This is a genomic window from Streptomyces sp. NPDC058678, from assembly GCF_042714835.1.
GTDB lineage: Bacteria > Actinomycetota > Actinomycetes > Streptomycetales > Streptomycetaceae > Streptomyces.
The window spans coordinates 1-57,432 of record NZ_JBHXSG010000024.1; the positions used below are offsets into that span (position 1 = coordinate 1).

46 protein-coding genes (1 of these 46 only partly in view) are annotated in these 57,432 nt (G+C 71.4%); 25 read left to right on the top strand and 21 right to left on the bottom strand.

Annotated features, from left to right (window positions below; translation table 11 throughout):
- Positions 1-410: 410 nt before the first annotated feature.
- Positions 411-860, top strand: a complete 450-nt coding sequence (locus ACFWWR_RS22040) for a PTS glucose transporter subunit IIA (RefSeq protein ID WP_383865955.1) — start codon at positions 411-413, stop codon at positions 858-860.
- A 78-nt stretch (positions 861-938) separates the two neighbouring features.
- Positions 939-2,609: a phosphoenolpyruvate--protein phosphotransferase gene (gene ptsP, locus ACFWWR_RS22045; protein WP_384304897.1), complete on the top strand. Its 1,671-nt coding sequence runs from the start codon at positions 939-941 to the stop codon at positions 2,607-2,609.
- Positions 2,610-2,675: 66 nt separating this feature from the next.
- Here the strand turns inward: ptsP and ACFWWR_RS22050 are convergent, their stop codons facing one another.
- Both ACFWWR_RS22050 and ACFWWR_RS22055 read right to left on the bottom strand, forming a co-directional pair.
- On the bottom strand, positions 2,676-3,569 hold the full coding sequence (locus tag ACFWWR_RS22050; protein WP_383865951.1) for a hypothetical protein: 894 nt from the start codon (positions 3,567-3,569) through the stop codon (positions 2,676-2,678).
- 157 nt (positions 3,570-3,726) lie between these two features.
- Positions 3,727-5,694, bottom strand: coding sequence for an acetoacetate--CoA ligase (locus tag ACFWWR_RS22055; protein WP_383865949.1), 1,968 nt, complete (start codon positions 5,692-5,694; stop codon positions 3,727-3,729).
- A gap of 211 nt (positions 5,695-5,905) precedes the next feature.
- Here ACFWWR_RS22055 and ACFWWR_RS22060 point away from each other — a divergent pair, with 211 nt between their 5' ends.
- Positions 5,906-8,272: a TIM-barrel domain-containing protein gene (locus ACFWWR_RS22060; protein WP_384304900.1), complete on the top strand. Its 2,367-nt coding sequence runs from the start codon at positions 5,906-5,908 to the stop codon at positions 8,270-8,272.
- A gap of 2 nt (positions 8,273-8,274) precedes the next feature.
- On the opposite strand, the gene ACFWWR_RS22065 is transcribed toward ACFWWR_RS22060, so the two are convergent.
- Entirely contained in the window at positions 8,275-8,811 is a 537-nt protein-coding gene (locus ACFWWR_RS22065) for an NUDIX domain-containing protein (RefSeq protein ID WP_383865945.1), read from the bottom strand.
- A gap of 68 nt (positions 8,812-8,879) precedes the next feature.
- A complete protein-coding gene (locus ACFWWR_RS22070) occupies positions 8,880-9,689 on the bottom strand; it encodes a M15 family metallopeptidase (protein ID WP_383865943.1) in 810 nt (269 codons plus the stop codon).
- 180 nt (positions 9,690-9,869) lie between these two features.
- Here ACFWWR_RS22070 and ACFWWR_RS22075 point away from each other — a divergent pair, with 180 nt between their 5' ends.
- The 5 genes from ACFWWR_RS22075 to glpK all read left to right on the top strand — a co-directional run bounded on the left by ACFWWR_RS22075 (position 9,870) and on the right by glpK (position 16,035).
- Positions 9,870-10,295 carry a Zn-ribbon domain-containing OB-fold protein gene (locus tag ACFWWR_RS22075; protein WP_383865963.1) on the top strand — a complete coding sequence of 142 codons (426 nt, stop codon included), beginning with the start codon at positions 9,870-9,872 and terminating at the stop codon, positions 10,293-10,295.
- Entirely contained in the window at positions 10,292-11,482 is a 1,191-nt protein-coding gene (locus tag ACFWWR_RS22080; RefSeq protein WP_384304972.1) for a lipid-transfer protein, read from the top strand. The genes ACFWWR_RS22075 and ACFWWR_RS22080 overlap by 4 nt, the downstream gene beginning before the upstream one ends.
- A gap of 147 nt (positions 11,483-11,629) precedes the next feature.
- Positions 11,630-13,255 (top strand): EAL domain-containing protein, encoded by a 1,626-nt coding sequence (locus ACFWWR_RS22085; RefSeq protein WP_383865941.1) that lies wholly within the window; start codon positions 11,630-11,632, stop codon positions 13,253-13,255.
- Positions 13,256-13,614: 359 nt separating this feature from the next.
- Entirely contained in the window at positions 13,615-14,364 is a 750-nt protein-coding gene (locus ACFWWR_RS22090; RefSeq protein WP_383865939.1) for an MIP/aquaporin family protein, read from the top strand.
- A gap of 150 nt (positions 14,365-14,514) precedes the next feature.
- Entirely contained in the window at positions 14,515-16,035 is a 1,521-nt protein-coding gene (gene glpK, locus ACFWWR_RS22095) for a glycerol kinase GlpK (protein ID WP_383865937.1), read from the top strand.
- A 112-nt stretch (positions 16,036-16,147) separates the two neighbouring features.
- Here the strand turns inward: glpK and ACFWWR_RS22100 are convergent, their stop codons facing one another.
- The 5 genes from ACFWWR_RS22100 to ACFWWR_RS22120 form a co-directional block, all read right to left on the bottom strand.
- Entirely contained in the window at positions 16,148-16,753 is a 606-nt protein-coding gene (locus ACFWWR_RS22100; protein ID WP_383865935.1) for an ATP/GTP-binding protein, read from the bottom strand.
- Between the two features lie 6 nt (positions 16,754-16,759).
- A complete protein-coding gene (locus ACFWWR_RS22105; protein ID WP_383865933.1) occupies positions 16,760-16,936 on the bottom strand; it encodes a hypothetical protein in 177 nt (58 codons plus the stop codon).
- 388 nt (positions 16,937-17,324) lie between these two features.
- Entirely contained in the window at positions 17,325-17,720 is a 396-nt protein-coding gene (locus tag ACFWWR_RS22110) for a DUF742 domain-containing protein (protein ID WP_383865931.1), read from the bottom strand.
- A gap of 9 nt (positions 17,721-17,729) precedes the next feature.
- Complete coding sequence (locus tag ACFWWR_RS22115) at positions 17,730-18,167, bottom strand: roadblock/LC7 domain-containing protein (RefSeq protein ID WP_383865930.1); 438 nt, start codon at positions 18,165-18,167, stop codon at positions 17,730-17,732.
- Positions 18,164-21,190 (bottom strand): nitrate- and nitrite sensing domain-containing protein, encoded by a 3,027-nt coding sequence (locus ACFWWR_RS22120; RefSeq protein ID WP_384304903.1) that lies wholly within the window; start codon positions 21,188-21,190, stop codon positions 18,164-18,166. The genes ACFWWR_RS22115 and ACFWWR_RS22120 overlap by 4 nt, the downstream gene beginning before the upstream one ends.
- A 417-nt stretch (positions 21,191-21,607) precedes the next feature.
- On the opposite strand from ACFWWR_RS22120, the gene ACFWWR_RS22125 reads away from it, so the two are divergent.
- On the top strand, positions 21,608-22,183 hold the full coding sequence (locus ACFWWR_RS22125; RefSeq protein ID WP_384304906.1) for a hypothetical protein: 576 nt from the start codon (positions 21,608-21,610) through the stop codon (positions 22,181-22,183).
- A 52-nt stretch (positions 22,184-22,235) separates the two neighbouring features.
- Here ACFWWR_RS22125 and ACFWWR_RS22130 read toward each other — a convergent pair whose 3' ends face one another.
- Positions 22,236-23,420, bottom strand: a complete 1,185-nt coding sequence (locus tag ACFWWR_RS22130; protein WP_383865925.1) for an NAD(P)/FAD-dependent oxidoreductase — start codon at positions 23,418-23,420, stop codon at positions 22,236-22,238.
- Complete coding sequence (locus tag ACFWWR_RS22135; RefSeq protein WP_383865923.1) at positions 23,417-23,740, bottom strand: bifunctional 3-phenylpropionate/cinnamic acid dioxygenase ferredoxin subunit; 324 nt, start codon at positions 23,738-23,740, stop codon at positions 23,417-23,419. Before ACFWWR_RS22135 ends, ACFWWR_RS22130 begins: the two co-directional genes overlap by 4 nt.
- A 385-nt stretch (positions 23,741-24,125) precedes the next feature.
- Here ACFWWR_RS22135 and ACFWWR_RS22140 point away from each other — a divergent pair, with 385 nt between their 5' ends.
- The 9 genes from ACFWWR_RS22140 to ACFWWR_RS22180 all read left to right on the top strand — a co-directional run bounded on the left by ACFWWR_RS22140 (position 24,126) and on the right by ACFWWR_RS22180 (position 36,494).
- Complete coding sequence (locus ACFWWR_RS22140; RefSeq protein ID WP_383865921.1) at positions 24,126-24,953, top strand: IclR family transcriptional regulator; 828 nt, start codon at positions 24,126-24,128, stop codon at positions 24,951-24,953.
- A gap of 239 nt (positions 24,954-25,192) precedes the next feature.
- On the top strand, positions 25,193-26,278 hold the full coding sequence (locus tag ACFWWR_RS22145; protein WP_383865919.1) for an S-(hydroxymethyl)mycothiol dehydrogenase: 1,086 nt from the start codon (positions 25,193-25,195) through the stop codon (positions 26,276-26,278).
- The gene (locus tag ACFWWR_RS22150; protein ID WP_383865917.1) at positions 26,275-26,904 is read left to right on the top strand and encodes an MBL fold metallo-hydrolase; all 630 of its coding nucleotides are present in this window, start codon (positions 26,275-26,277) and stop codon (positions 26,902-26,904) included. The genes ACFWWR_RS22145 and ACFWWR_RS22150 overlap by 4 nt, the downstream gene beginning before the upstream one ends.
- Positions 26,905-26,971: 67 nt before the next feature.
- Entirely contained in the window at positions 26,972-29,428 is a 2,457-nt protein-coding gene (locus tag ACFWWR_RS22155) for an FAD-dependent oxidoreductase (protein WP_383865915.1), read from the top strand.
- Between the two features lie 41 nt (positions 29,429-29,469).
- Entirely contained in the window at positions 29,470-30,624 is a 1,155-nt protein-coding gene (gene solA, locus ACFWWR_RS22160; RefSeq protein WP_384304908.1) for an N-methyl-L-tryptophan oxidase, read from the top strand.
- 11 nt (positions 30,625-30,635) lie between these two features.
- Positions 30,636-31,811, top strand: a complete 1,176-nt coding sequence (locus ACFWWR_RS22165) for an aromatic ring-hydroxylating dioxygenase subunit alpha (RefSeq protein ID WP_383865911.1) — start codon at positions 30,636-30,638, stop codon at positions 31,809-31,811.
- Entirely contained in the window at positions 31,792-33,258 is a 1,467-nt protein-coding gene (locus ACFWWR_RS22170; protein WP_383865909.1) for an aldehyde dehydrogenase family protein, read from the top strand. Before ACFWWR_RS22165 ends, ACFWWR_RS22170 begins: the two co-directional genes overlap by 20 nt.
- Positions 33,259-33,364: 106 nt before the next feature.
- Positions 33,365-34,927: an APC family permease gene (locus tag ACFWWR_RS22175; protein ID WP_383865907.1), complete on the top strand. Its 1,563-nt coding sequence runs from the start codon at positions 33,365-33,367 to the stop codon at positions 34,925-34,927.
- Between the two features lie 16 nt (positions 34,928-34,943).
- Positions 34,944-36,494: a GMC family oxidoreductase gene (locus tag ACFWWR_RS22180; RefSeq protein ID WP_384304910.1), complete on the top strand. Its 1,551-nt coding sequence runs from the start codon at positions 34,944-34,946 to the stop codon at positions 36,492-36,494.
- Between the two features lie 69 nt (positions 36,495-36,563).
- On the opposite strand, the gene ACFWWR_RS22185 is transcribed toward ACFWWR_RS22180, so the two are convergent.
- The 4 genes from ACFWWR_RS22185 to ACFWWR_RS22200 all read right to left on the bottom strand — a co-directional run bounded on the left by ACFWWR_RS22185 (position 36,564) and on the right by ACFWWR_RS22200 (position 44,540).
- Positions 36,564-41,186 (bottom strand): hypothetical protein, encoded by a 4,623-nt coding sequence (locus tag ACFWWR_RS22185; protein WP_384304912.1) that lies wholly within the window; start codon positions 41,184-41,186, stop codon positions 36,564-36,566.
- 46 nt (positions 41,187-41,232) lie between these two features.
- Positions 41,233-42,123 carry a hypothetical protein gene (locus ACFWWR_RS22190; protein ID WP_383865901.1) on the bottom strand — a complete coding sequence of 297 codons (891 nt, stop codon included), beginning with the start codon at positions 42,121-42,123 and terminating at the stop codon, positions 41,233-41,235.
- Positions 42,124-42,226: 103 nt separating this feature from the next.
- Positions 42,227-43,753, bottom strand: a complete 1,527-nt coding sequence (locus tag ACFWWR_RS22195) for a hypothetical protein (RefSeq protein ID WP_383865899.1) — start codon at positions 43,751-43,753, stop codon at positions 42,227-42,229.
- A gap of 91 nt (positions 43,754-43,844) precedes the next feature.
- Positions 43,845-44,540 (bottom strand): GntR family transcriptional regulator, encoded by a 696-nt coding sequence (locus ACFWWR_RS22200; RefSeq protein ID WP_383865897.1) that lies wholly within the window; start codon positions 44,538-44,540, stop codon positions 43,845-43,847.
- A gap of 169 nt (positions 44,541-44,709) precedes the next feature.
- Here ACFWWR_RS22200 and ACFWWR_RS22205 point away from each other — a divergent pair, with 169 nt between their 5' ends.
- The 5 genes from ACFWWR_RS22205 to ACFWWR_RS22225 are packed head-to-tail and all read left to right on the top strand — an operon-like array spanning position 44,710 to position 49,119.
- Positions 44,710-46,011, top strand: a complete 1,302-nt coding sequence (locus ACFWWR_RS22205) for an MFS transporter (RefSeq protein WP_383865895.1) — start codon at positions 44,710-44,712, stop codon at positions 46,009-46,011.
- On the top strand, positions 46,008-46,853 hold the full coding sequence (locus ACFWWR_RS22210; RefSeq protein ID WP_383865893.1) for a putative hydro-lyase: 846 nt from the start codon (positions 46,008-46,010) through the stop codon (positions 46,851-46,853). The genes ACFWWR_RS22205 and ACFWWR_RS22210 overlap by 4 nt, the downstream gene beginning before the upstream one ends.
- Positions 46,854-46,871: 18 nt before the next feature.
- Positions 46,872-47,630, top strand: coding sequence for a LamB/YcsF family protein (locus tag ACFWWR_RS22215; RefSeq protein ID WP_383865891.1), 759 nt, complete (start codon positions 46,872-46,874; stop codon positions 47,628-47,630).
- Complete coding sequence (gene pxpB / locus ACFWWR_RS22220) at positions 47,627-48,253, top strand: 5-oxoprolinase subunit PxpB (RefSeq protein WP_384304914.1); 627 nt, start codon at positions 47,627-47,629, stop codon at positions 48,251-48,253. Before ACFWWR_RS22215 ends, pxpB begins: the two co-directional genes overlap by 4 nt.
- Positions 48,250-49,119, top strand: a complete 870-nt coding sequence (locus ACFWWR_RS22225; RefSeq protein ID WP_383865887.1) for a biotin-dependent carboxyltransferase family protein — start codon at positions 48,250-48,252, stop codon at positions 49,117-49,119. The genes pxpB and ACFWWR_RS22225 overlap by 4 nt, the downstream gene beginning before the upstream one ends.
- A gap of 3 nt (positions 49,120-49,122) precedes the next feature.
- Here the strand turns inward: ACFWWR_RS22225 and ACFWWR_RS22230 are convergent, their stop codons facing one another.
- The 5 genes from ACFWWR_RS22230 to ACFWWR_RS22250 all read right to left on the bottom strand — a co-directional run bounded on the left by ACFWWR_RS22230 (position 49,123) and on the right by ACFWWR_RS22250 (position 54,512).
- The gene (locus ACFWWR_RS22230; RefSeq protein ID WP_383865885.1) at positions 49,123-49,983 is read right to left on the bottom strand and encodes an SGNH/GDSL hydrolase family protein; all 861 of its coding nucleotides are present in this window, start codon (positions 49,981-49,983) and stop codon (positions 49,123-49,125) included.
- Positions 49,980-51,137 carry a glycosyltransferase gene (locus tag ACFWWR_RS22235; protein WP_383865883.1) on the bottom strand — a complete coding sequence of 386 codons (1,158 nt, stop codon included), beginning with the start codon at positions 51,135-51,137 and terminating at the stop codon, positions 49,980-49,982. The genes ACFWWR_RS22230 and ACFWWR_RS22235 overlap by 4 nt, the downstream gene beginning before the upstream one ends.
- On the bottom strand, positions 51,134-52,261 hold the full coding sequence (locus ACFWWR_RS22240) for a glycosyltransferase family 4 protein (RefSeq protein ID WP_383865881.1): 1,128 nt from the start codon (positions 52,259-52,261) through the stop codon (positions 51,134-51,136). Before ACFWWR_RS22240 ends, ACFWWR_RS22235 begins: the two co-directional genes overlap by 4 nt.
- 139 nt (positions 52,262-52,400) lie before the next feature.
- On the bottom strand, positions 52,401-53,819 hold the full coding sequence (locus ACFWWR_RS22245; protein WP_383865879.1) for a HEAT repeat domain-containing protein: 1,419 nt from the start codon (positions 53,817-53,819) through the stop codon (positions 52,401-52,403).
- A 300-nt stretch (positions 53,820-54,119) separates the two neighbouring features.
- Positions 54,120-54,512: an ankyrin repeat domain-containing protein gene (locus ACFWWR_RS22250; protein ID WP_383865878.1), complete on the bottom strand. Its 393-nt coding sequence runs from the start codon at positions 54,510-54,512 to the stop codon at positions 54,120-54,122.
- Positions 54,513-54,773: 261 nt separating this feature from the next.
- On the opposite strand from ACFWWR_RS22250, the gene ACFWWR_RS22255 reads away from it, so the two are divergent.
- Positions 54,774-54,968: a hypothetical protein gene (locus ACFWWR_RS22255; protein ID WP_015661880.1), complete on the top strand. Its 195-nt coding sequence runs from the start codon at positions 54,774-54,776 to the stop codon at positions 54,966-54,968.
- Between the two features lie 52 nt (positions 54,969-55,020).
- Positions 55,021-56,715 (top strand): hypothetical protein, encoded by a 1,695-nt coding sequence (locus ACFWWR_RS22260; protein ID WP_384304917.1) that lies wholly within the window; start codon positions 55,021-55,023, stop codon positions 56,713-56,715.
- A 62-nt stretch (positions 56,716-56,777) separates the two neighbouring features.
- Here the strand turns inward: ACFWWR_RS22260 and ACFWWR_RS22265 are convergent, their stop codons facing one another.
- Positions 56,778-57,432: the end of a PLP-dependent aminotransferase family protein gene (locus tag ACFWWR_RS22265; protein WP_383865874.1), read on the bottom strand. It continues 851 nt past the right edge of the window; only the last 655 of its 1,506 coding nucleotides appear in the window; its start codon lies off the right edge, out of view; its stop codon occupies positions 56,778-56,780.

Here is a 57,432-nt window from a genome sequence, read left to right on the forward strand (position 1 = left end):
TTTTGGCACGCTGTTGAGTTCTCAAGGAACGGACGCTTCCTTTGTACTCACCCTCTCGGGCTTTCCTCCGGGCTTCCCTTCGGTCTTGCGTTTCCAACTCTAGCAGTGTTTTTCCGGCCCCCTGACCACCGTCCTGCGGGCATGCAGAAGGTGACCCCGAGATAGGATCTGCCAAGTTGGATGCTGCCGGGCAAGGACGCCAGGTGTGCGTCGCTCAGCCCCAAGCAGGAGTACGACTGTACACGGAGTCGCGGAGCGGGTGCAAATCGCTTGGAGGTGTGGTCTAGACCTCTAACTGGGAGCTCTCGTGCGGAACCGGTACTTCGTATGACATACCCTGCTGATCAGTACGCCGTCCGGGACAGGCAGTGACGGTGTCCATATAGATCTCCACCCCTGGGAGGCTTCCCATGACCACCGTGACGTCCCCTATTGCCGGACGCGCCATCGGACTGGCGTCGGTGCCTGATCCGGTCTTCTCCGGGGCCATGGTCGGCCCCGGTATGGCCATCGACCCCGTGCGTGAGCCCTCCGAGGCTGTCGCGCCCGTGGACGGAGTCATCGTCTCGCTGCATCCGCATGCCTTCGTCGTCGTCGACGAGACAGGACACGGTGTACTCACCCACCTCGGCATCGACACAGTGCAGCTCAACGGCCAGGGTTTCGAGCTGCTCGTGAACAAGGGCGACACCGTCACGCGCGGTCAGAGCATCGTGCGCTGGAATCCGGCGGCGGTCGAAGCCGCGGGCAAGTCTCCGGTCTGTCCGATCGTGGCGCTCGAGGCCACGGCCGAGGCGCTCGCCGAGCTCCGTGAGGACGGCGACGTGAAGTCCGGCGACAGTCTCTTCGTCTGGAAGTGACGCCGGTGCCGTCGGACGACGGCAAGTAGGGACAACCACCACGGCGGCGGGACCCGCCGCATTATCGGGACGGGTGAGATGGAGACAACGCTGCGAGGCGTCGGCGTGAGCCATGGTGTGGCGATCGGCGAGGTTCGGCACATGGGAACGGCGGTGCTGGAACCGCCTGCCAAGCAGATCCAGGCGGAGGACGCGGAGCGTGAACAGGGGCGCGCCCGCAAAGCCGTCGAGGCTGTGGCGGCCGACCTGATGGCACGCGGCAACCTCGCCGGAGGTGAAGCCCAGGCGGTGCTCGAGGCGCAGGCCATGATGGCTCAGGACCCCGAGCTGATGGCGGACGTGGAGCGGCGTATCGCGGTGGGGAGCACGGCCGAGCGTGCGGTGTACGACGCTTTCGCCGCGTACCGCGCACTGCTCGCCGCAGCTGGTGAGTACCTGGCCGGTCGTGTGGCCGACCTCGATGACGTGCGGAATCGTATCGTCGCACGCTTGCTCGGGGTGCCGATGCCGGGTGTCCCGGACAGCGACGAGCCGTACGTCCTTATTGCTCGGGATCTTGCGCCGGCCGACACCGCGCTTCTGGACCCGACGCTGGTCCTCGGTTTCGTCACCGAGGAGGGTGGGCCTACCAGCCACAGTGCGATTCTGGCCCGTGCGCTCGGGGTTCCGGCCGTGGTGGCGCTGCCCGGAGCGGGTGAGTTGGCCGAGGGCACGATGATCGCGGTGGATGGGAGCACCGGCGAGATCTTCGTGAACCCCGGAGAAGAACGGAAGACGCGGATGGCGGCCGAGGCCGCCGAGCGCAAGGCCGCGCTTGCCGCCTCGACGGGTCCGGGCGTCACCTCCGACGGTCACAAGGTGCCGCTGCTGGCCAACGTCGGCGGTCCGGCCGACGTGCCGGCCGCCGTCGAGGCCGGGGCCGAGGGTGTCGGGCTTTTCCGTACCGAGTTCCTGTTCCTCGACGACAGCAAGAACGCTCCGTCGGAGGAGAAGCAGGTCGACGCCTATCGTCAGGTGCTCGAGGCGTTCCCTGAGGGACGTGTCGTGGTGCGTGTGCTGGACGCGGGAGCGGACAAGCCGCTGGACTTCCTCACGCCGGCCGATGAGCCGAACCCGGCGTTGGGCGTGCGTGGTCTGCGGACGCTGCTCGACCATCCCGATGTGCTCCGCACGCAGCTGACCGCGCTCGCCAAGGCTGCCGAGGGGCTGCCGGTCTACCTCGAGGTCATGGCTCCGATGGTGGCGGACCGTGCCGACGCGAGGGCCTTCGCTGACGCGTGCCGCGAAGCCGGCCTGCGGGCGAAATTCGGCGCGATGGTGGAGATTCCGTCGGCCGCGCTGCGAGCGCGCTCGATTCTGCAGGAGGTCGAGTTCCTGTCTCTGGGGACCAACGACCTCGCGCAGTACACCTTCGCCGCGGACCGACAGGTGGGTGCGGTGTCCCGACTGCAGGATCCCTGGCAGCCCGCGCTGCTCGACCTGGTCGCGCTGTCCGCCGAGGCGGCGAAGGCCGAGGGCAAGAGCTGTGGTGTCTGCGGCGAGGCCGCGTCCGACCCGCTGCTTGCCTGTGTGCTGACCGGTCTGGGCGTCACCTCTCTGTCCATGGGAGCGGCGTCGATCCCTTACGTCCGGGCGACGCTGGCGAAGTACACGCTTGCGCAGTGTGAGCGGGCCGCGGCTGCGGCACGGGCTTCGGACAGTGCTGAAGAAGCGCGCAACGCGGCGCAGGCCGTGTTGTCCGGCGAGTAGCAGCCAGGCCGGCCGGCGGCTGTCGTGAGGGGCGCTCCACCTGCGGGTGGGGCGCCCCTCACGCGTTCAGTGGTGGTGTCCCGGCGCTTGCCCCATGTCACCGAGCTCGGGCGGCTCGCAGTAGTCGACGTCCGATTCCGGGGAGATGAGTTCTCCGGAGTCGATGTCGGTGCAGTAGGCGTCGAAGACCTCGCCGGCAGTGAGGGGTTCGAGGCCTTCTCCGCGCATGCGCCAGCCGTAGATGCGGTCCGGGACGCCGGGGGTGCTGGTGCGCATGACGAGGCCGCCGGGGCCCTGGGTGGCGAGGCCGAGGGCCAGGACGGTGGTGAATTCGAGAGCTTCGGCCTCGTCGAGGTGCGTGGTGCCGTCGTGCTCCTCCTCTGTGCGCAGCACGGACAGGAGTGATTCCGGGGTGCCCGTGACGCTGCAGACGAGGTGTCGGTCTCCGCTTCGGGCGGTTTCGAGGATGCGGACGAGGAGGTGGGAGGCGCGGACGAAGGCCGCACGGCCGATGTCCTCGCCGCAGGCGGCACAGACGCCGAGGCGCGCCAGCAGGGTGCTCGCGTATTCCCAGGTGGCCTGCCGGACGGCTTCGTCGACGAGGGCCGGCACGAGGTCGGCCAGGGGCTGGCCGTCGTAGGGGATGGTCGGCCCTGTGGTCGCGAGCTCCGCTGTGAAGCGTGTGCGGCTGGAGTGGATGTCCGGGTCGAGGCCGGCGTCCGTGCAGAACTCGGCGTACTCCTGTGGGTCGAAGAGAGCGACCGTGGTGTGGCTGCCTTGGGCGGCGCGGGTTTTGAGGAGGTCTTCGACTTGTCGCAGATAGGTCCTGTGGTCGTCGAAGGTGAAGCTGCGGTAGCGCCGCATGGCGCGGAAGTCGTGCTCGTCGGTCAGCAGGCCGATGGTGCCGGCGATTTCGCGACGCAGGACGCGTCGCATGGTCTGGTGCTCGGTGTGCGTCATGGTTCCCCCTGGGTGCAGTCGATCAATGCTCACTCACAGTAATCGGCTGCACTGACAACGGTGTCCGGGCGAGGGGCACGGACGGCCTCGGGCTTCGCAGGCGTACCGGGCGGGTCCGAGGCCGACGACGGGGGGTGACGCGCTCTCGGGGTTCGGGTCAGGCGTGCTTGTGGGCCAGGTCCTCGTAGAAGCGGAGCAGGTCGAGGTTGTCGATGGAGCCGGGGTTGACGGCTTTCTCCAAGGGGGTTCCCTGGAGAAGGCGCTTCACGGGGACCTCGATGCGTTTGCCGGTGAGGGTGTGCGGGATGCCGGGCACCTCGATGACCTCGTCGGGGACGTGGCGGGGGGAGAGCTGTTCCCGGATGGTGTGCCTGATGCGGTTGAGGAGGGGCTCGTCGAGGACGGCTCCCGGGGCCAGGTGCACGAAGAGAGGCATCCAGTAGCCGCCATCGGGCTGTTCGATGCCGATGACGAGCGATTCCTTGATCTCGGGGAGGCGTTCGACGGCTTCGTAGATGTCGGCCGAACCCATGCGTACGCCCTGGCGGTTGAGCGTCGAGTCGGAGCGACCGTGGATGACGACCGAGCCGCGCGAGGTGACGGTGATCCAGTCGCCGTGGCGCCACACTCCGGGATAGGTGTCGAAGTAGCTGTCGTGGTAGCGGCTGCCGTCCGGGTCGTTCCAGAAGTGGATCGGCATGGACGGCATGGGGTTGGTGACGACTAGCTCGCCGACCTCGTCGACCAGGGGCTTTCCGCTCGGATCCCAGGACTGCAGATCGGTGCCCAGGCCGGGTGCCTGGAGCTCGCCGATGTACACGGGGAGGGTCGGTACGGCTCCGGCGAAGCAGGAACAGACGTCCGTGCCGCCGCTGACGGACGCGATCCACAGGTCGTCGCGGACCTCGTCGTGCAGCCAGCGGAAGCCGTCGGGCGGCAGGGGCGAGCCGGTGGTGGCGACGCATCGCACCCTGGAGAGGTCGTGGTCGCGGCCGGGGTGCACGCCGGCCTTGCGGCAGGCCATGACGTACGCGGCCGAGGTGCCGTAGAGGGTGGCCTGGGTGCGTTCGGCGATCTGCCACTGGGCGCCGGTGTCCGGGTAGCCGGGGCTGCCGTCGTAGAGGACGATCGTGGTGCCCGTGAGGAGGCCGGAGACGAGGAAGTTCCACATCATCCAGCCGGTGGACGTGTACCAGAAGAAGCGGTCGTCGGGGCCCAGGTCGCAGTGCAGGCCGAGCTGCTTGAGGTGCTCCACGAGGATGCCGCCCTGAGACTGGACGATGGCCTTGGGCAAGCCGGTCGTGCCCGAGGAGTAGAGCACCCACAGGGGGTGGTTGAACGGCACCTGTTCGAAGACGGGCTCCGTGTCGGCGGCCGTCAGGGCCGACCACTCCAGGGCGCCTTCGGGAGGCTCGGTGCCGAGGAGGGGGATGTGGACGACGGCACGCAGGGTGGGTAGTTCGTGGCGCAGTTCGGCGACCGTGTCACGGCGGTCGTGCTCCTTGCCGCCGTAGCGGTAGCCGTCCACGGTGAACAGGACCACCGGCTCCACCTGCTGGAAGCGGTCCAGGACGCTGCGGGCGCCGAAGTCGGGGGCGCAGGACGTCCATACCCCGCCCACGGCGGCGGTGGCCAGGAGGGCGACGACGGCCTGCGGGATGTTGGGGAGGTAGCCGCTGACGCGGTCGCCGGGGCGAACGCCGAGAGTGCGCAGCTCGGCGGCAAGGGCGCCGACCTGGCGGCGCAGTTCGGACCAGGTCACGGGGCGCGGGTCGTGGGTTTCGTCGACGTGGAGGAGGGCCGGTTCGTCCGCGCGGGTCTCGGCGGCCCGCAGTGCGTGCTCGGCGTAGTTCAGGGTCGCTCCGGGGAACCACTGGGCGCCGGGCATCGAGCGGGCGCCGAGCACGCGTGCGTAGGGGGTCGAGAACCGTACGTCGAACCACTCCGTGACGGCTTTCCAGAACGTGTCCAGCTCGGCGACGGACCAGCGGTGCAGTGCGGCGTAGCCGCCCTCGGAAGGGGCACCGTGGCGTTCTGTCGCCCAGGCCTGGAACCTGGTGATTTGTGCCTGGGTGATGCGTTCCGGATCGGGCTGCCAGAGCGGCTGGGGGTTCACGGTCGACATGGGCGGCTCCCGGACTGTGCGCGTCGTGTGCGTCTTCCGCGCACGGGCTGGATGTGCGCGTGACGCGGCTGACACGGACGATGCCATGTGATCAATTCCTACACCAGGGTGTGCCCCCCATAGTCCGTGTCGTGAAGATGTGGTCCCGGCACGGGTGAACGGCAGTTGAACGAGACGCATATGTGTGCCGGTCAATGGCAGGCTGAGCAGCATGGACGGTCGTGACCTGGTGCGTTCGGTGAAGGCAGTCGGTTCGGCGGGGGCGGCCCAGGGGTTGCGTTCCGTACGAGCCGCGTGGCGCAGGAGGCGTGCCGATGCCTCCGGGCTGCCGCCGCGGGGGGCCGAGCGGGCTCGGGTGCCCGGGCCGGTGCGGGACGTGGAGCCGGGTCCCGGGGGTGGTGTCGTCCGGTTCAGCCGCTCCGAGCTGCGGATCACCGTCGCGGTGAACGGGGCCGTGTTCTGGGGCTGGGACGGGGCGGGCCCCGAGCCGTCCTACGCGCTCGCGAACGGCTGTCCGGAGCCGGACCCGCGGGCGTTGCTGGAACCGGACAAGGACGGCGGCTGGCGGGTCGTGGCCGAGCGGGTGACGGTCGTCGTCTCGCGGCACGGCGCGATAGAGGTGCTTACGCCCGGAGGAGTGACGCTGCGCCGGGATCTGCCGCCCCGGTGGTGGGACCCGGTCGGCGGCGGGTCTGCGCGGTGGATGCAGCGCTCGGAGGTGGCCGCGGACGCACGGTTCTTCGGACTCGGCGGGCGCGCTTCGGGGCCCCGGCTGCGGGACGGGGCGTACCGGCTGTGGAACACGGATCCGGGCCGGCCCTTCGGCCCCGGCGACGACCCGCTGTACGTGACGATGCCGGTGCAGCTGGTGGTGGCCGACGCGGCCACGCATCTGGTGTTCCACGACACCTCGTGGGACGGCACGGTCACGCTGCGGGAGGGTGAGGAGGGCGCCGGGTCCGGTCACGACCGGGCCGGTATCTCTGAGCTGCGGATGGACGGGGGGCCGCTGCGCTCCTGGGTGATGGTGGGTACCCCCGCGCGCGTGCTGCTCGCCTGGGCCTCGCTCACCGGGGCGCCGGCGCTGCCGCCGGCCTGGGCGCTCGGTCATCACCATGCGCGGTGGGGCTTCGGCGATGAGCAGGAGGTCCGGCGGATCGTTGCGGGCTATCAGGAGCGCGGTCTGCCCCTCGACGCGGTCCATCTGGACATCGACCACTACGAGGCGCACCAGGTGTTCACCGTCGATCAGGATCGATTCCCCAAGTTGCCGGTGCTGGCGGAGGAGTTGCGGCGGGACGGGATCCGGCTGGTGTCGGTCGTCGATCCCGCCGTCAAGGCCGAGCCGGGCAACACCGTGTTCGACAGTGGGACGGCCGAGGACGCGTTCGTGCGGGACGCGAGCGGACGGCTCGTGCGGAGTGTCGTGTGGCCTGGAGAGGCCGCCCATCCGGACTTCACGCACGCACGCGTGCGGCAGTGGTGGGGGCGCCTCTATGAGGAGCGGCTCGCGCAGGGTTTCTCGGGGTTCTGGCACGACATGAACGAACCCACGTCGTTCACGGCCTTCGGCGAGTCGACGCTGCCGCGGTCGGCCAGGCACTCCCTGGAGGGGCGGGGCGGGGACCATCGCGAGGCGCACAACGTGTACGCGCTGTGCATGGCCCGGGCGGGTTACGAGGGGCTGCGCGAACTGGCCCCCGAGGAGCGCCCTTTCGTCTTCTCGCGCTCCGGCTGGGCGGGGATGCAGCGCTACGGCGGGACGTGGTCCGGCGACGTGGCCACGGGCTGGCCCGGGCTGCGGGCGTCACTGTCGCTGGTCATGGGGCTGGGGCTGTGCGGGGTGCCGTATTCGGGGCCGGACGTGGGCGGCTTCGACGGGAGGCCGTCGCCCGAGCTGTATCTGCGGTGGTTCCAGCTGGGCGCGTATCTCCCGCTCTTCCGCACCCATGCGAGCATGCGGGCCGGGCGTCGGGAGCCGTGGGAGTTCGGTGCGGAGGTGCTGGAGCACGCGCGCGTGGCGCTCGTCGAACGCCGTCGGCTGCTGCCGTATTTCGTGACGCTCGCCCATCTGGCCCGCCGTACAGGGGCACCCTATGTGCGCCCCTTGTGGTGGTCGGCGCCCGAGGACCGGGCGCTGCGGGACTGTGAGGACGCGTTCGTGCTGGGCGACTGCCTGCTGGTGGCGCCGGTGCTCGATCCGGGCGCTGACCGGCGTGCTGTCCAGTTGCCGCGGGGGCGCTGGTACGACACGGCTACGGGCCGGGCCTACGAAGGGCCGGCGCAGGTCCTCGTGGATGCTCCGCTGTCACGGATACCGGTGCTCGCGCGGGCGGGCGCTGTCATCCCGGTGCGCGGCGACGACGGCGGGCTGGAACTGGAGGTGTGGGCGCCCGCCCGGGGACGTACCGGGGGCGGGCTGGTGGTGCCGGACGGGGGTGACGGCTGGGACGAGCCGGAGATCGAGCGGTATGTCAGTCGCTGGGAGGGCTCGCGGGTGGTCGTCGAGCGGGAGGGTGAGGACGGCCTGAGCGAGCCGCCTCACCCGGTGCGCGTACGAGGGCTGGAGACGGGCTGAGGTCAGAGGTACCGGCCCTCGAACCATGCCCGCACGGCCAGCGTGTGCAGGGGGAAGGCGAGTTCCTCCGGTCGCCGCAGGAGGTGCCAGCCCTCGGTCTCGTCGGTGGCTTCGGAGGGCGGGAGGCCGTCGGCCGGGCGGTCCGGCAGGGCCCCGAACAGCAGGAGGTGCCCGTCGGGCGAGCTCAGGGCGTCGACGAGTCGTACGTCGCGGCTCGCCGCGTCGAGGCCGGTCTCCTCCTTGAGTTCACGGACGAGGGCCTGCCGCCAGTCCTCGCGGTCGTCGATGTAACCGCCGGGCAGGGCGATGCCTCCGCGCGCGGGGGCGACGGTTCGGGTGATGACCACCAGAGCGGAGCCCTGTGTGTCGTACACGGGCTGGAGGGCCACCGCGACGGGGAGCGGGTTGCGGTAGGCGACGGTCGTGCAGACCGGACAGGTGCGGGGCCAGCCGGAGACGCCCGCTCCGTAGGGAGCTCCACAGGCAGAACAGTGGGAGCCGGGCGCGGAGTTGGGGATGGAGTGCTGAGTTTCGGACACGCGGCGGACTGTATCCGATCATCGGAACGGCGTCTTCCGGAGGTGGCTTCATTGCTGTCGGTCAGGACTCAATGGCTGTTGGTCAGCGACTTCGCGGACACCGGGAAGTCGAAGTAGGTGTCCGGGAAGGGCTCGGGCTTGTAGGTGTAGTGCCACCACTCCTCGGCGAGGTTCACGAAGCCGAGGCTCTCCAGGGTGCTCTTGAGGAGCAGCCGGTTGGTCCGCTGTTCGCCCTGGATGCGCGGATCGAGGGTGTGCGAGAGGGGGTCGAAGCAGTCGAAGCCGGTGCCCATGTCGACCGAGTTGTCCGGGAAACGCTCGTCCTTGGGGGCGTGACAGGGCACCAGGGGCTCTCCCGGGACGTACGGCCTGGTGGGCTTCACGGGGAGCTTCACCATCGTGAGGTCCATGGTCGAGCCGCGGCTGTGACCGGACTTCTCGGCGATGTAACCGTCCTCGAACAGACGGGTCTTGTCGACATCCGGGTAGAACTCGCTCTTCATGGCCTGGTCGTCGAGGTCCTTCGCCCAGCGCACGAAGTGGTCCACGGCGCGCTGCGGCCGGTAGCAGTCGTACACCTTGAGGGTGTAGCCCTGGCGCAGGAGGTTCACCTGTGCCTGGTGGAGCGCCTCTGCGGCGGGGCGGGTGAGGATGCAGAGCGGTTGGCGGTAGCCGTCGATGCGTTCGCCGACGAAGTTGTGCGGGGTGAAGTAGCGCATCTCCTGGAGGATCGTCGGGTCCACGGCTCTCAGGGCCACGAAGTCCCTGGGCGCCTTGGGGTCGGTGCTCGCCCGGGCGGTGGCGGAGGCGGTGGCCACGGCCAGCAGGGCGGCGCACAGGGTGATCAGCCCGCGCACCGTGCTCGTGAGTCGTGTCATGTCTCCTGCGTCTATCAGGAGTGTGTTCCGCAGGGGAAGCGATCGGATGCGGTCCGCCTCGAATAGAGCATCGTCGACAACGGCTCTGCCCATGCGGCGACGACCGTGGCACACTTCTGACGTTCCGTCAGATCTGGTGTCGGGTGTCCGGGAGGGACCTTGTCGCGTACACATATGCCTGTGGTGGAGGGGTGGTTCGCCGGTGACGGGGACGACTTCAGGCTGCTCGGCACGCGTTGCGGCGCCTGCTCCTCGGTGTTCTTCCCTCGCGAGGAGAACCACTGCCGCAATCCCGGGTGCCCCGGCGGCGACCTGGAGGCGGTTCCGCTCTCCCGGCGCGGACGCATCTGGTCGTACACGGACAGCCGGTACCGGCCTCCGTCACCCTATGTGACCGATCCGGAACTTCCGTGGGAGCCGTGCACGTTGATCGCTGTGGAGCTGGAGGCAGAGCGGATGGTGGTGCTGGGACAGGCGGCTCCCGGCGTCACCGTCGCCGAGCTGACGGTGGGCATGGAGGTGGAGGCCGTTCCCGGGGTGCTCCATGAGGACGCGCAGACCGTGTGGACGACCTGGCAGTGGCGGCCGACGGGGGTGACGGAGTGACAGGTGAGGTGGCGGTGCTCGGCGCGGGTATGCACCCGTGGGGCAAGTGGGGGCGTGGCTTCGTCGAGTACGGAGTGGTGGCGGCCCGCGCGGCGCTTGCCGACGCCGGGCTGGAGTGGCGGGAGGTCGGCTCGATCGTCGGCGCGGACACCGTGCGCGGGGGCTACCCGGGGTACGTGGCGGGGGCGACGTTCGCGAAGGCGCTGGGCTGGCAGGGAGCGCGGGTCACGAGTGTGTACGCGGCGTGCGTGTCAGGGGCGCAGGCCGTCGACACCGCGCGCGGGCAGATACTTTCCGGTCTCGCGGACGTGGTGCTCGTGGTCGGCGCCGATGCCGCACCGAAGGGGTTCTTCCGGCCCGCGGGCGGAGACCGGCCCGATGATCCGGACTGGCTGCGCTTCCGGGTCCTCGGGGCCACCAACCCCACGTACTTCGGGCTGTACGCGCGTCGGCGGATGGCCGTGCACGGCGACACCACGCAGGACTTCGCGCAGGTCAAGGTGAAGAACGCCGCCATGGGCGCGCTGAATCCCTATGCCCGCTATCGCAAACGGGTCACCGCCGAGGAGGTCGCCGCCTCCGCCGTGGTCGCCGATCCCCTGCGGCTGCTCGACATCTGCGCGACCTCCGACGGCGGGGCAGCCGTGGTGCTGTCGAGCATGGAGTTCGCGCGTCGGCACGGGGTGGCTGATCCGGTGCGGATCCGGGCCGTGTCCACGGTGACGCCGCGTTACCCCAACACCGTGCTGGACCTGCCGGACATCGCGACGGACTCCGCTGTCGCCGCTCAACCCGCCGCCGAGACCTTCCGGGCCTTCATCGCGCGGGCGGCCTACGAGGAGGCCGGCGTCGGGCCCGAGGACGTCTCCCTCGCCGAGGTGTACGACCTGTCCACCGCGCTGGAGTTGCAATGGTACGAGGACCTGGGGCTGTGTGGGGAGGGCGAGGGGGCGAAGCTGTTGCGGGACGGCACGACGGCCCTGGGCGGGCGCATACCGGTCAACGCGAGTGGTGGGCTCGGCTCCTTCGGAGAGGCCGTGCCGGCGCAGGCGATCGCCCAGGTCTGCGAGGTGACCTGGCAGTTGAGGGGGGTGGCGGGTGACCGGCAGGTCGCCGGCGCGCGCGTGGGGATCACGGCGAACCAGGGGCTGTTCGGGCACGGTTCGGCGGTGATCGCTGTGAGGTGAGGGACGGGCCGTCGGAGTCCGGGCGGCCCCGCAGCGAGCCACGGGGGCGCAAGGGCTTTCCCGTACGCTGTGTGACCAACCGGGAATGCCGCGTGAACGTCTCATGAACTGCGCCTGGGCACGCGTCGGCGGCGCCATCATGCTCCCGTGCACTCCTGGACGGACACTCTCCGCTTCGCCTTCCAACCAGTGGTCAATCTGACGACCGGCGGGGTCGCGGGGCTGGAGATACTCGCCCGCCCGGAGACCGGGGACATCCTGGCCGAGGCCCGTCGCGACCCCGAACTCGACGGTCGGCTCGCGGTGTCGGCGGTCCGCTCGGCGGTTCGCAGGGAGACGCTGCTGCCGCTGCACGTCAACGTGTTCGCCGGCACGCTCGCCGACCTCGGCGGACTCACGCCACTGCACGACGCCGTGCGCCAGGCGGGGCGGCTGCCGTGGGAGGTGACGATCGATGTCGGCCCGCCGTACACCCACGTACCGCAGCAAGCGCTGCTGGAGGCGGTGGCCGGGCTGCGGCAGCAGGGGTTCCGGATCAGCGCGGACGGTGTCGGCGACGGGGACGTACCTCTCCGGCTGCTCACCGACCTCGGGCCCGACCTGGTGAAACTCGACGCGTCGCTGCTGGCGCGGCCGGCGGCGGTGCGGGCGATGCGGACCCTGTGCGACCAGTTGGGTGCGTTGCTGTGTGTCGAGGGGGTGGAGACCGAACTGCAGTGCGCCGGGGCGCTGTCGGCCGGGGCGCAGCTCGCGCAGGGGGAGTTGTTCGCGCCACCGTCCAGGCTGCCGGCCGCGGACGTCTACGTTCCGCCCCGCTCCCCCGATGCCGTCGCGGCGTCGAGTTCGGGGCCGACGGTGCGTGAGTTCGTGCGGCCCGCCGCGCTGCTGCCCGTCACCGCGTCCGCGAGCCGGGTGCGGGCGCTGCTGACGGGCTCCCCGGACGTGTCCGGGGTGCTGCTCGTGGACCAGGACGGGGTACCGGTGCGGTCGGTGCACCGGTCCCGCTTCCTGCTGTCCATGTCGGGGCGCTACGGCCATGCCCTGTACGCCGACCGGCCCGCCGCCAAGCTCGGCGACCCGCCCAGGACGGTGGGCGTCGACGCCACCGCGTGGGAGGTCCTGGACGTGCTGGCGGTCGGCGACCGGGACCGTACGTCGGACGACGTGGCGGTCGTGGACCGGTACGGCCGGTGCGTGGGCGTCGTACGGCTCGCGGACCTGGTCCGGGCGCTGGCCGAGAGCCGGGTCGAGGAGGCGGCCGCGCTCAATCCGCTGACCCGGCTGCCCGGTTCGGACGCGATCACCGGCGAGGTGGACCGGCGGATCGCGGACGGGCGGACGTTCGCGCTGAGTTGGCTGGACGTGGACCACTTCAAGCAGGTCAACGACGGAGCCGGGTTCGCGGCCGGTGACGAGCTGATCCGGTCCGTGGGGCGGGCGCTGCTCCACGCGGTGTCCGGCAGCGCGCGGGTCGGCCACATCGGCGGGGACGACTTCCTGGTGCTCGCGGATCCGGAAGGGCTGGAACCGCTGGCCGCCTGCGTGCTGGACGTTCCTTGGTCGGCGGGCGGACGTGCCGTCACGCTGTCCCTCGCCACCGTGGTCTGCGTGCCGGGCAGTGTGACCGATCACCGGGAAGCGGCTGCCTGTCTGGCACCGCTGAAGCAGGCCGCGAAGTCACTGGACGGGGCGAGTTGGGTCGTGGGGCACGCCGGGATGCCGGGGCACGAGATTCGTCGGGGGGCGGGGGTGACGGCTGTGCGTGCGGTGTAAGGGGTGGCGGCAGAGGCAGGCGGCGGCTTGGGTGAAGGCGGGGCGGGCAGGCGGTGACCGCATGCCCCTCAACCGTTGTCGTCGGCGACCTTGACGCTCTCTGGGCGCCGGTGAACACTTCCGGTGTCAGTCGACATCGCCGTACATTCTCGGCGTATTCCGGCACTGCGCCGCGCGGGCCTGTCTGAGCAAGGCCCGAATCCCCGTGGGCGATTCGGCTGCGACGGCACGCTCGTCGCGGACGCCGGGCGGGGCGCGGGACTCTCCCTGCCCTCGGCAGTTCGCCAAGGGAACCGCATCCTGCACGGAGGGCCGGGGCCGATCGTCTCGGACTCAGGGCCCAGGGCCTAGGAGCCGCCATGAGCAACGGAGACATTTTCGTCGGCGAGATCATCGGGACCGCGATCCTGATCCTGTTCGGCGCCGGCGTCTGCGCCGCCGTCACCCTGAGATATTCCAAGGCGAGGGCCTCGGGCTGGATCGTGATCGCGTTCGGCTGGGGATTCGGTGTGCTGGCGGGTGCGTACACCGCCGCTCCCCTCTCCGGCGGGCACCTCAACCCGGCCGTCACGCTCGGCATCGCCGTGGACACCGGCGAGTGGGGCAAGGTCTGGGTCTATGTGCTGGGCCAGATGGTCGGCGCCTTGCTGGGCGCCGTCCTGTGCTATCTCACGTACTTCGCCCAGTTCCAGGCCAACGTCCGGGAGACCGGGACCACCGAGGGGACGGCGGAGGAGCCGCTGCCGACGCTCGGCATCTTCTCCACCATCCCGGAGATCCGGAATCCGGTCGCCAACCTGGTCACGGAGATCATCGCGACGGTCGCGCTCGTCCTGCCGATCCTCGCGTTCGGGCTGACCACGGGGCTCGGTGAGTCCGGGACCCTCGTGCTGATCGTCTCGCTGCTGGTCGTCGGCATCGGTCTCTCCCTCGGCGGGCCCACCGGCTACGCCATCAACCCGGCGCGCGACCTCGGCCCGCGCCTCGTGCACACCTTCCTGCCGATCCCGAACAAGGGCACCTCCGACTGGGGTTACGCCTGGATCCCGGTCGTCGGCCCACTGATCGGCGGAGCGCTCGCGGGTCTCATCTACAACGCAGCCTTCTGAGCAGCCTGCGAACCGAGCAGCTTCCGAACCAAGCAGCTTCCGAACCGAGCAGCTTCTGGACGGAGCAACTTCCGAACCGAGCAGCTTCGGCGTTCATCAACCGCCGAATAGCTTCGAGCAGCACTCTGAATCCCAGCCCAAGGGGTAGCCATGACGGACAACGCCGCGAAGTACGTCGCCGCAATCGACCAGGGCACCACCTCCAGCCGCTGCATCGTCTTCGACCACGACGGCGCGATCGTCGCCGTCGACCAGCGTGAGCACCGCCAGATCTTCCCCAAGCCCGGGTGGGTGGAGCACGATGCCACCGAGATCTGGTCCAAGGTGCAGGCGGTGGTCGCCGGGGCGATCGCGAAGGCCGGTCTACGCGCCGACCAGCTCAGCGCGCTCGGGATCACCAACCAGCGCGAGACGACGGTGCTGTGGGACCGCGCGACCGGCAAGCCCGTGCACAACGCGATCGTGTGGCAGGACACGCGTACGGCCGCGCTGTGCAACCAACTGGGCGGCTCGGACGGGCAGGACCGATTCCGCGAGCAGACGGGTCTGCCGCTGGCCAGCTACTTCTCCGGGCCCAAGGCGGCCTGGCTGCTCGACAACGTGCCCGGCCTCAGGGCGCGTGCCGAGCGCGGCGAGATCGCCTTCGGCACGATCGACTCCTGGCTGATCTGGAACCTCACCGGCGGCACCGACGGCGGACAGCACGTCACCGACGTGACCAACGCCGGGCGGACCATGCTCATGAACCTGGAGACCCTCCAGTGGGACGCCTCCATCCTGTCCGCGATGAACGTGCCCGAGGCCGTCCTGCCCGAGATCAGGTCGTCCGCCGAGGTGTACGGCACGGCGGTCGGCCAACTCGCGGGCGTGCCGGTCGCCTCCGCGCTCGGCGACCAGCAGGCGGCCGTGTTCGGACAGGCCTGCTACGACGTGGGCACGGCGAAGAACACGTACGGCACGGGCAGCTTCCTGCTGCTCAACACCGGCAACCGGCCGGTGCCCTCGAAGAACGGTCTGCTGACGACGATGGGCTACAAGATCGGCAGTGAGGCGCCGGTGTACTGCCTTGAGGGGTCGATCGCCATAACGGGGGCGCTGGTTCAGTGGTTCCGGGACCAGCTCGGCATCATCCGCACCGCCGACGAGATCGAGCCGCTGGCGGCGAGCGTCGAGGACAACGGCGGCGCGTACATCGTGCCCGCGTTCTCCGGCCTGTACGCGCCGTACTGGCGGTCCGACGCGCGCGGTGTCGTCACCGGGCTCACCCGGTACGTCACCAAGGCACACCTCGCGCGCGCGGTGCTGGAGGCGACGAGCTGGCAGACGCGGGAGGTGGTGGACGCCATGTTCCAGGACTCCGGGGTACAGATCACCACCCTGAAGGTGGACGGCGGCATGACGAAGAACAACCTGCTCATGCAGCACCAGGCAGACGTGCTCGGCGTGCCGGTGATCCGGCCCAGGGTGTCCGAGACGACCTGTCTGGGCGCCGCGTACGCGGCCGGCCTCGCCACCGGCGTGTGGAACGACCTGGACGAACTCAAGACGCACTGGCGGAAGGACGTCGAGTGGACGCCCGCCATGGAGGCGTCGGTGCGCGACCGTGAATACCACAACTGGCGCAAGGCCGTTGAGAAGAGCTTCGGCTGGCTGGAGGACGGCGAGAACTAGCTCCACGCGCGCGTGGACGACAACGAGGCTCACGCGCGCGGGTGGTGCGCCGAGCACGGCCCACGGACAGCGGCCCGTACCCCGGTCGGCGGGGGTACGGGCCGCGCCCGGGTCACGTCGTGACCGCCTGGCGGCGCTCCGCCGCGTACGCCATCGCGTGCTGGACCACGTTGATGAGGACCTGCTTGACGGACTCCCGGTCACGGGCGTCGCACAGCAGCAGCGGTACGCCGTCGTCCAGGTCGAGGGCCTGGCGTACGTCCTGGGCCGGATAACGGGCCGCTCCCTCGAAGCAGTTGATGCCGACGACGAAGGGTATGGAACGCCGCTCGAAGTAGTCGACAGCGGCGAAGCAGTCCTCCAGGCGGCGGGTGTCGGCGAGGACGACGGCTCCGAGGGCGCCCTCGGAGAGCTCGTCCCACATGAACCAGAACCGCTCCTGACCGGGCGTACCGAAGAGGTACAGCACCAGGTCCTCGCGCAGCGTGATGCGGCCGAAGTCCATGGCCACGGTGGTGGTGTGCTTGCCCTCCACGCCGCTCGTGTCGTCGACCGGGCGTCCTGCCTCGGTGAGCAGTTCCTCGGTGCGCAGCGGCCTGATCTCGCTGACCGCGCCGACAAGGGTGGTCTTGCCCACGCCGAATCCGCCGGCCACCAGGATCTTGAACGTGACGGGCTCGACCGGAGGCTTGCCGCGCTCAGAACGCCCGAAGATCATCGATCTCTACTCCTGCTTGATGGGGGTCGGGTGACGGAGAGCCCTGGCCTCCGCCGCCGGGGTCGCGACGACGAGTACATCGCCGGTGGTGGCGACGGTCGTCCCGGTGCGAACGGCCTCGACAGGCTCCCGGGCGGTGAAGGCGCCGCCTCGGTCGACCCGGAACTGCCAGCCTGTCGTCACGTCTGTCTCTCCGATGGCGCTGCTCGGCACCGTGTCCGCAGGCCGGTGGGGGAACTGCCGCGGATGGTCGTCGACGATCGGTCAGATCATAACGGGAGTGCTGTTCCCGTACCCCGGCCCAGTCCTGTCCACAACAAGGGCCGGGCATCTCGGGCATGGCTCGGTCTTGCTTTCAACTCGAGGACGGGGGCTTCCCGGGGCGCGGTGGCTGCGCGGATGTGAGGCGACAGAGAGGGCGCCGCACGCGACCGGGGCGCCAAGACGGTCGTGCGTCGCCACCGCCCGACTGCCGTCCGCACGTGCCGTCCGTGCGACTCCCTTCCCCGACGCCGTCCGTGAGGCCTCACGGCGCTGACCGAACCGGTTCCCTCGTGGGCGGGGCGGTCGGTCACAGCGCCCTGAGGCCGTTGATCACATCCCGCAGAATGCTTTCGTCCGGCAGTTCGGCAGGGGGCACGGGCCGGTTGACGTGGACGAACTCCCCGGCCACGAGGTCCCCCACGAGGACCCGCACCACGCCGATGGGCAGCTTGAGTTCGGCGGCGAGTTCGGCGACCGACTGAGGGGTGTCACGGCACAGGTCGACGATGTCCACGTGTTCCGGGGACAGCGTGTGGTCGCCTTCGGGGTCGTCCGCCTGCGGTTCCGTGACGACCACCGCGATGAGGTCGAGGCGGTGCTGCCCCGTACTGGTGGTGCGGCCGCGCGTCATGGCGTACGGACGGACGACCGGTCCGGCCTCGTCGTCGAACCAGTGGCTTCTTCCCTGACCGTCTGCGCTCATGTCATCCCACTACCCGCCCTGAGGCAGATCGGTGCGCGGAGCGGCACTCAGATGCACGCCGACCCGCTTCACCAGGAGCGTCATCTCGTACGCCACCAGGCCCACGTCCGAATCGGCGTCCGAGAGGACGGCGAGGCAGCTGCCGTCGCCGGCGGCCGTGACGAACAGGAAGGCGTCATCGAGCTCGACGACCGTCTGCCGGACACTGCCCGCCTCGAAGTGGCGGCCCACGCCCTTGGCGAGGCTGTGGAACCCGGAGGCGACGGCGGCCAGGTGCTCGCTGTCCTCCCGGGTCAGGTCTTTGGACACGCCGGTCGGCAGGCCGTCTCCGGAGAGCACGAGGGCCTTGCGGATGCTCGCGACACGGTCCACCAGGTCGTCGAGGAGCCAGTTGAGCTCGCCGTTCTGGTTGCCTGCGGTGTGGCCGGTCGCCTTCGGTGCGGTCATCGACCGTCCCCCTTTGTTCCTTGTGGTGCTGTGCCGCTGTGGGCGTCGTCGCCCGCGGCGTTCTCCTCGCGGCCGCGTTGCCAGCCACGCTGGAGCGAGGCCATACGGCTGCGTACCTCGTCGGCGTCCCGCTCCTCCGGCTCCGCGTGGACGTCGGAGCGCCGCCCGGGGCTCTGCTTCAGCTGCGGGGCGAGGCTGGCCTGGCGTACGCGGCGGGGCAGTGGAGCGCTGCCGGAGCCGGAATCCGAGCCGGAGCCCGAGCCGGACCCGATGCCGGCTCCGGTTCCGGATCCCTGCGCGGGGCCGGGGCTTCCGGCGGACATGCTCGGACCGCTCGACGAGATCTCGGCGCGCCGGGCGCGCCTGGGGAGGATGGGGGCCTCGGGCCGGCCGGCGGACGGAGAGTCGATGTGGTGTCCGCCGGATTCGCGGCCGGAGACGGTCGGTGCTTCGGTGCGGTGCTCGTCACGCTCGGGGCCCACGCCTGTCGCTGTTCCTGTGCGACGGTCGTCGAATGCGCGGCCCACGCCCGTCGCGGTCTCATTGTGCTGGTCGTCGAGGCGGTCCGGCGCGCCGGTGCTGCGGCGCAGCGCGCCCGCGCCGCGGCGGCGGGTGGGCAGCGGGGCCGCGCCCGGCGGGGCGGCCGGCTGGGGACGGGAACGGGTCGGGCCGGTCGGATGCTCCTCGTCCGCCTCCTCGCGCCGGCCGCGCTGGTCGGTGACCGGGCGTCCGTGGGAGCTGACCAGCTTGGGGGCGCGGCGGGTGGGCAGCGGGACCGGGGCGTTGAGATCATCGTCGGCCCGGCCCGCGTCGCGCGGCTCGATGGGCCCGTGCTGCTGCTCGCCGGGCCGGGAGGCCGGCTCCTCGTCCGTACCGGTGAGGGAGCGGCGCGGGCGGAACAGTCCACCGCGTTCGCTGTCCTCGTCGTCCAGGGCTCCCGGGAAGTCGGCGAGGGCGTCGAGGTCGACCGGCGCCTCCAGTTCGACCGGGCCGTCCAGGAGCGCGGCCGGCAGACCGGCCAACTGCACCGGTGCCTGGGAGAGCGGAGCGCGGCGGGCCTCCGCCAGCTCGGCCTCCTTCGACGGCCGGGGCCGGTCGAGGCGGAAGCCGATGCCGTTGGTGTCCGGGACGTCGTCCGTCAGCAGGGTGTCGGGGATGAAGACGACGGCCGTGGTGCCGCCGTACGGGGACGGCTGCAGGGAGACCCGCACGTGCTGCCGCTGGGCGAGCCGGCTGACCACGAACAGGCCCAGCCGGTCGGTGTCGGACAGCTCGAACTCCGGTGTCTCGGCAAGCCGGAGATTGGCGTCCAGGAGAGCGTCGGCGGCCATGCCGAGGCCGCGGTCGTGAATCTCCAGGGTGAAGCCGTTGGCGACGCGCTCGCCCAGCACCTGGACGGCGGTGTGCGGCGGGGAGAACACCGTGGCGTTCTCCAGGAGTTCGGCGACGAGGTGCGTGAGGTCCGCGACCGCCGGGCCGGTGACGGCGACGCGGGGCAGCCGGCGGACCTCGACGCGCTCGTAGTCCTCGACCTCGGCGACGGCGGCACGTACGACGTCCATCAGCTGGACCGGTTTGCGCCACTGCCGGGAGGGCGCGGCGCCGGAGAGGATCACCAGGCCCTCGGCGTGGCGGCGCATACGGGTGGTCAGGTGATCCAGGCGGAAGAGGTCGGCGAGTTCGTCGGTGTCCTCGGTCCGCCGCTCCATGGCGTCGAGCAGGGTGAGCTGCTTGTGCAGGAGGACCTGGCTGCGGCGGGCGAGGTTCACGAAGACCTCGGAGACACCGGCCCGGAGCTCGGCCTGTTTGACGGCGGCCTCGACGGCGGCGCGTTGCAGTGTGTTGAGGGCCTGGCCGACCTCGCCGATCTCGTTCTTGTCGTACTCCAGGCGCGGGACCTCGGTCTCCACGTCGACCTGTTCGCCCGCGGAGAGGCGGCGCATCACACTGGGCAGTCGTACGCCGGACGCCTCGTGGGCCTCCAGGCGCAGTTGCCGCAGGTCGCGGATGAGGCTGCGGCCCACGCGCACGGACAGGACGAGCGAGAAGAGCAGGGCGGTGAGGCCCAGGACGCCCGCGACTGCCGCCTTGACGATGACGGCCATGGCGTCGGGGCGGACGCGGTCCTGGTAGCGGTCGCCCGCCTGGTCGTTGAGCGTGGCGAGCTCGTCGAGGGCGCTGCCCGCGGCGGCGTCCCAGCTCTTGGCGCTCACCGCACGGGGGGCGGTGCCGGCTTCGGAGGAGATGACGGCCTGTTCCGCCGACCGCAGCGGGGCGGTGGTGGCGTTCTTCCAGAAGCGTTCGTAGCGTTCGCGCTCCGCCGCGGGCAGCACCGGCAGGCTGATGTCGTACATCAGGGTGCGCTGGGCGGCGAGGTCGGAGACCTCGCGGATCTCGTCGTGGGAGAGCTTCCCGACCACCAGGGCGGATCCCAGCAGGGCGTCCTCGCGCGACAGCAGTTCGCGGGCGCGGGTGATGTTCACCAGGGCCCTGGCCTGCTTGTCCAGCTCCACGCTGTCGACTCCGTCGAGGGAGGCGAGCAGGGCGTAGCAGGGGTCGACGAGGCGGTTGTACTGGTCGAGGGCCTGGAACCGGTCGACGGTGCCCTCCTCGACGCTGCGGCGCAGGGAGTCGATGCCGTCGAACGCGTCCAGGATGGTGGTGAGGTGTTCGTCGTCGTCCGGGTCGAGTCCGTCGCGGACGTCGGGGTCCTTCGCGTTCTGGCGGATCTTGACGATGGCGTCGTCGGTGGCGCTGCGCGTGCTGCGCAGCGCGGACAGCGCATCCGAGGCCCGGGGGTCGGCGAGGTAGACGAGGGTCTGCCGGCGTTCCTGCTGGAGGACCCGGACGGTGTCCTCGGTGGGGTAGCCGATCTCCTCGACGACGGATGACACCTGGAACAACTGGGCGACTTCCCGGCCCGTGAGAACCATGGCGAAGCCCCAGATCGCGATCAGGGACACCAGCGGCACGAGGAGCAGCGCCACGATCTTCCGGCGGATCGACTTCCCGCGAAAGCGCATGGCCTCCCCCAGCTCGACCCCCACCGGCAGGGGTACAGATGTGCGTCAACAAACGGCGCGAGCCTACTACTGACGCACAGGTAACTCGAAGACCCGTCCGGAAGCTGAACTTCCGCACCGAGGGCGAGACATGGTGAGTTGTCCGCTCATTGCAGGAGATTGCCTCCCTCCTTCCTTGGCAGCTGTTGGTGCGGGCACGATCGACTCTCCTGGCCAGTTGGCTGGAATTTTGCGTTCGTTGGGAATCTTGGAGGGGATTCGTTCGTCGTTCTTCATGGGAGTTGGGGGCGGAATCGGCCACAGGAGCCGCGACCCGCACCCGGGCGGCGTAAATCAGCGCAAGCCGGGCAGCCACTGGAGAGCCGGGTCTTCGGATCCGGGGCGAGCGGTCTGCAGGCGGTGGGGAGTGACACGGTGATGGGCACGGCGGAGCGACAAGAGACGCTGCCGGACAGCGGGGTGGCGCAGGTGACGGCGCGGCGCGGCCCCGAGGCGCCGGATCGCGACATTCCGACGGACGAGGGCGGGGCGGCGGCGTTCAAGGCCGCGGCCGAGCCCGTCGAGCGGGCCGAGGACCGCTCGGCACAGCAACCACAGTCCTCTTACCGGCCGTTGTGGATCGAGGAGCCGGCGCGGCGGCGCCGACTGCCCGATCCCGTGCGGACGTCGGCGGTGCGGGCGGTGCTGATCATCGCCGTGACGCTGCTCCAGGCCATGGTGGCCTTCCTGTGCACCATGGCCGGTTCCTGGCTGGCGTTCCCGATGGTGATCAGCAGCGTCGCCAGCACAGTGGTGGCCACTTGGGGCGCCCTCGACGTCTGGGTGACCCGTCAGGTGTGGAACCAGCGCCATGGCGTGGTCTCGACGCCCAGCAGCAGCGCACGTGCCCTGCGACGCGAGCGGCGCAAGGCACGGCGACATGCGCGTGCCACCGAGCGGACCCAGGAGCGGCTACGCAGGCAGGGCGGCGCGGGGCAGCTCTCGCACTCCTGAGGACCTGGGGCCGGTTTGGTGACCGGCTCGCGGTGTGCGGGCCGGGTGGCGTTCAGAGTGCGGCCGGCTGGGGCCTGCTCCCTCCGCGTACGAGTTCCCGTCGCGCCCGCATGAAGGGGCGCGGCCGGTTCACGGAGAGCACCGCGGTCGTACGGCCGTCCCGCTCGTACAGGGCGAGGAAGCCGCCCTCACCGGGTGCCCCGTCGACGAGTTCGCCTTCGGCGACGCGGACACCGTCCCCGTCCCGCCGGCGGCCGGCGAACTGGATGCGCGCGCCGTACTGGTCCGACCAGAAGTACGGCAGCGAGCCCGCGGTCTCCCGTGTGCGTCCGGCGAGCAGGTTGGCCACGGCGACCCGGGGTTGCTCCGTGGCGGACGTCCAGTGTTCGGCGCGGGTGCCCCCGACGCGGGCGACATCGCCGACGGCGACCACCTGCGGCAGGGCCGTCACACAGCCGTCGTCGCACAGCACGCCGTCGTGCAGGGCGAGCGTCGAGCCCGCCAGCCAGGCGGTGTTGGGGGCGGCGCCGATGCCGACGATCACGGTGTCGGCGGGCAGGACTCGGCCGTCGGAGAGTTCCACGCCGGTGACGGCGACCGTGCCGCGCAGTGCGGCCACCCCGATGCCCGTGACCAGGTCCGCCCCGCCCCGCCGGTGCAGTGCGGCGCACACGGCGGCCATCTCGGGGCCGAGTTGGGGCACGAGCGGGAGCGGAGCGGCCTCCACGACGGTGACGCTGTGGCCGAGGGTGGCACAGGAGGAGGCGGTCTCGGCTCCGATGAATCCGCCGCCGATGACGACCACCTGACGCGGGCCACCACCGAGTTCGTCCCGCAGGGCGCGCGCGTCGTCGAGGGTGCGCAGGGTGTGGACGCCGGTGAGGCGGGAGCCCGGAAGGCGGCGGGCCGAGGCGCCGGTGGCGATGACGACGCCGTCGGTGGATACCGTACGGCCGTCCTCGAGCAGCACGGTCCGGCCGCGGGCGTCGAGGCCGCGGGCCCGTTTGCCGAGCAGCCACTCGGCGTCGAGCCCGGTGGTCTCCTCGGCGTCCGTGAGGGCGAGCTCGTCCTCGCTTACGCGGCCGGTGAGGAAATCCTTGGAGAGGGGAGGCCGGTCGTAGGGGCGGTGGAGTTCGTCGCCGACGATCACCAGGCGCCCGTCGAAACCCTGGGAGCGCAGTTCCCGGGCCGCGTACAGACCGGCCAGGGAAGCGCCGACGACGGTCACGGTCCTCATGCGGCGGTGCCCTCCTCCGCGGCGACGTGGACATGGATCACGCCGTCGTCGACGCTGACGCGGTGGGTGCGGACCGGTCGCCGGGCCGGGAGGCAGGTCGGTTGTCCGGTGCGGAGATCGAATGAAGCCGCGTGCAGCGGGCATTCGACCAGACAGCCCTCCAGCCAGCCCTCGGAGAGGGAGGCGTCCTGGTGGGTGCAGGTGTCGTCGATGGCGTACAGCTCGCCGTCCTCGGTGCGGAACACGGCGATGGGCGGTGTCGTCTCGACGCGGACGGACTCGCCGTCGGGGAGGTTCTCGAAGCGGCAGACGGGAATCACGGGCCCCCCTCTCGGTCCGGGACGCTCGGTCCGGACCTGTCTGGTCCAGGTTGATCAGGGAGTGCGGACCGTCGTTGGTCCGGCAGCAGGAAGTGCGGAAGCGAGGAGTTCTGCTCAAGCGGGGAGTTCACTCAACGCCGGATCTTCGGCGAACCTTTGTCGGATCTGCGCGGACCTTCGTCGGGTCTTCGTCGGCCGCACCGGGTCCGCGCTGATCGGTACCGTTCGGCACCCTTCCGGGCGCCGGACCCTTCGGTAACATGATGTTTCACATGGCGCACGGAAGAGCGCCATGCGCAACAGAATCCGGGCGGGACGACCGTCGCGTCAAGGGTTTCCCGCAGATGCGGCCCGAACAGGGCCCACAGGTGGTGAGAGTTGAGCCATGACCCGCACGCAGAAGCAGCCCGACCGTAGCGAGGAGAAGGCCGCGAGCCCGGAGAAGAACGGCAGAGGAGCGGCCAGCGCCGTCCAGTCGGTGGACCGCGCCGTGAGTGTGCTGGAGATCCTCGCCCGGCTCGGTGAGGCGGGGGTCACCGAGCTCGCCGACGAGCTTGACGTGCACAAGTCCACCGCGTTCCGGCTGCTCGGTGTCCTGGAGAACCGCGGTCTGGTCGCCCAGGCCAAGGACCGCGGCAAGTACTACCTGGGCGCCGGCGTCCTACGGCTGGCAGGGGCTGCGGCGGTCCGGCTGGACATCTCCCAGGAGGGCGTCCCGGTCTGCCGGGAACTCGCCGACGAGCTGGGTGAGACGGTGAACATCGCGGTCCTGGACGACGACGCGGCGGTCAACATCATGCAGGCCCGCGGCACCGCGTCCGTGACCGCGCAGAACTGGCTGGGCAGACGCACCCCGCTGCACGCCACCTCCAGCGGCAAGGTGCTGCTCGCGCACATGCCTCCCACCCTGCGCGAGGGCCTGCTCGCGCGCTCCCTGCCGCGCTTCACCGAGCGGACCATCACCGGCGCCTCCGTGCTGCGGAGCGAACTGGAGGCCGTGGTGGAGCAGGGCTACGCCCTCACCATCGAGGAACTGGAGCTGGGCCTGGCCGCCGTGGCCGCCCCGGTCCGCTCGCACGACGGCAAGGTCATCGCCGCCATCAGCGTCTCGGGGCCGGTGTACCGCCTGAACAGCGACCGGCTGCCGGAGGTGGCCAAGCGCACGGTGGCGGCCGGGGCCGAGCTGTCGCGCCGTATGGGATACGGCTTCTGACCGACCCACGAGCAGACACGCACGACCAGACACCCACAACCGGACAGCACGACGCGGACCGCGGCGCGGGACCGGGAACCTCCTGGTCCCGCGCCGCCGTGTGTCCGGCACGTTTCGCCCCTCGCGTTCCTTTTGCCAAGGGTTAACTCGCACCTCTTGACGGCCACTCGATGGCGTTCTCACTATGTTCCTCATAGCGCAACCCATCGTGCATTGCGCAACAGCAGAGGAGCTTGGTCGTGCCACACGAGGTCCGTGCCGTAGTCGCTGTGAAGAAGGGCGCACCCGTCGAGGTGCAGACGATCGTCGTCCCCGACCCGGGCCCCGGAGAGGTCCTCGTCGCCGTGCAGGCCTGCGGGGTCTGCCACACGGACCTGCACTACCGCGAGGGCGCGATCACCGACGACTTCCCCTTCCTGCTGGGCCACGAGGCGGCCGGCACGATCGAGGCGGTCGGAGAGGGCGTCACCGACCTCGCACCCGGCGACTACGTGGTGCTGGCGTGGCGCGCTCCCTGCGGCTCCTGCCGTTCCTGTCGCCGCGGCCGCCCCTGGTACTGCTTCGACTCCCGCAACGCCACCCAGCCGATGACCCTGCTGGACGGCACCCCGCTCAGCAACGCCCTCGGCATCGGCGCGTTCGCCGAGAAGACCCTGGTCGCGGCGGGCCAGGCGGTGAAGATCGACCCGGCCGCCCGCCCCGAGGCCGCCGGCCTGATCGGCTGCGGCGTGATGGCCGGTTACGGCGCCGCGGTCAACACCGGCAAGGTCGGCCGTGGCGACTCGGTCGCCGTCATCGGCTGCGGCGGCGTCGGCAACGCGGCCATCGCGGGCGCCTGCCTGAACGGTGCCATGAAGGTCATCGCCGTCGACATCGACGACAAGAAGCTGGACCAGGCGGAGAGGTTCGGCGCCACGCACACCGTCAACTCCCGTGGCACGGACCCGGTCGAGGCGGTCCGCGCACTCACCGACGGCCACGGCGTGGACATCGCGATCGACGCGGTGGGCCGCCCCGAGACCTTCACGCAGGCCTTCTACATGCGCGACCACGCGGGCCTGCTGGTCCAGGTCGGCGTGCCCGCCCCCGAGATGAAGGTCGAGCTGCCGCTGATCGACGTCTTCTCGCGCGGCGGCGCCATCAAGTCGTCCTGGTACGGCGACTGCCTGCCGAGCCGCGACTTCCCGTTCCTGATCGACCAGTACCTCTACGGACTGCTGGACCTCAACGCCTTCGTCAGCGAGACCATCGCGCTCGACCAGGTCGAGGAGGCCTTCGCCAAGATGCACCGCGGTGAGGTGCTCCGCTCGGTGGTGGTCCTGTGAGCGACAAGGACCACGCGGTACGCGTCGACCGGGTCGTCACGAAGGGCACCTTCAGCCTGGACGGCGAGACCTTCGACGTCGACAACAACGTGTGGCTCGTCGGCGACGACGAACAGGTGCTGGTCGTCGACGCCGCCCACGACGCCCGTGCGATCCACCGAGCGATCGCGGGCCGGCACGTCACCGCCATCGCCTGCACCCACGCCCACGACGACCACGTCGACGCGGCGGCGGAACTCTCCCTCCTCACCGGGGCGCCCGTCCTGCTCCACGCCGACGACCACGAGCTCTGGTCGCACACCCACCCCGGCCGCAAACCGGACGGCGAGCTGACCGACGGCCGGATTCTCACCGTCGCCGGCATCGAGGTCCAGGTCATCCACAACCCAGGGCACACCTGGGGCAGTTGCTCGCTGTACGCCCCGTTCCTCAACGCCGTGTTCACCGGCGACACCCTTTTCCACGGCGGCCCCGGCGCCACCGGCCGCTCCTACTCGGACCGCCCCACCATCGAGGCGTCCATCCGCAACCGACTGCTCCCCCTGCCCGGCGACACGATCGTCCACACTGGGCACGGCCAGGACACCACGATCGCCGCCGAGCGGCCCAACGTGCCCGCCCTGTAGACGACTTCAGCCCGCCGTACCAGCGACTTCCCGTCCCCCTGCCATCCCCGCCACCGCAAGGAGGGGCATGTCCAGCACGCCCGAAAACCACCCTCACTCCCCCCGCGTGGTCATCGTCGGCGCCGGCATCGTCGGCTGCTCCCTCGCCGACGAACTCACCTCCCGCGGCTGGACCGACGTCACCGTCCTGGAACAGGGACCGCTGCCCGCCCCCGGCGGCTCCACCTCGCACGCCCCCGGCCTCGTCTTCCAGACCAGTCCGTCCAAGACCCTCGCCGAGTTCGCCAAGTACACGGTCGAGAAGTTCGTCTCCCTCGAAGTGGACGGCGTCCCCTGCTTCAACCAGGTCGGCGGCCTGGAGCTGGCCACGACCCCGGAGCGCCTCGCCGAACTGCACCGCAGGGCCGGTTACGCCGCCGCCTGGGGCATCCGCGGCGAGATCGTCGGCCCCGCCCGCTGCAAGGAACTCTGGCCACTCCTCGACGAGTCCGTGGTGCTCGGCGGCTTCCACACCCCCGACGACGGCCTCGCCCGCGCCCTGCTCGCGTCCCGCGCCCAGATCGCACGGGCCACCGAGAGGGGCGCCCGCTTCCTGGAACGCCACACGGTCACCGGGATCGAGAAGGAAGGCGGCAGGGTCACCGCCGTGGTCACCGATCAGGGCACCTTCCCCGCCGACCACGTCGTCTCCGCGGCCGGTTTCTGGGGCCCGGTCATCGGCCGAATGGCCGGCGTCGACGTCCCCCTGCAACCGCTCGCGCACCAGTACGCGAGGACGAAGCCGCTCCCCGAACTCCGGGACCACCAGGCGGAGGCGTCCAGGCCGATCCTCCGCTTCCAGGACCGCGACCTCTACTTCCGCGAGCACACCGACCGCATCGGCATCGGCTCCTACGCCCACAAGCCCATGCCGGTCGACCCGTTCGCGGTCCTGCCGTACGACGAGGCTCGCGGCCAGAACCTGGACATGCCCTCCTCGCTCCCCTTCACCGAGGAGGACTGGGCACCGAGCTGGGACGACTGCCGCCTGCTGGTCCCGGCCCTGCGGGACACCGACATCGAGGCCGGCTTCAACGGCGTCTTCTCCTTCACCCCGGACGGCATGCCCGTGCTCGGCGAGTCACGCCAACTGCGCGGCTTCTGGCTGGCCGAGGCCGTGTGGGTCACCCACTCCGCCGGTGTCGCGAAGGCCGTCGCCGAGTGGATGGTCGACGGACGGCCCACCCTCGACCTGCACGAGTGCGACCTCACGCGTTTCGAGGAAGCGCAGCGTTCACCGTCGTACATCCGTGAACGCGGTTCACAGCAGTTCGTCGAGGTGTACGACGTCCTCCACCCGCTCCAGCCCATGGAGCAGCCGCGCCCCCTGCGGATCAGCCCCTTCTACGCCCGCCAGCAGCAGCTCGGCGCGTACTTCCTGGAGGGCGGCGGCTGGGAGCGCCCGCACTGGTACGAGGCGAACGCCCCGCTCGTCGACTCCCTCGACCCGCTTCCGGAGCGCGACGCCTGGGCCGCCCGCCACTGGTCCCCCATCGCCGCCGCCGAGGCCAAGGCCACCCGCGAGAAGGTCGCCCTCTACGACATGACCCCCCTGCGGCGCCTCGAAGTGACCGGCCCCGGGGCCCTGGACTTCCTGCACCGCATGACCACCAACAACCTCCGCAAGAAGCCCGGCGCGGTCACCTACACGCTCCTCCTCGACGAGACCGGCGGCGTGCGCTCCGACCTCACCGTCGCCCGCCTCGCCCCCGACCGCTTCCAGGTCGGCGCCAACTCCCCCGCGGACCTCGACTGGCTCACCCGGTACGCCCCGGACGACGTCCACATCAAGGACATCACCTCCGGCACCTGCTGCATCGGCGTCTGGGGGCCCCTCGCCCGAGACCTCGTCCAGCCGCTGACCCGCGACGACTTCTCGCACGAGGCCTTCGGCTACTTCCGCGCGAAGGAGACCTACCTCGGGCACGTCCCGGTGACGGCGATGCGTCTGAGTTACGTCGGCGAGCTCGGCTGGGAGTTGTACACCACCGCCGACCTGGGCCTGCGCCTGTGGGACACGCTGTGGGAGGCCGGCCGGGAGCTCGGCGTGGTCGCCGCCGGCCGCTCGGCCTTCAACTCCCTGCGCCTGGAGAAGGGTTACCGCGCCTGGGGCACCGACATGACCGACGAGCACTCCCCGTACGAGGCGGGTGTCGGCTTCGCGGTCCGCACGGACAAGGAGTTCGTGGGGCGCGAGGCCCTCACCGACGCGCCTCTCACCCGCAAACTCACTCCCCTCCTCCTCGACGACCCCGCCGCCGTGGTCCTCGGCAAGGAGCCGGTCTACGTCGACGGCGCCCCGGCCGGCTACGTGACGAGCGCCGCGTACGGCTACACGCTCGGCCGCTGTATCGCCTACGCCTGGCTGCCGGCCGGACTCACCACCGGCACCGGCGTCCACATCGAGTACTTCGGCGAGAAGGTCCCCGCGACGGTTGCCGAAGAGCCCCTCTTCGACCCCAAGATGACCCGCATCCGCCGATGACGACCGCCGTCGATCACTGACGCACCCTCAGGAGGAACGCGATGTCCCCCACCTACGACGTGATCGTCATCGGTCTCGGCGGCATGGGCAGCGCCGCCGCCCACCACCTGTCCGCGCGCGGCGCCCGCGTGCTGGGCCTGGAGAAGTTCGGCCCGGTGCACAACCGGGGCTCCAGCCACGGCGGTTCGCGGATCACCCGGCAGTCGTACTTCGAGGACCCGGCGTACGTCCCGCTGCTGCTGCGTGCCTACGAGCTGTACGAGGACCTGGAGCGGGCCACCGGCCGCGACATCGCGATCCTCCCCGGCGGCGTGATGATCGGCCACCCCGACTCCCGGACCGTGTCCGGCTCGCTGCTCTCCGCCCAGCAATGGGATCTCCCGCACGAGATGCTGGACGCGAAGGAGATCCGCCGTCGCTTCCCGACGCTCGCGCCGAAGGACGACGAGGTGGCGCTGTTCGAGAAGAAGGCCGGACTTCTGCGGCCCGAGAACACCGTCGCCGCGCACCTCCAGCTCGCCACCCGGCAGGGCGCCGACCTGCACTTCGAAGAGCCGATGACGCGCTGGGAGCCGTACCGGGACGGTGTTCGCGTGCATACGGCGGAGGACACCTACACCGCGTCCCAACTGGTGATCTGCCCGGGCGCGTGGGCGCCGCGGCTGCTCACCGACATCGGTGTGCCGTTCACCATCGAGCGGCAGGTCATGTACTGGTTCCAGCCGGCCGGGGGCATCCAGCCCTTCCTGCCCGAGAACCACCCGATCTACATCTGGGAGGACGCGGCCGGCGTCCAGGTCTACGGCTTCCCCTCCATCGACGGCCCCGACCTCGGCGCCAAGGTCGCCTTCTTCCGCAAGGGCGAGATCACCACCCCGGAGACCATCGACCGCACGGTCCACGAGGACGAGGTGAAGGCGATGGCCGACCACATGGCCGGCTGCGTCCCGGACCTGCCCGGCACCTTCCTCAAGGCCGCCACCTGCATGTACTCCAACACCCCCGACGAGCACTTCGTCATCGCCCGGCACCCCGCGCACCCCGAGTCGGTCACGGTGGCCTGCGGCTTCTCCGGGCACGGCTTCAAGTTCGTGCCCGTAGTCGGCGAGATCCTCGCCGACCTGGCCCTCACCGGCACCACCGAGCACCCCATCGGCCTGTTTGATCCCGCCCGCCTCGCCGCCGCGCCCGCCTGAGGAGCACGCCCGTGACGACGACCCCCGCCCCCGAGAGCCCACTCTCCAAGGCCCACCAGATCTCCCCCAGCCTGATCGCCACGCTCCCCGGGGACTACTACACCGACCCGGAGATCTTCCGGCAGGAGCAGGAGCACCTGTTCGAGTCGATGTGGTTCTGCGCGGTCCGCAGCGCCGACCTGGCCAAACCGGGCGCCTTCCGTACCGTCCAGATCGGCCGCGAGAACGTCCTCATCACGCGCGGCCGCAAGGGCGAGCTGCGCGCCTTCCTGAACGTCTGCCGCCACCGCGGTGCCCGGCTGTGCCTGGAGGAGTCCGGCGAGGTGCGCCGCAACCTCCAATGCCCGTACCACGCCTGGACGTACGACCTCGACGGCAGGTTGATCGCCGCCCCCAACCTGATCAAGATGCCGGACGTCGACCGGGTCGAGTACGGATTGATCAAGGTGTCGCTGCGCGAATGGCTCGGCTACGCCTGGGTGTGCCTCGCCGACGAACCGCCCTCCTTCGAGGAGACGGTCATGCACGCCGCCGTGGAGCGGCTCGGCGACGTGGCGGCCATCGACCACTACGGCACCGAGAACCTCGCGCTCGGCAAGCGGATCGTCTACGACGTGAAGGCGAACTGGAAGCTGATCGTCGAGAACTTCATGGAGTGCTACCACTGCGCGACGATCCACCCCGAACTCACCGACGTGCTCCCGGAGTTCGCCGACGGCTACGCGGCCCAGTACTACGTGGGCCACGGCGCCGAGTTCGGCGAGGAGATCAGGGGCTTCACGGTCGACGGCAGCGAAGGGTTCGCCAAGCTGCCCTCGGTCTCCGAGGACCAGGACCGCCGCTACTACGCCATCACGGTGAAGCCGACGGTGTTCATCAACCTCGTACCGGACCACGTGATCCTTCACCGAATGTTCCCCCTGGCCGAGGACCGCACGGTCGTAGAGTGCGACTGGCTGTACGCGCCGGAGGTGGTGGAGTCCGGGGCGGACGTGTCGAAGTCGGTGGAGCTCTTCCACCGGGTGAACCAGCAGGACTTCGAGGCCTGTGAACGCACGCAGCCGGCGATGGCGTCGCGTGCGTACCGCAGGGGTGGTGTGCTGGTCCCCACCGAGCACCACATCGGGATCTTCCACGAGTGGCTCGTGGAAAAGCTGGGAGGCAGTCATGCCGGACCTGTTCATTGACGGCGAGTGGCGCGGTGCGGTCGACGAGCGCACCCGCGAGATCCGCTGTCCCGCCGACGGTTCCCTGGTGGGGGTGGTGGACGAGGCGGGCGGCAAGGACACGGTGGAGGCGATCGCCGCCGCCCGCCGGGCCTTCGACGAGGGGCCGTGGCCGCGCACGTCCCCGAACGAGCGTGGTGACCTGCTGCTGCGGGTCGCCGACCTCCTGATCCGGGACAAGGACGCACTCGCCCGCGCCGAGTCCATGGACACCGGGAAGCGGCTCGTCGAGAGCGAGTACGACATCGACGACATCGCGAACTGCTTCCGCTACTTCGGGCGGCTGGTCGCGAGCGAGACCGGCCGGGTCGTGGACACGGGTACGGAGGGCGTCGACAGCCGGGTGGTGTACGAGCCGGTCGGCGTCTGCGCCCTGATCACGCCGTGGAACTACCCGCTCCTGCAGACGGCCTGGAAGGTCGCTCCGGCGGTCGCCGCCGGCAACACCTTCGTGCTGAAGCCGAGCGAACTGACCCCGCACACCGCGATCCACCTCATGCGGCTCCTGACGGAGGCCGGGCTGCCCGCCGGGGCCGGCAACCTGGTCCTCGGCGCCGGCCCGGAGGCGGGTGCACCGCTCGGCGACCATCCGGACGTGGACCTCGTGTCCTTCACCGGCGGCCTGCAGACCGGTCGCCGCCTGATGGTGGCCGCGGCCGCGACCGTGAAGAAGGTCGCGCTCGAACTCGGCGGCAAGAACCCCAACATCGTCTTCGCCGACGCGGACTTCGAGGCGGCCGTGGACATGGCGCTGACGGCGGTGTTCCTGCACTCCGGGCAGGTCTGCTCGGCGGGGGCGCGGCTGCTGGTCGAGGACTCCCTGCACGACCGGTTCGTGGACGAGGTCGTACGCCGGGCCCGACTGATCCGCCTGGGCGGGCCGTTCGACGAACAGGCGCAGACCGGGCCGCTGATCTCGGCGGCGCACCGCTCGAAGGTCGAGGCGTATGTCGCCAAGGGCCTGGAGGAGGGGGCGGTGCTGCGATGCGGGGGTGCGCGCCCGTCCGGGCCGGGCCTCGACGACGGCTTCTACTATCCGCCGACCGTGCTGGACGGGTGCACCGCCCAGATGTCGGTCGTCCAGGAGGAGTCCTTCGGGCCGGTGCTCACGGTCGAGCGCTTCACCAGCGAGGACGAGGTGGTGCGCGTCGCGAACGACACCATCTACGGCCTCGCCGGCGCCGTGTGGACGAGCGACGAGGGCAAGGCGGCCCGGGTCGCTGGGCGGCTGCGGCTCGGCACGGTCTGGATCAACGACTACCACCCCTACGTGCCACAGGCGGAGTGGGGCGGCTTCAAGCAGTCCGGCTTCGGGCGCGAACTCGGACCGTCGGGCCTCGCCGAGTACCGCGAGACCAAGCACATCTGGCGCAACACCGCTCCCGTGTCGCAGGGCTGGTTCGGCTGACTCTCCTGTAACACCATGCACATGGCCTACGCGTATAACGGCCCTCATTGATCCAGGCACCCGCAGCAGTCGCTCCTCCCTCCCCCGGCCCACCAGGAGTCCGCTCATGACGACGACCGAGCAACCAACGTCCGGAGAAAGAGACGACGCCGAACTCGCCGAGTTCGGATACAAACCCGAACTCAAGCGCACCCTCGGCAACTTCCACACCTTCGCCGCCGGAATCAGCTACATCTCGATCCTCACCGGCACCTTCCAGCTGTTCTACTTCGGCTACGGCAGCGGCGGCCCCGCCTACTGGTGGTCGTGGCCGATGGTCTTCGTCGGCCAGTTCATGGTCGCCCTGTGCTTCGCGGAACTGGCCGCCCGCTATCCCGTCGCGGGCTCCGTCTACAACTGGTCGAAGAAGATAGGCAATCCGCATCTGGGCTGGCTCGCCGGCTGGATGATGTTGATCGCGTCCATAGTGTCCATCTCGGCCGTCGCGCTGGCCTACCAGTTGACGCTCCCGCAGATCTCGTCGGCGTTCCAGTTCGTGGGTGACGGCACCGGCAAGTACGACGTGGCGACGAACGCGGTCGTCCTCGCAACCGTGTTGATCCTGTTCACGACCCTGGTGAACGCCTTCGGTGTGAAGCTGATGGCCACCATCAACAGCGCGGGCGTGCTCATCGAGCTGATCGCCACCGTCGTGCTCATCGTGATGTTCGCCGTCCACATCACGCGAGGTCCGCAGGTGGTGACCGACACGGCGGGCACCGGGGCCGGGCACCAGGCGGGCTACATGGGCGCCTTCCTCGTGGCCTCGCTGGCGTCCGCGTACGTCATGTACGGCTTCGACACGGCCGCCTCGCTCGGCGAGGAGTCCCTGGACCCCTCCCGCAACGCGCCGCGCGCCATCATCCGGGCCATCGTCGCCTCGTTCGTCCTGGGCGGCCTGATCCTGCTGCTCGCGCTGATGAGCGTCTCCAGCCTGAAGGGCGACAAGCTGTCCACGGACGGTCTGCAGTACATCGTCCTCGACGTGCTCGGCTCGACGGCCGGCAAGGCGATGCTGTGGTGCGTACTGATCGCGGTGACCGTGTGCGCGCTGGCCGTCCACACGGCGGCGATCCGCCTCACGTTCGCGATGGCCCGTGACAACAACCTGCCCGGGTCCTCCAAGCTGGCCAAGGTCAGCCCGCGTTTCCAGACACCGGTGCTCCCCGCGGTGATCATCGGAATCCTCGCGGTGGCGATCCTCGTCGTCAACATCCGCCAGCCGCAGATCTTCACCGTCGTCACCAGCATCGGCATCATCATGATCTACCTCGCCTACCTCGGCGTCACCGCGCCGATGCTGGTGGCCCGGCTGCGCGGCAAGTGGCAGCCCGCGGGCGACGGAAAGTTCTCGCTGGGCCGCTGGGGACTGCTCGTCAACATCGTCGCCGTGGTGTGGGGCACGGCCATGACGATCAACCTGATCTGGCCGCGGGCCGAGGTCTACAACGCGGCGGCTCCGTACCACTGGTACCTGCGCTGGGGCGCGGTGCTGTTCGTCGCGGTCATCATGGGCGGCGGCTTCGCCTACTACTGGTTCGTCCAGCGGCACCGCACCGGCGTGCTCGCCGAGCACCAGCTGCAGGCCGCGGCCACCACGACTCCCCTCACCGCCCCGGCGGCCGACTGACGGAGGTCAACCACTCATGAGTACCGACGAGTTCGACTATGTGGTGGTCGGCGGCGGCACCGCGGGCAACGTGGTGGCGGCCCGCCTCTCCGAGGATCCCTCGGTCACGGTGTGCGTCCTGGAGGCGGGTCCGAGCGACGTCGGCGACGACGACGTCCTCAAACTCGAGCGCTGGATGGGCCTGCTGGAGTCCGGCTACGACTGGGACTACCCGGTCGAGCCGCAGGCGAGCGGCAACAGCTTCATGCGGCACGCCCGCGCGAAGGTGCTGGGCGGCTGTTCGTCCCACAACTCCTGCATCGCCTTCTGGGCACCGGCCGAGGACCTCGACGACTGGGCCGCCGGGGGCTGTACGGGCTGGAGCGCCGCCGACCTCTTCCCGCTCTACCGGCGGCTGGAGAACAACGACGCTCCCGGCGAGCACCACGGCCGCACCGGCCCGGTGAAGCTGCGCACGCTCAAGAGCGACGACCCGTGCGGCACGGCCCTGCTGGAGGCGTGCGCACAGGCGGGGATCCCGACGACGCCCTTCAACACCGGCTCGACGGTGGTGAGGGGCGCCAACTGGTTCCAGATCAACTCCGACGAGAACAACATCCGCCAGTCGTCCTCGGTCGCCTACCTCCACCCGGTCCTGGGCAAGCGGCCGAACCTGGAGGTACGGACGGGGGTGCGGGCCAAGAAACTGGTGCTCGACGGCCGGCGCTGCGTGGGCGCCGAGTACCTGGACCCGGACCTGATCCACACCCGTGCCGTACGGGCCCGGCGCGAGGTGATCGTGTCGTGCGGGGCGATCGACACCCCGAAGCTGCTGATGCTGTCCGGCATCGGACCGGCCGAGCACCTGCGCGAGGTCGGTGTCGACGTCGTGGTCGACTCGGCGGGCGTCGGCGAGAACCTCCAGGACCACCCCGAGGGCGTCATCATGTGGGAGGCCGCGCAGCCCATGACCACCTCGTCCAGCCAGTGGTGGGAGGCGGGCATCTTCTACGACACCGAGGAAGGGCTGGACCGTCCCGACCTGATGTTCCACTACGGGTCGGTGCCGTTCGACATGAACACGGCCCGCTGGGGCTATCCGACGTCGGAGAACGCGTTCTGCCTCACACCGAACGTCACGCGGGCCAAGTCGCGGGGGACGGTTCGGTTGCGCACCCTCGACTACCGGGACAAGCCCAAGGTGGATCCGCGGTACTTCACCCACGAGCACGACGTGCGGGTGATGACGTACGGCCTCAAGCTCGCCCGTCGCATCGCCTCGCAGCCCGCGCTGAGCGGCTGGGCGGGAGCGGAACTGGCCCCCGGGCCGGACGTGCGGACCGACGAGGAACTGCTCGACTACATCCACAAGACCCACAACACCGTCTACCACCCGTCCTGCACCGTGAAGATGGGGGCGGACGCCGATCCCTCGGCCCCGCTCGACGCGCGACTGCGGGTCAAGGGGATCGAGGGGCTCAGGGTCGCCGACGGGTCCGTCATGCCGGACCTCGTCACCGTCAATCCGTGCATCACGACGATGATGATCGGCGAGAAGTGCGCGGATCTCGTGAGAGAGGACGCGTAAACGCCCTTAGGGGCGCGGGGAACTGCGCGACCAGCCACCACGGTCCCGCAGTTCCCCCTCCACCGCCGTCTACGGGACGCTCGGCGCCGGGCGCTTGAACATCCGCGTCGCGGTGATCTCACTGTGCCCGGCTTCCCCGGCGGGAGCCTCCCGCGGCAGTCCCGGCCGGAGGTGTTCCTCCACCCTGATGTACTTCAGCCCGGCCCTCAGGTCGGCGTCGTTGCGCAAGCGGATGACCAGCGGGAACTCGGCGAGCGCGGTCGTGTCGAACAGACCGGTGGTGTAGAGGAGCTGGACACCGAGCGCGTCCGACACGGCCCGCTGGAGCTCCAGCAGATAGGTCGCGTTGGCGCGCCCGATCGGGTTGTCGAGGAACAGCGTGCCGGCGTGGCGGTGCTTGTCGCGTCCGCGATCGTTCGAACGCAGCGCCGCCATCGTGCAGTACAAGGCGATGGCCGCCGTCAGCAGCTGACCACCGGAGAACACGTCACCCATCTGTCCGACGGGCACGCGCTCGGCGCGCAGGACGGCGTCCGGCTTGAGGATCTCGACGGCGACACCCTTGGGGTGGAGTGCCGCGCCGACCCCGCGCAGCAGCAGGGACATGCCGTCGCGGCGCAGATCGGAGTTCTTCTTGACGGCGGCCCTGGTCGCCTCGTCGATGACCTCGCCCAGCCGCTCGGTGAGGGTGGCCTGGTCGGGCTCCTCGAAGCGGATGCGCAGGAACTCCTGCCCGGACCACTCGCCGAGCCCTTCGGGCAGCCGGGACAGCCGCTGGGCGGACCTGAGCGTGGCCAGTGCCGACTCCACCAGCCCGCGCAGCCGGTCCACGATCGAGTCGCGGTTGCGCTCCAGCTGCTCCAACTCGTCGGTGAGGACGCGCAGTCGGGGCGCGAAGGCGTCGGCCCACTTCTGGGCGTGCTCGGGCAGCGCGGAGGCGGGCAGCTCGCGGATCTGCTGCCGGGCGGGGGTGCGGACCTGCTCGTAGCGCGTGGAGTTGGCGTGCCGGACGAGGATGTCGCTCGCCTCGCGCACGGCTGCCTCGGCGGCCGACAGGTCGGCGGCGCAGCCGCGCAGGGACCGGCGGGCCTCGGCGGCGGACTGCCGGGCCTCCTCCGGGCTGCCGGGGTACGCCTCGGTCTGCTCCGGTTCCTCCTCCGAGGCGGGTTCACGCAGCAGGTCGCGGAGCATCGCGGCGATCTCGTCGAAGCCGCCGGCCGCGTCCTCGGCGGCGCGGTGGGCGTCGAGGAGTTCGGCGTGCGCCTCCCGGGCCTGGCTCAACGCCTCGGAGTGCGAGGCGAGTTCGGACGTGGCCGTCCGCAGCAGGGCCTGGGCGTGCTCGGCGTCGCGCGGCTGGACCTCCTCGGGCAGTTCGGTGTGCGCCTCGCCGTCCTCGGGCGCGTGCCGCTCGGCCTCGCCGCGCAGCCGCCCAAGCTGCTCGCTCGCGCCGGACATCCGGGTCTCCAGGAGCTGCACCAGCTCCTCGGCCCGCGCGACGGCGGCCTGCCGGGACGGGCCGTCGGAGCCGTCGGGCGACTGGAGCAGCTGCTCCGCGCGCGTGCGGACCTTGTTGCTCAGCCGGTCCAGATCGGCGCGCGCCGCGCTCTCGTCACTCTCGGCCCGGGCCTGCTCGGCCCGCAGGTCGGCGCCGACGCCGACCTTCTCGTAAAGCTGGGAGGCGGCTCGATAGGCCTCGCGGAAAGCCGGCAGGGACACCGTGGGGTCCGCCGCGTCGTTCTCCGGTACGTCGTCGGGGGCGCCCGCGATCTCGGAGCGCTCGGCGCGCAGCGCACGGGCGGTGCGGCGAGCGTCGTCGGCCGCGCGCTGGGCGGCGCGCCGGTCCTCGTCGGCGGCGCGCGCACGGTCCAGGCAGATCTGGGCGCGGGCCTCCGACTCGGTCGCCTCGTCGGCGAGTTCGCGCAGCTTGACCTGCCAGCCGGCCCGCTCCCGGAGCCGGAAGGCGAGCCCGGCGAGGGCGTCGGCGGCGCGCCGCGCCTTCTGGGCGGTCTCCTGCCGCTCGTCCCGGACCTGGGCGGCCTCGGCGGCGGCTTCGTCGGCTTCGGCCCGTACGCTCCGCGCCTCGGCGAGTTCGGCCTCGGACTCATCGGCGAACTGCCGTGTCTCCCGGGCGGCCCGGGCCAGCTCGACGAGGTGCCCGGCCGGGCAGCCGGTGCGCCAGGAGGCGAGCCGCGCCGCCAGCTCCCGGTCCTTGCCGAGCCGTGCCGCGAGTTCCCGGATCTCCTCGTCCCGCTCGGTGGCCCGCGCGCGCAGCGCCTGCCGCTCCTCGTCGGCGGCGTGCTCGTCGTGCATGGCCGGGTTGGGCGGTACGAGGAAGACGTCGCCGTTGTCGGAGTCGGGCGCCGGAGTCGGCGCGAGGAGGGCGGCCGCCGTGCCGACCGCCACGGCGGACCGCGGCAGCAGCGCCGCCTCGCTCAGTGCCTCACGGGCACGCGCGTGCGTGTCGGGGTCGGTGATGATCACGCCGTCGACCAGTTCCGGCCGCGCGGCCAGCACTCGCGCGTGGTCGGCCGGGTCGACCGCCTGCGCGAGGTAGCGCCAGCCGGGCAGTGCGGGGATGCCGTGCTCGCCGAGGTACTCGACGGTCGCCAGCACGTCCGGGCCGGGCGGCAGCAGCCCGCCGTCTCCGAGCGCGCCGAGGATGCGGGAGTCGTCGGCGGCGGCGGTACGCAGGTCGAAGAGCTGCCGCTCGGCGGAGGAGACGGCGTCGTCGAGCAGTTCGCGCAGCTCGTCGGCGAAGCGGTCGAGGTCCTCGGGGGTGAGCGCCCCCCGGTCGCTGTCGTCCGTGTTCTGTCGGGGCTGCGGAACCACAGGGGAACGCGTGTCGCCACCGGTCAGGCTCAGCAGCTCGGCCAGCCGTTCCTCGGTCGCCAGCGCCTCGGCGAGGCGGCGCTCGGCCGCGTAGGAGCGTTCGGCGGCCGTGGCCGCGTCTTCCGCGCGGGCCGCGGTGAGCTCTGCGCGGGACTCGGTCGCCGCCGCTTCGCGCGCGTGCTCGGTGGCCCGGCCGGAGGCCTCCCGTGCGGTGTCCCAGGCGGCGACCGCGGCCTTCTCGGCGTCGCTGGCGGCGAGGGCCGCGCGCGCGGGGTCGGCGTCGGGCGCGCTGTCGTCGAGCCAGCCCGCGCGAACCGCCTCGGCGGTCTCCTGCTCGACCTCGCTCAGCCGCTGCCGCAGATGCCCGATCTCGCTGCGGGCGCGCTGCGCCTCGGTGGCGGCGGACGTGGAGTCGCGGTGGGCGCAGTCACTGACCTCCTGGAGGGCGGCGGAGCGCTCCTCCTCCTCGTCGGCGAGGGTCTCGGCGCCCGCCGCGGCCGCGTGCAGGGCCCGTACGAGATCGACGGCGGCCCTGGCCCGGGCGGCCAGCGCCGGGGCCGCGTCCCGCTCGGCCTCCTGGATCGCGACGGCCACGCGGGCCACCCGGTCGGCGGCGGCGCGGTGGCGCAGCACGGCCTCGGCGGCCTGCCAGGCGGAGTGCAGCGTGCGTGCTTCGGCGAGCTCGCGCTTCTGTGCGGCGGCCGACTTCTCACCGGCGGCGAGCGCCAAGGAAGCGTGCCGGTAGGCGAGTTCGGCGGCGATCAGCGCGCTGCGCTCCCGCGCCGCCTCGGCCTGCGTGACGGCGAACGCGGCGGCGGTGACGCCCTGGGCGAGGTCGGCGGCCCGTACCCGTTCCCGGGCCCCGCGCGCGGACAGCCGCCGTGCCAGGGTCCGGGTGCGGCGCTCGGCCCCGGTGTGGATGTCACGGGCGCGGGAGCGGGCCTCGGCGGCCTCGACGATCCGGCCGAGCAGGTCCACCGACCCGGCGGTGAACTCCCGTTCGGCGATCAGCTCGGCGCGTCGCCCCAGTTTGTTGCCGAAGCCGCTGACCAGGTCGGCGAGGCCGTCGGTGTCGCGGGTGTCGGTCACCGCGCGCAGCAGCAGGTCGGTGAAGTCGGAGTCCTTCTTGACCGCGAAGAGGCCGGCGGCCTCGCCCTCGTCGGCGTTCATCTCCCGCTGGTAGCGGAAGAGCTCGGGGTCGAGGCCGAGCTCGCCGAGGTGCTCGATCCACCGGTCGTGGATCTCCTCCCAGTGCACCTCCAAGTGCGGGTAGGCCTTTCCCGCTTCGGTGAGGGCGTCCCGGAAGCCCTTCATCGTGCGCCGACGGCCCTGCGCGCCCGACTGGCCCTCGACGGACGACCGTACGGCGGTGGACTCGGCGACGGGCAGGTTGTCCAGGCTCAGACCGGGCCCGGGCCGGAAGGAGTACCAGGCCTCGGCGAACTTCCGCGGGTCGTTGGAGACCTGGCGCCCGCGCCACTCGCTCACCTTGCCGACGACGACGCACTCGCCGGTCAGGACGTGCTGCCACTCCAGCGCCACGTGACCGCAGTCGTCCGCGAGCAGGAACTTGCGCAGCACACCGGAGCTGGCGCCGCCGAGGGTGTTGCGGTGGCCCGGCAGCATCACGGAGAAGATCAGCTTCAGGAGGACGGACTTGCCGCCGCCGTTCTCCAGGAAGAGCACACCGGCGGGCGCCGGCCGGCGCGGCGGGCCGACGGGCTCCTCCTCGAAGAACTCCGCCTGGGTGGGCGCGGGGTCGGGCACGGGCTCGCCCACACCGCGCAGGTCAAGCACGGTGTCGGCGTAGCGCGCACCGGCGGGCCCGATGGAGTAGAGGCGGACCCGGGACAGCTCGTACATGGCGGACTCTCGTAAGTCTTCGGCAGGTGAGGGGGTTCAGGACTGTTCAGGACTGCGCCGGCGCGTGGAACGGCAGCCCGGCGTCGGCCACCAGTTCCAGGTCGTCGGTGTCCTCGGCGGGCAGCAGGGTCGGCGTCCCGTCGGTGACGGGAACCACGCCCAGCTCCAGCAACTCGGCCATCGCGGCGCTGCCCGCCATGTCCCGCACCTGGAGCTGGTAGCGGGCCGTGGTCCGGTAGGTACCGCCGTTGTCGTCCCCGGTCCGCTGGAGGAACCCGGAGTCGGTGAGGAAGGCGACGGCCTTGCCGACGATGCCGGTCGTCGAACCGGCGAGCCGGCGCGCGTCCTTGGTGGCACCCGTCGCGCTGCGTCTGACCCAGATCCGCCAGGCGGCCTCCAGACCGGGCGCGTCGGTCGCCGGGTCGGTGTTCTCGCCCTGCTCCTCGGCACGCTCCTCCAGACGCCGGCAGGCCTGCCGTACGAACGCGTCGACGCCGTTGACCGAGACGCGCCCGATGTACCCGTCGTCGGCGAGATCCTCCGGCCGCGGGAACGCCATGGCGGCGACGGCGAGATGCGCCAGCCCGTGCAGGAACCGGTCTCCGCCGTCGGCGGACGTCCGGCGCGCGTAGTCGCCCATCCGCACCGCGAACACCGAGTCCTCCGCGGCGGTCACGGCCATCCCCGCGCGCGGGGACACCTCCAGCACGACCAGTCCCAGCCCGGCCGCGACGGCGTCGGCGAGCCGCGCGAACGGCGGATCCTCGCGGTAGCGCCGCAGCAGTTCCGTGTACTCCTGATCCCGGGCGGGCTGCAGTTTGGACTGCAACCCGAAGGCGACGAGCCGCGCCGCGTCGGCGGCGTCGGCGGGCGTGACGGCGGCGGTCACCGGCGCGGGCCCGGCTTCCGGCTCACTCCACTCGACGTGCTCGCTCACGACTGCAACTCCTCGAACTTGACAACGACGGCGAGGGCAACTCCCTCAGGGGCGCGGGGAACTGCGCGACCAGCCACAGCCGGCCGGCAGGCGAAGGACGACATCAAGCGGCCTCCGTCCTGCCGGCTGCCATCCCCACCGCGTCCAACAAGGCCGTCCCCACGATCAAATCGGCCCCGCCGAACTCGGGGTCGTCCAACTCCACCCCGTCGTCCACGGCGAACAACAGCTTCTCCTCGCCCTGCCGGTACGCCGTACCTACCGGCGGGCTGGCCGCGTGCACCGCCAACAACGCGACGAGATACGGCAGATCGGCATCCCGACGCCGAGCCTCCGCAAGCAGCCCCGAAAGTCTCCGCGGCGCATCCGCCGGCAGGTCCAGCAGCTCCATCGCGGCAGCCAACTGCTCCTCGCTGAACCGGCTGTCGTCCGGCGTGGCGATGAGATCCGGCTCCGGCATCTCCGCACCGAGATGCTCCCGCTCCATCGGCGGTGTCAGCAGTATGTCGACGAGGTCCCCCACCCGCACCGACACCGGCGTACGCAACCCCGTCCCACGCGCGAAGAACGCGTCGGTGACGCGGACGGCCTGCTCCAGGGCCAGCGGCAGGACCGGCGCGAGCAGGTGCCCGTACAGGTCCGTGCCCGAGGTCGTCATGGGGGTGGCGAAGGCCTGCCGGTCCTGCTCGGCGCGGAAGAGCGGCCCGGCCTCCAGCAGCCGGGACTGCAACTGTGTGTGCCGTCGGATGCAGTCCTTGACGATGTCCACCAGCTCGGCGGCACGTCGCTTCTGCTCCGGGTCCTCGGACTCGTCGCGCGCCTTGCGGATGTTCGTGAGGATCGCGTTCTCGTGGCGGTACCGGTCGGCGACGTGGTCGAGGGCCTCGGCGATCATGTCGGGGACGGTGTTGAGCCAGTCCACCGCGCGGACGTTGCGCCGGGTCGCGTCCAGGGCTCTGCGCAGCGTCTCCGAGTACTGGACCGTGCGGTAGCGGGCCTGCTCGGCGGCCAGTTGGGCGTCGGCGAGGCGGCCCCGGCTGATCAGCACCTCCAGCTTGACCTCGGCGGCGATCTGCGCGCTGGTGACATCGGTGTCGAGGGCGCCGACCAGGACGTTGACCGCCTCGTCCGTCGTACGGAGATAGACCGAGCCGCCGGGGCCGGGCACCTCCTCGATCAGCTTGAAGTCGTAGTCACGGCGCACATACGTGCCGTCCTGCGCGAACGTGCCGTACACCGCGCGGAAGCCGCGGTCCACGCTGCCGACGTTGATCAGGTTCTCCAGGACCCAGCGGGCCACCCGCTCGTGCTCGGCGACGGGCCGCTGCGGGGCCTGGGCGGCGATGCGCGGGATGAGCCGGGCGACGATCTGGTCGTGGTCGGCGCCGGTGTCGAAGTCCATGTTCAGGGTGACCAGGTCGATGGCCGCGAGGGCCACCTCCGCCATGCCGTACACCGAGTACTCGCCGGCGAGGTTGGCCTTGCGGGCGTCGAGGTCGTGCAGCGGCGCGGTGCAGGCGAGCGCGCGCAGCCGCCGCGCCAGTCCCTCGTCGGCGGCCGGTCCCGGTGCGGGGCGCGGCCCCGCGCTGAGCTGGGGCGGAACGCTGTCCGTCGATGCAGGCGAAGTCACGGTGCACAGACTAGGTCCTCGGTCTGACAACGGCCCAAACGACGCAGATGCGCCCCGGGGTCACGGTTGTCACACCATGGCGGCGGTCTCGCTAGCCGTCCTCGCCGACCCGCCGCCGGTACACCTCGACGACGCGCTCCAACGAGTCGTCGAGGTACACGGCCAGCAGCTTCTCGGCCTCGTCCTTGTTCCCCTCCTGCAGCGCCTGCAGGATCTGCTGGTTGCGCGCGAGGTACGGCTCGTGCAGCCGGTGCGGGTCGTCCACCAGGTGAAAGGCGAGACGCAGTTCGGCGAAGACGCTGCGCATCAGCTCGTCGGTCCGGCCGCTCGCCGCGAGCGCGACCAGCTCCCGGTGGAAGTGGATATTGGCGGTACCGAGTACTTTCCAGTCACCGTCACGCGCCGCGCGCTGCCCCTCCGCCACTGCCTCCGCGAGACCGTCCAGAGCGTACGGCGGCTCACCGAGACCCCGTACGACAGCGCACTCGACGAGGCGGCGGGTCCGGTAGATGTCCTCCACGTCCTCCACGGTCAGGACCCGGACGAAGACGCCCCTGTTCAACTCGTGGACGAGCAGGCGTTCATGCGTGAGCAGCCGGAACGCCTCGCGCAGCGTGTTGCGGGAGACGCCGAGCGCGCCGCCGATGCTGTCCTCCGACAGCCGGGTCCCGGGTGGGAAGAAGCCCTCGGCGATACGGCTCCTGAGGATGTCGGAGACCCGCTCGGCCGTGCTCGTGCGACCCAAAAGGGCGCGGTCGTCGGCCAGTCCGGCCAGCTGCTCTGCCATGCCCGGAATTCAATCGCAGATACAAGAACGAAACAACAGGGGTATTGAAGGATCGTTCAACGATCCTCTACCTTGCTACGAACGGCGCATCCTCACCGCGGCGCCTTCCGCCCCCGCACGGCACGGCTCAGTCCCCAAGCACCCTCCGTCCTCCTTCTGCGAGGTGCCCATGAGCACGACCCCTCCACCGCAGGCCCTGCCCACCGACGCGCAGCCCGCGCCAGACGAACGCCTCGACGACGAAGGTGCGTTGGGCTGGCTGCGTGCCCTCGGACCGCGCGGCCGCCGCGCCTTCGCGGGCGCTTTCGGCGGCTATGCCCTGGACTCCTACGACTACTTCACGCTGCCGCTGAGCATGGTGGCGTTGGCCGCCTACTTCGGCCTGGACAGCGGCCAGACCGGCCTGTTCACCACCGTCACCCTCGTGGTCTCCGCGGTCGGCGGCGCACTGGCGGGCGTGATGGCCGACCGGGTCGGCCGCGTCAAGGCGCTGATGATCACGGTGATCACCTACGCGGTCTTCACGGTCGCCTGCGGTTTCGCGCCCAACTACGAGACCCTGCTGGTCTTCCGCGCCCTCCAGGGCCTCGGCTTCGGCGGCGAGTGGGCGGTCGGCGCGATCCTGGTCGCCGAGTACGCGAGCGCCAAGCACCGGGGCCGCACGCTCGGCGCGATCCAGAGCTCCTGGGCCGTCGGCTGGGCACTCGCCGCGATCATGTACACGCTGGTGTTCTCGTTCGTCGGCGACGACTTGGCGTGGCGGATCATGTTCTGGACCGGCGCCCTGCCCGCGCTGCTGGTCATCTGGATGCGGCGCAAGGTGCAGGACGCGCCGGAGGCGATCGCCGTACGGGAACGGAGCACCCAGAAGGGCTCGTTCGCGGCGATCTTCAAGCCCGACCTGCTGCGCACCACCGTCTTCGCGGTCCTGCTCTCCACCGGCGTCCAGGGCGGCTACTACACCCTCGCCACCTGGGTGCCGACGTACCTCAAGACCGAGCGCGGTCTCTCCGTGGTCGGCACCGGCGGCTACCTGACGTTCCTGATCTCCGGCGCCTTCCTCGGCTATCTCACCGGCGGCTACCTCACCGACCGGCTGGGCCGCCGCCGCAACATCTGGCTGTTCGCCCTGCTGTCGGCCCTGTGCATCCTGGCGTACGCGAACATTCCGAGCGGTTCCAACACCCTGCTCCTGGTGCTCGGTTTCCCGCTCGGGTTCTGCATGTCCGCGATCTTCAGCGGCTTCGGTTCCTTCCTGAGCGAGCTGTACCCGACGGCGGTGCGCGGCACGGGGCAGGGCTTCACGTACAACACCGGTCGCGCGGTGGGCGCCGTCTTCCCGACCACCGTCGGCTTCCTGGCCGACAGCTGGGGTGTGGGCGGTGCGCTGGTCTTCGGCGCGATCGGCTACGGCCTCGCCGCCCTGGCCCTGCTCGGGCTGCCGGAGACGCGCGGAAAGGAACTCGCGTGAACCGCACACAGGACCGTCCCCTCACGGTGACGAACGACCGCCCCCTGACCCTCGTCGACGAGCACGCGCACGCGTGGAGCCCGGCAGACGCCAGGACCCGCTTCCGCGCGGGGCTGGTGGGCCCCACCGCCGGGATCGCGGCCGGCCACACCCAGGCCAACCTGATCTCGGTGCCGGCCGACTGGGCGTACGACATGCTCCTGTTCTGCCAGCGCAACCCCAAGCCCTGTCCGGTCCTGGACGTGACGGACGCGGGCTCCTGGACCACCGTCCTCGCGGACGGCGCCGACCTGCGCACCGATCTGCCGCGCTACCGGGTGTGGCAGGACGGCGAGCTGGTCGACGAGCCGACGGACGTGCGGGCGCACTGGCGGGACGACCTGGTGTCGTTCCTGATCGGCTGCAGCTTCACCTTCGAATGGGCGCTGTCCGAGGCGGGCGTCCCGATCCGCCACGTCGAGCAGGGCCGCAACGTCCCGATGTACGTCACCAGCCGCCAGTGCCGCCCGGCGGGGCGGCTGCACGGCCCCATGGTGGTGTCCATGCGCCCGGTGCCGCCGGAGCACGTGGCGACGGCGATCCGGGAGAGCAGTCTGCTCCCGGCGGTGCACGGCAGCCCCGTGCACTGCGGCGATCCGTCGGCGCTCGGCATCGACGATCTCGGCCGCCCCGACTTCGGCGACCCGGTGGCCGCCGAGCCGGACGACATCCCGGTGTTCTGGGCCTGCGGAGTGACCCCGCAGGCCGCGGTGATGGCCTCGCGCCCGCCGTTCGCCATCACTCACGCACCGGGACAGATGTTCCTCACCGACGCCCGCGACGAGCAGTACCGCGTGGCCTGAGCAGGAGACACTGGAGACATGACCTCGATCGATCTGAACGCCGATCTCGGCGAGGGCTTCGGCCGCTGGCGGCTGACCGACGACGATCAGTTGCTGACCGTCGTCACCAGCGCCAACGTCGCCTGCGGCTTCCACGCCGGGGACCCCGCCACCATGCGGCGGGTGTGCGAGCTGGCGGCCGCGCGCGGGGTACGGATCGGCGCCCAGGTCTCCTACCGGGACCTGGCGGGGTTCGGGCGGCGCGCGATGGACGTGCCGTCCGCCGAACTGGCGGCCGAGGTGGCCTACCAGATCGGCGCCCTGGAGGTGTTCGCGCGCGCGGCGGGCTCGCGGGTGTCCTACGTCAAGCCGCACGGCGCGCTCTACAACCGTGTCGTGCACGACGAGGAGCAGGCCGGCGCGGTCGTCGCCGGCGTGCTCCTCGCGGGCGGCTCGCTGCCCCTGCTGGGGCTGCCCGGCTCACGCGTGCTGGAACTGGCCGGGAAGGCGGGCCTTCCGGCCGTCACGGAGGCGTTCGCGGACCGCGCGTACACCGACGCGGGCACGCTCGTGCCGCGCGGCCGGGACGGTGCCGTGCTCACCGACCCGGAGACGGTCGTGGAGCGCTCGCTGGGCCTGGCCCGCGCCGGTACCGTCATCTCGCATTCCGGGGCACCGATCGAGGTACGCGCGCGTTCTCTGTGCCTGCACGGGGACACTCCCGGCGCGGTGGACCTGGCCCGCCGGGTCCGGGAGCGGCTCGAGTCGTCCGGCGTCAAGGTGGAGGCCTTCGTATGAAGGCCCTGCCCGTCGGTGACAGCGCCCTGCTCGTCGAGGTGGCCTCGGGCGAGGAGGCCCAGGCCCTGCACGCCGAGCTGGTGCGCCGCCGCGCGGAGGGCTCGTTGGCGGTCCGCGAGATCGTCCCCGCGGCCCGCACGGTCCTCCTCGACGGCCTCGACGACCCGGCCCGCCTGGCGTCCGAACTGACCACCGCCGAAGTCCCGCCCGAGCCCCCGCGCGCGGGTGACGTGATCGAGTTGCCGGTGCGCTACGACGGCCCCGACCTGGCCGACGTCGCCGCCCTCTGGGGCGTCCGTGAGGAGGAGGTGGCCCGTATCCACGCGAGCACCGAGTTCCGGGTCGCCTTCTGCGGGTTCGCCCCCGGCTTCGGCTACCTCGCCGGTCTGCCGTCGCGCTACGACGTGCCGCGCCGGGCCACCCCGCGTACGGCCGTCCCGGCGGGCTCGGTGGGGCTGGCGGGCCCGTACACCGGCGTGTACCCGCGTTCGTCGCCGGGCGGCTGGCAGCTGATCGGCACCACGGACGCCGTGCTGTGGGACCACGCGCGCGTACCGGCCGCCCTGCTGTCGCCGGGCACGCGCGTGCGCTTCGTTCCGACCGGACCGGAGGGGACGTCATGACGGACCGCGCTCTCTCCGTCGTGCGTGCCGGAGCGCTCACCACCGTCCAGGACCGGGGACGCCCGGGGCACGCCCACCTGGGTGTACCCCGCTCCGGCGCGCTGGACGGACCGGCGGCCGACCTCGCCAACCGGCTGGTCGGCAATCGCCCCGAGGCCGCCGTCCTGGAGACCACGCTCAGCGGCTGTGCGCTGCGCCCCCGATCGACGGTCACCGTCGCCGTGACGGGCGCGCCCTGCCGGATGACCGTGGACGGACACCCGGTCGCCTGGGGCGCTCCGGTGCGCGTGCCCGCCGGTGCACTCCTGGAGGTGGGGGCGGCCGTCTCCGGAGTACGCAGTTATGTGGCCGTCTCCGGCGGCGTCGTCGTGGAGCCGGTGCTCGGCAGCCGTTCCACGGACCTCCTCTCGAGGCTCGGCCCGCCGCCCCTCAGCGACGGCGCGGTGCTGCCCCTCGGCAGCCCGGAAGAGCTCCACGCCCGCGTGGACGTCGCCCCGCAGCCGGCGCCCCCGGCCGAACTCGTCCTGCGCGTGACGCCGGGTCCGCGCGACGACTGGTTCACGCCGGAGGCGGTACGGGCCTTCACCTCGCGCACGTTCCGGGTGTCCTCCGCGAGCAACCGCATCGGACTGCGCACGGAGGGCCCCGCGCTGGAGCGGGCCCGGACCGGCGAACTCCCCAGCGAGGGCATGGTGCTGGGCGCCGTTCAGGTCCCGCCGGACGGCAGGCCCGTGGTGTTCCTCGCCGACCATCCGACCACCGGCGGCTATCCGGTGATCGGCGTCGTCCGCACGGCCGACCTCCCGGCCGCCGCACAGGCGGTGCCGGGTACGCCGGTGCGCTTCGTGGCCGTACGCCGCCGGTGAACCCTAGGCGGCGTCCGGCTGCTGATCCGGCACCGACAGTGCGGCGAGTGCCGCGGACACCGCCGCGGAGGCCCGAAGATCGAGCCGGGCGCTCGTCCCGCGCGCGCGGTGCCGCACCTCGTCGGCGGCGAGCGTCAGAAGCTGCGGCAGCAGATCGGTGCACCGCCGGGCCACCCAGCCGGTGCCGGCGGTGGCCAGCCACCACAGGCTCGCCGACCTGGTGGGCGCGGGGAACTCGGGCTCGGGCGAAGGGGCGCTGCCCGTCGCGAGGCCGCGTTCCGCCAGCAGCGCGTGGAAGCGGACGGCCAGTTGCCGGTGCCCCCGCTCGCCGGGGTGCAGCCGGTCCGCGCTCCACATCGCGCGGTCCACGAGCCAGGCGCCCTCACAGGCGTGCAGGTGCACGGCCCCGTACCGCTCGGACAGCGCGTGCACCACGGCGTTGACCGCCCGCTGGCGCCTGGCCAGCGGACGCGCCAGGGCACCCGGTAGCCCGAGCATCGCCCCGGGGTCAGGCAGACACGCCGTGAGAAGGACCGCGCCCTGCCCGGTGAGGGCCGAGTACACCGCGTCGAGGCGCTCGGCGACGGCCCGGACGTCGAAGGCGCAGCGCAAGGTGTCGTTGACACCGATGACGACGGACGCCAGGTCCGGCCGTAGTGCCAGCCCGGCGGGCAGCTGCCTCTCCAGCACGTCACGGGTCTGCGCCCCGCTGAACGCGAGGTTGGTGAACTCCACGGACCCGAAGGACGCCGCGCCGAGCCCGCCCGCGAGCAGCGCGGCCCAGCCACGCCACCCCTCGCCGACGGGATCGCCCACACCCTCGGTCAGTGAGTCGCCGAGGGCGACGAACCGCAGCGGTCTCATGTCACGCCCCCGGGCACGAAGGGCCGTACGGACGCCACCGCGTCGTGCGCGTCGAGGAACGCGGCGACCGCCGTGTCCCACCCGAAACACTCGGCACGCGCGCGTGCGGCCTCCCGCCGCTCCTCCTCGGGCCGGTCCAGGAGCATGTCCACGGCGTCCGCGAAGGCGCCCCCGTCGTCGGCCGCGACGGCCCCGGCGGAACCGATCACCTCCGACAGTGCTGACGAGGCACTGGCCACGACGGGCGTGCCGCAGGCCATCGCCTCCAGAGCGGCAAGGCCGAACGTCTCGGCGGGCCCCGGCGCCAGGCACACGTCGGCCGACGCCTGCAGTCCGCCCAGCGACGCGGGGTCGGAGACGTGCCCGAGGAACGTCACCGGCAACCCGCGCTCCCGCGCCCGCTGTTCGAGCCGGGGCCGCAGTGGCCCGTCCCCGGCCACCACCAGCACGGCCCGCCGCCCGCGCCGTACCAGCGCCTCCAGGGCGTCAAGCGCGGTGCCGGGCCGCTTCTCCACGGACAGCCGGGAGCACATCACCAGCAGCACCTCGTCCACGCGCGCGTGCCGGGCACGCAGCCCGGGGTCGCGCAGCGCGGGGTGCCGCTGCACCAGGTCGACGCCGAGCGGTGCCCGTACGACGTTGCGCGCCCCGATCCGCACGAACTCCCGCTCGGCGAACTCCGTGGTGCACACCACGCGCGCGTACGTGTGTGCCGTACGGACGTTGAGGGCGTCCGCGGCGCGCCGGGCGGCGCCCTCCGGCAGTCCCCAGGTGCGCAGCACGCCGTCGGCGGTCTCGTGGGAGACCATCACGGCCGGGACGCGGGCGCGCCGCGCCCACTTGCCGGTCCACCGGAGCGTCGTCCGGTCGGAGACCTCGAGGCGGTCGGGGGCCAGCTCCTCCAGAAGCCGCGCCACGCGCCGCTTGTCGGTGAGGACGCGATATCCGCCCGTGCCCGGCAGCAGCGGACCCGCCAGGGTGATCACCCGCCCCTGTTCGGTCTCCCGGTCGCCGGCGCGCTCACCGGGCACGACCAGTACCGGCTGGTGCCCGGCCGCCTTGTAGCCCTTGCCGAGCTCGCGCAGCGCGGTGCGCAGACCGCCCGAGGCCGGTGCGACGAAGTTGGCCAGCCGTACTATCCGCAACGAGCTCATGCCGCCACCACCGTCTTCCGCGCGGCGAGCACGCTGTCGTAGTGCCCGATCAGCTGGTCGCCGACGGCCGCCCAGGTGCGCCCCTCGACCGTCGCGCGCGCGGCGGTGCCGAACGCGTTGCGCAGGCCGGGGTCGGCGGCCAGGGACCACACCGCGTCCCGTACGGCGTCCGGGTCGCTCGGCGGGACCAGCAGCCCGGTGCGCCCGTGGGCGACCAGGTCCAGCGGTCCGCCGGCGGCGGGCGCGACGACGGGCACACCGCTCGCCATGGCCTCCTGCACGGTCTGGCAGAAGGTCTCGAAGGGGCCGGTGTGGACGAAGAGGTCCAAGGAGGCGAAGATCCGGGCGAGTTCGTCGCCGGTGCGGCGGCCCAGGAATGTCGCGCCCGGCAGCGCCTGGTCCAGGCTCGGCCGGCTGGGCCCGTCGCCGACGACCACGACCCGGACGCCGTCCAGGCCACAGACGCCGGCCAGCAGTTCGACCTGCTTCTCGGGGGCGAGCCGGCCGACGTAGCCGACGATCAGCTCGCCGTCGGGGGCGAGTTCGCGGCGCAGCGCCTCGTCCCGCAGTTCGGGGCGGAAGCGGGCGGTGTCCACGCCCCGCCGCCACAGCCGTACCCGGGGCACCCCGTGTGCTTCCAGGTCGTGCAGGGCCGGGCCGGAGGGCGCGAGGGTGAGGTCGGCGGCCGAGTGGACGGAGCGTATGCGCCGCCAGGCGGCGGCCTCGCCGGCGCCCATGTAGGTACGGGCGTATCCGGCCAGGTCGGTCTGGTAGACGGCCACGGCGGGAACGCCGAGCCGGGCGGCGGCGGCCATGCCGCGGACGCCGAGGACGAAGGGGCTGGCCAGGTGGACGACATCGGCGCGGTGCTCGGCGATCGCCGCGGCCACGCGCCGGCTGGGGAGGGCGACGCGGACCTGGGGGTAGCCCGGGAGCGGTAGGGAGGGGACACGGATGACAGGGCACGGCGCGAGGGCGTCGGGCCCGCTGCCGGCCGCGGTGGCCGGCGCGACGACGAGCGGAAGGTGACCGCGATCTACGAGGTGCCGGGCGGTCTGGAGCGCGCAGTGGGCCACGCCGTTCACGTCGGGGGGAAAGGATTCGGTCACGATGACGACACGCATACCGGTGTTCTCGCCGGGCTGGACGTGGCCGCGTCAACGTGGATCTTTCCGGACGAGGAACGTCGTGTGAGCGTTGCGCTGCACACCCGAGCAGGTCGGACCGCGTCCATGCCCGCCTGACCCGCGGGTCACCGATCGTTCACATGGCGGGCGCGTCCGGTCCGATCCGGCTGCGTACCGCCGTCTGGACCTCGGCCTCCTCGGCCGGATCGGCGGCGAGCCTGCGCAGTCGCTCCACGACCCGGGTGTCACCGGTCTCGGCATGCCGGGCGGCGATCTCTCGGGTGGTCTCCTCGCAGTCCCACAGGCACTCGACGGCGAAGCCGGCGGCGAAGGACGGGTCGGTGGCGGCGAGGGCGCGAGCGGCCCGTCCGCGCAGATGGGACGAGGCGGTCTCGCGGTAGATGTGCCGGAGTACGGGGGCCGCGCAGGCGATGCCGAGGCGCCCGGTGCCGTCGACGAGGGTCCACAGGGTCGGCGCGTCGGGGCCTTCGCCCCGTACGGCCTCCCTGAGGGCCGCTAGGACGAGTTCGCTGTCCTGGGCCCCGCCCCGGCAGGCGAGCATCCGGGCGGCGGCGGCACCGAGGGGGTCGGGCCTCCGGGCCCAGCCGCGCGCCTGGTCGACCGCGGCGGCACCGCGCATGCGTTCGAAGGCGTCCACGGCCGCTTCCACCACGGCCGCCGAGCCGGTGACCACGGCGACCTCGATCAAATGGAGGGCGTCCGGATCATTGCTGTCGGCGAGATAGCGCAAAGCGGTGCAGCGGGCGCCGTCGGTGCCGTCCTTGGCGGCCCGCAGGATCTCCGGCCGATCCTCGGGACCGGCGACGGCCGTGAGGCAGCGGGCGGCGGGGACATGGAGCGCTGCACCGCGCTCGACGCCCTGCTGGGCCCACTCGAAGACCGCCTGCACGCTCCACCCCGGACGGGGCCCGGTAGGTCGCATCTGGCGTTGCCAGCGGTCGAAGCAGCCCGTCTCATGGGCGGCACGCACACGCGTGGCGATGGATTCGCGCGGATCGTCGGCCCACAGCCGCCAGGGGCGGGGCTCGAAGGCGTCACGCACGACGGCGGCCAACTCGGCCTCGCCCTCGGCGTCGGTCGCGAAGCGTGCCAGGACGGGGGCCGCGAGGGCCCGCAGTCCGGCGTCGTCGTCGCGCAGCGCCAGTTCGTCCAGGGCCCAGGCCCAGTTGGCGCCCGAGGCGGCGTACCTGCGCAGCAGTTCGAGCGCGTCCCGCCTGCCGTACGAGGCGAGATGGCCGAGGACGGCGAGGGCGAGCCCGGTGCGGGACTCCTCGGTGTCGAAGACGTCCTCGACGTCGAAGAGGTGCGCCTCGATCTCGTCCAGTTCGCCGTTCAGGTCGAGGTAGAGACGGGCGTAGTAGAGGGAGCGGTTCTCCACCTGCCAGTCGTGGCGGGGATCACGCAGAACACAGTGGTTCAGGGCCGCGAGCGCTTCGGCGCGCGGTGCGGTGAGCGCGTGCAGTGTGCCGTCGCCGCGGCCCCGCTGAAGCAGGCCGAGCAGCGTGCCGCTGGGCGCTATGACCGGATCGAACATGGGAAACAGCCTCACATCAAGCGTCGACGCAACCGGGGACGTGCATTACCTGGCCGCGTGACAACACGTCGGGGCGCCCGCCGTTTCCTGCTTGCTGTAAGCCATCTTCCTCTGCCTCTCGTCGGTGGCCCATGCGGACCGCATCACGGTCCGCGCGGTGCGGCATCGCCTGCCCGGCCATCACGTCCGTGAATCACGACGTCATGATGACTCGGCAGTTCCATCTACCGCGACCGAAATTTCGGCGGCCGGTTACCGCCTCCCCCGTTTTCCGTGTCCGCCCTGGTCAGAGCGTACGTGTCAGTGTGTGCCGAACAGTTCGAGCAGTTGTGCCTTGCCGAACATCCGGGCGGTGTCGACGGCCGACGGCGTACCCGCGGCGGGGTCGGCACCGCCTTCCAGGAGTGCCTTGATCACTTCCTCCTCGCCCTTGAAGACGGCCCCGGCGAGCGGGGTCTGACCCCGGTCGTTGATCCGGTCGCCCTCGGCGCCGCGGGCGAGCAGGGCACGCACGGTGTCGGCGTGGCCGTGGTAGGCGGCGAGCATCACCAGGGAATCGCCGCGGTCGTTGGTGAGGTTGGCCGGAACGCCCGCGTCGACGTACGCCACGAGTGCCTCGGTCTGCCCCTGCCGGGCCAGATCGAAGATCTTGGTCGCCAGCTCCACGACCTCGGGGTCGGGGGCTTCGGTCATCGGCCGGTCCGCCTCTCAGTACAACCGTTCAGGTGAATCGCCAGGGTACTGGCTCGCGCCGCACATGACCCGATCTGCCGGAGGTAAAGATCACCGCAGGCCCGGTCGGGCGCAAGACCCCTGCCCAACCGGACCAAGACGACTCTGCCACCTGGGGGAAATGGTTGGAATTTCACCCAGTTGCACCTTTTATCGTATGGATACATCCTGTGATCCTGGAAGTACTCATGGTGACTGTCCCCGCGAACCAGGAGAACACTAATGATCCTGTCCATCTCAGGCGTGGTCCTGCTCGGAATCATCGTCTTCCTCTTCTTCAAGAAGGACGGACTCAAGGCCTCCCACGCCCTCGTGGCCGCACTCTTCGGCTTCTACCTCGCGAGCACCGCCATCGCCCCGAGCATCAAGGCGGGCGGCGAGAGCCTCGCGAGCCTCCTCGGCGGAATCAAGTTCTGACGCCCGCACGTCCGTACGCACCACCATCCGTACGCACCACCAGGAGACAGCAGTGGCCCGGCGCCCCCTCCCACGCATCCTGAGCACAGGCAGCGCGCAGATCGCCCGGAGCCGGGAGCTGGCCCGGACGGCGGCAGACAGCGCCACCGACGTCCTCCACCCGCTGATCACGATCACCCGTGGTCTGCGCCGGCTGGCCTCGGCCGGGCGGCGCAGGTGGGCCGACACCCCCAAGGACAAGCGCGGGCCGCTGATTTTCCTGGTGGCGTCGGTGGTCCTGGTCGTGGCGCTCGCGCCGTACGGCCCGTTGCTCGCCGTCATCACCCTGATGGCGGCGGCAGCCTGGCAGGGCCGGGACCACGGCCGGACGGAGCCCGACGGCCCCGACGAGTCCCAGACACAGCGCCTCCAGTCGCTGTACGACGCCCTGGTGCCGTACTTCTCGGCCGCCGAGGACCCGGACCCGCTCTACGCCCACGGTGGCGACTGGGAAAAAGCCTTCCCCACGTACGACTTCGACGGCACCGGCCGCATCACGCACCTGCTGATCCACTACCCGGCGTACTTCACGGACGGTGAGGCCGAGTCCCGTGCCCGGATCGAGCATCTGCTGCACGCCAAGTCGGGCCGCGACCGCGAGTACCACTTCACCTGGGACGAGCAGGACAACCAGCTCACGGTGACGGCCCTCGCCCCGCTGCCCACCGACATCGCGGCCCAGCGTTTCGTCACGTCCCCCGGCGAGACGGTCCTCGGCTTCACCGACCCCACCCAGGTCCGGCGCACACTCCCCCTCACCCACGGTGAGGAACAGCGCGACGTACCGCCGGTCGTCTGGCGCACCGGCATGCGCTCCACCGAGCCGCACCTGCTGGTCATGGGCCAGCCGGGCAGCGGCACCTCCACGCTGCTGCGCTCCATCGCCCTGCAGGTCCTCCAGTACGGCGACCTCGTGATCGTCGAGGGCGGCGGCACCGGCGAGTACGCCTGCCTCACCGGCCGGGACGGCGTCCTCGCGGTCGAGTGCGGGCTGGCCGGGGCGCTGGCGAGTCTGGAGTGGGCGGCCACGGAGACGGAGCGCCGCCTGATCGCGGTGAACCGTGCCCGTCAGGCGGGCAGCCCGCCGCCGGACGACACCAAGCGCCCCCTGTGGATCCTCCTGGACCGACCGAGCGCCTTCGCCCACGTGGCCGCCGCGGACGGCCGCGAGGACCCGCAGACCCTGCTCCAGCTCCCGCTCCGGCACGGCCGCGCGGCGAACGTGACGGTGGTCGTCGCCGACCAGTTCGACTGCGCGGAGGCCCTGAGCGACGCCGTACGCCAGCACACGCGCGCGCGTGTCGTGCTCGGCCCGGCCACGGCCGACCAACTGGAAGCGGTCCTGGGTGCGCCCCCGCACACGACTCCGGTCACCCACGTCCCGCCCGGCCGCGGCTACGCCCGCCTCGGCGCGGGCCCGGTCCACCGGCTCCAGGTCCCGTCGACCCCGGACCCGTACGACGACGCGACGAGCGAGGCGGACCGCCAGGCGGTCCTGGCCCTGCTGCCGCCACGGACGACACCGGCGGACGGCGAGCATGTGCCGGAGGCGGTGGCGGTGGAGACAGAGCCCACTGTGGCAGCACCTACGGAGAAGGGGCCGACGGAGGTCGTACTTACGGAGAAGGTACCTACGGAGGTCGTACCCCCGGAGAAGGTACCCATGGAGAAGGTGCCGACGGAGGCCATGGCGGCGGAGGCTCCGTAGCTGGGCAGTCGCACCTTTGGGGCGCCACGGGTGGGCTCACTCCCCGGCGCCCCCGACCCCGTTCACGCCACGAACGTACGAGGCGTCTCCCCGCCCCCGGACCCCCCGCTCTCCACCAACCGCGCCGCCGCGGCCAACCGCGCCGCCGCCTCCTCGGCCACCGCGCCGCCCACGGTGAACGGCAGCCGCACATACCCCTCGAACGCCCCGTCGACCCCGAACCGCGGCCCGGACGGCACCCGCACGCCCACCCGCTCGCCCGCCTCCGCGAGCCGTGACCCGGACAGCCCGCCCGTCCGCACCCAGAGCGTGAGCCCGCCCTTCGGCACCTCGAACTCCCAGTCCGGCAGCTCCCGCCGCACGGCGGCCACCAGGGCGTCCCGGTTGTCCCTGGCCTGACGTCGCCGTACGTCCACGGCCTTCGCCCAGCCACCCGTGCTGAACAGCCAGTTCACCGCCAGCTGCTCCAGCACGGGCGTACCCAGGTCGGCGTACGCGCGGGCGGCGACCAGGCTGCGGATCACGTCGGGAGCGGCGCGCACCCACCCGATCCGCATCCCCGCCCAGAACGCCTTGCTGGCCGAGCCGACCGTGACGACCGTCGACCCGGCCGGGTCGAAGGCGCCCATGGCCCGCGGCATGGCGTCCGCGATGTCCGCGTCCAGCCACAGCTCGTTCATCGTCTCGTCGGCGACCAGCACCGTCCCCGCCGACCGC

Bases quoted from the DNA above. Each gene is read 5' to 3' on its own strand.
- ACFWWR_RS22205 (WP_383865895.1), top strand. From the start codon at position 44,710: ATGAGCACGACCCCTCCACCGCAGGCCCTGCCCACCGACGCGCAGCCC.
- pxpB (WP_384304914.1), top strand. From the start codon at position 47,627: ATGAAGGCCCTGCCCGTCGGTGACAGCGCCCTGCTCGTCGAGGTGGCC.
- ACFWWR_RS22055 (WP_383865949.1), bottom strand. From the start codon at position 5,694: ATGTCGACCGTGAACCCCCAGCCGCTCTGGCAGCCCGATCCGGAACGC.
- ACFWWR_RS22120 (WP_384304903.1), bottom strand. From the start codon at position 21,190: ATGCGCTTTCGCGGGAAGTCGATCCGCCGGAAGATCGTGGCGCTGCTC.
- ACFWWR_RS22185 (WP_384304912.1), bottom strand. From the start codon at position 41,186: ATGTACGAGCTGTCCCGGGTCCGCCTCTACTCCATCGGGCCCGCCGGT.
- ACFWWR_RS22040 (WP_383865955.1), top strand. From the start codon at position 411: ATGACCACCGTGACGTCCCCTATTGCCGGACGCGCCATCGGACTGGCG.
- ACFWWR_RS22110 (WP_383865931.1), bottom strand. From the start codon at position 17,720: ATGAGCGCAGACGGTCAGGGAAGAAGCCACTGGTTCGACGACGAGGCC.
- ptsP (WP_384304897.1), top strand. From the start codon at position 939: ATGGAGACAACGCTGCGAGGCGTCGGCGTGAGCCATGGTGTGGCGATC.
- ACFWWR_RS22245 (WP_383865879.1), bottom strand. From the start codon at position 53,819: ATGTTCGATCCGGTCATAGCGCCCAGCGGCACGCTGCTCGGCCTGCTT.
- ACFWWR_RS22050 (WP_383865951.1), bottom strand. From the start codon at position 3,569: ATGACGCACACCGAGCACCAGACCATGCGACGCGTCCTGCGTCGCGAA.
- ACFWWR_RS22215 (WP_383865891.1), top strand. From the start codon at position 46,872: ATGACCTCGATCGATCTGAACGCCGATCTCGGCGAGGGCTTCGGCCGC.
- ACFWWR_RS22070 (WP_383865943.1), bottom strand. From the start codon at position 9,689: ATGACACGACTCACGAGCACGGTGCGCGGGCTGATCACCCTGTGCGCC.
- ACFWWR_RS22060 (WP_384304900.1), top strand. From the start codon at position 5,906: ATGGACGGTCGTGACCTGGTGCGTTCGGTGAAGGCAGTCGGTTCGGCG.
- ACFWWR_RS22140 (WP_383865921.1), top strand. From the start codon at position 24,126: ATGACCCGCACGCAGAAGCAGCCCGACCGTAGCGAGGAGAAGGCCGCG.
- ACFWWR_RS22250 (WP_383865878.1), bottom strand. From the start codon at position 54,512: ATGACCGAAGCCCCCGACCCCGAGGTCGTGGAGCTGGCGACCAAGATC.
- ACFWWR_RS22230 (WP_383865885.1), bottom strand. From the start codon at position 49,983: ATGAGACCGCTGCGGTTCGTCGCCCTCGGCGACTCACTGACCGAGGGT.
- ACFWWR_RS22115 (WP_383865930.1), bottom strand. From the start codon at position 18,167: ATGACCGCACCGAAGGCGACCGGCCACACCGCAGGCAACCAGAACGGC.
- ACFWWR_RS22235 (WP_383865883.1), bottom strand. From the start codon at position 51,137: ATGAGCTCGTTGCGGATAGTACGGCTGGCCAACTTCGTCGCACCGGCC.
- solA (WP_384304908.1), top strand. From the start codon at position 29,470: ATGTCCCCCACCTACGACGTGATCGTCATCGGTCTCGGCGGCATGGGC.
- ACFWWR_RS22100 (WP_383865935.1), bottom strand. From the start codon at position 16,753: ATGATCTTCGGGCGTTCTGAGCGCGGCAAGCCTCCGGTCGAGCCCGTC.
- ACFWWR_RS22170 (WP_383865909.1), top strand. From the start codon at position 31,792: ATGCCGGACCTGTTCATTGACGGCGAGTGGCGCGGTGCGGTCGACGAG.
- glpK (WP_383865937.1), top strand. From the start codon at position 14,515: ATGACGGACAACGCCGCGAAGTACGTCGCCGCAATCGACCAGGGCACC.
- ACFWWR_RS22240 (WP_383865881.1), bottom strand. From the start codon at position 52,261: ATGCGTGTCGTCATCGTGACCGAATCCTTTCCCCCCGACGTGAACGGC.
- ACFWWR_RS22155 (WP_383865915.1), top strand. From the start codon at position 26,972: ATGTCCAGCACGCCCGAAAACCACCCTCACTCCCCCCGCGTGGTCATC.
- ACFWWR_RS22175 (WP_383865907.1), top strand. From the start codon at position 33,365: ATGACGACGACCGAGCAACCAACGTCCGGAGAAAGAGACGACGCCGAA.
- ACFWWR_RS22255 (WP_015661880.1), top strand. From the start codon at position 54,774: ATGATCCTGTCCATCTCAGGCGTGGTCCTGCTCGGAATCATCGTCTTC.
- ACFWWR_RS22090 (WP_383865939.1), top strand. From the start codon at position 13,615: ATGAGCAACGGAGACATTTTCGTCGGCGAGATCATCGGGACCGCGATC.
- ACFWWR_RS22180 (WP_384304910.1), top strand. From the start codon at position 34,944: ATGAGTACCGACGAGTTCGACTATGTGGTGGTCGGCGGCGGCACCGCG.
- ACFWWR_RS22225 (WP_383865887.1), top strand. From the start codon at position 48,250: ATGACGGACCGCGCTCTCTCCGTCGTGCGTGCCGGAGCGCTCACCACC.
- ACFWWR_RS22130 (WP_383865925.1), bottom strand. From the start codon at position 23,420: ATGAGGACCGTGACCGTCGTCGGCGCTTCCCTGGCCGGTCTGTACGCG.
- ACFWWR_RS22200 (WP_383865897.1), bottom strand. From the start codon at position 44,540: ATGGCAGAGCAGCTGGCCGGACTGGCCGACGACCGCGCCCTTTTGGGT.
- ACFWWR_RS22125 (WP_384304906.1), top strand. From the start codon at position 21,608: ATGGGCACGGCGGAGCGACAAGAGACGCTGCCGGACAGCGGGGTGGCG.